Raw genomic sequence first — 56866 nt, 5'->3', positions numbered from 1 at the left:
CTCTGGTCGATTAGTCAGGCCCGATTTGGTCGGACGCGCACCGTGCCGTGGTCCGAGGCGAGCTCGGAGTTGGCAGACCTCTTTTCCCAGTATGGCCTGCCGGATACGGGCCCAGCGTTCGCCGGTCTAGCGCCAGCGCAGCTGTGGGACGCGACAGGTGGCCTCCCCGAAGACGTCTACCAGACCATGGCTAAGGATGCTGGACAGCGCCAGCAGTTGGTTGACCTCATTGCCGCGAAGTTCTTTACCCGCAGCACGGCGGACGAGCTCCTGGCCAGCCTGGGGCTCGCCGCCACCTGGAAGGGGTATGGGCCGGTACCTGGAATCGAGGTCGGGAGGTGGTTCCGGAGGCGAGTGGATGCCGCGGATACCAAGGTGCACCGGCCGCTGCAAAACGGCATCTGTGGCACTCCCCAGCTTGGCTGCGAGTCGATAGCGATTGTTGGCGGCTACGAGGATGACGTCGACAACGGCGACGAGATCATCTACACCGGTGAGGGCGGTCGGGACCCGAAGACCGGCAAGCAGAACGCCGACCAGAAGCTGGAAAGAGGCAACGCTGCCCTGGCGACCAGCGTGCGGACCCGGAATCCGATTCGTGTGCTTCGTGGATCAACTAAGGCCGGGTACACATACGCTGGACTCTTCTTGGTCGAAGACTTCTGGCGGGCCAAGGGCAAGTCGGGGTTCTGGATCTGGCAGTTCCGTCTGACTGCCGTGGATTCGGCTCCGCCGACGGAGCCAGTTGCGCCGAGGGGAAATGCCCGGCCCGGTCGTCGTGTCAGCCACGCCGAGCGATTGCTCCGGTCGGCGATGGTCGCGGAGTGGGTGAAAAAGGTCCATGACCATCGCTGTCAGTTCTGCAACGAGCGCTACGACACGCCGGCCGGTCCCTACGCGGAGACTGCGCACATCCGGCCGCTGGGTGGCAAACACGCCGGGCCGGATCTGGTCGAAAACGCACTCTGCCTCTGTCCGACCCACCACAAGCTTTTTGACCTCGGTGCCTTCATCATCACCGACGATCGCATCGTGATGGATGTGATGGCGCGTCGACCGTTGGGGCCGCTGACCGAGGTGGGGCCGCATCAGATCGATCTCCAGTACGCCGCTTATCACCGTGAGCTGCGCCCGGCGCCGTAAAAGCGTGGCTCCTGCCCAACGGCAGGGGTGTCGGGCAGGAGCCACGGGCCGACGTCAGAAGGTGACGTCGGCGCAGGAGTAGAAAGCGTTGCCGGTGTCGGCTATGTCCCAGACGCCGAGGATGAGGTGGCGGCCGGATTTGCCGGCGGGGAGCTTGCCGGGGATGGAGACGTCACCGGAGGGGCGCTGGCCGTTCCAGTTGGAGACGAGGAACGGGGTGGGGTCGAGGGCGGCCCGGGTGAGGGGCTTGGTGGGGTCCCAGCCGTTCTTGGTGACGAAGTAGCGGAAATCGGTGGTGGCGTGGATGGCGGTGAAGTGCCAGGTGAAGGTGTAGGCGGCCCCGGAGGTGAGCTTGGTGGCGGGCCAGGTGCCGTTGCGGGGATCGTCGAGCTGGGCGAAGCGGGCGATGCCGCCGGCGCAGATGGCGCCGTCGGCGGGGCCGGCGGCGGGGAAGTTCTTGGGCCCCTCGACGGACTGGGGCTCGTACTGGATGTCGCCGCAGTTCGTCACGATGCCTTGGGCGCACAGGGAAGAGCGGCTGACGGGGTTGGTGGTGTAGCCGTGGGCCTGGGCGGCGCCGGCGAACAGCACGGGCAGGGCGACGGCCAATGCGGCGAGCACGGGTAAAGCGAACCTCTTGCGCATGAACAGCCCCCATGGGGTCGGCAGGGATCAGGCGCGGCGGCCGAAGTGGTATAGACCACTTGCGGCTTCAGTATGGTGCCGTGACGAAAACCGTCGCAACGTCCGATTGGGCTACCGGGTTCGCAGGCCGTCGAAGGCGATTGTGCACACAGCGTCAGCGATCGAGGCGCCGGAGCGGGGGCGGTACCACTCGATCAGCGAGTTGACCATGCCGAACAGCAGACGGGCGGTCACGGCGGGGTCAACATCGGTCCGCACGTCGCCCTCGGCCTCCGCCTGCTTGACGAGGTCGGTGACGAGGCGGTCGAACTCCTTGCGCCGGGTGACGGCGGCGCGCTCGATCCTGGTGTTGCCGCGGGCCCGCAGCAGCAGGGTGACGAACGGCAGCCGGTCGACGAGCACGCCGACGCTGCCCCGGACGACATGCTCGAGCCGGTCGATGGCCCGCCCGTCCATGGCGGCGGCCTCGTCGGCGACGGCGAACAGGCCGTCCAGCGCCCGGTCCATGGCCAGCCGCAGCAGTTCCTCCTTGCCGCTGACGTGGTGGTAGATGGCGGACTTGGTGATGCCGAGCTTGCGCGACAGCTCCTCCATCGAGGTGGCCTCGTACCCGCGCTCGTTGAACACCTTCACCGCGACGGCGAGCAGCGACTCCTGGTCGTAGCCGGGCCGACCCCGGCGCGGAGCTGGCTCCACGGTGTCCTCCCACCCTTGCGAACTGACCGAATGGCCGGTTAATAATAGCGTGCCGACGCCCGAAGGAGAGCCGCCATGCCGGAAGTGTTCCTCGTCGACGGAGTGCGCACGGCGCAGGGCCGCTACGGCGGTGCGCTGGCCAAGGAACGCCCGGACGACCTGGCGGCGCTGACGGTGGCCGAGGTGGTCCGCCGGGCCAACGTCCCGGCCGACGTGATCGACGAGGTGATCCTCGGCGCGGCCAACCAGGCCGGCGAGGACAATCGCAACGTGGCCCGGATGGCGGTGCTGCTGGCCGGCCTGCCCGAGCACGTCCCTGGCTACACGGTGAACCGCTTGTGCGCCAGCGGGTTGACGGCGGTCGCCTCGGCGGCGCAGGCGATCCGCGCGGGGGAGGCGGACATCGTGGTCGCCGGCGGCGTGGAGTCGATGACCCGAGCCCCGTGGGTGATGGCCAAGCCGGGCACGCCGTGGGCCCGCCCGGGAGAGGTGAGCGACACGTCGCTGGGCTGGCGCTTCACCAATCCCAAGTACGACAAGCAGACCACGCTGTCGATGGGGGAGACGGCCGAGGAGGTCGCAGCCTTGGACGGCATCAGCCGCGAGGACAGCGACCTGTTCGCCTTCCGTAGCCACCAGAAAGCCACAAAAGCCATCGAGAAGGGCCATTTCGCCAAGGAAATCGTCCCGGTCGGCGACTTCGCCACCGACGAGGGCCCGCGGCCGACGACCACTGTGGACAAACTGGCCACGCTGAAGACGGTGTTCCGCAAGGACGGCGTGGTCACGGCCGGCTCCTCGTCCCCGCTGTCGGACGGCGCGGCGGCGCTGGTGCTGGCCAGCGAGGAAGCGGTGAAACGGCACAACCTCACGCCGCGGGCCCGGGTGGTCGCCAGCGCCTCGGCCGGCGTCGCGCCGCACGTGATGGGCCTGGGTCCGGTGCCGGCGACGGAGAAGCTGTTGTCCCGCACCGGACTTCGGATCGACGACCTGGACGCCGTCGAGCTCAACGAGGCGTTCGCGGTGCAGAGCCTGGCGGTGATCCGGCGGCTGAAGCTGGACGAGGAGAAGGTCAACGCCGACGGCGGCGCCATCGCGCTGGGTCACCCGCTGGGCTGCTCGGGCGCGCGGCTGGTCGTCACCCTGTTGGGGCGGCTGGAGCGCGAGCGCGGCCGGCGCGGCCTGGCTACCTTGTGCGTCGGGGTCGGTCAGGGTGTGGCAATGCTCGTGGAAAGGGTCTGACGTGCGGGTAGCGGTGGTCGGCGGCGGCCGGATGGGGTCCGGCATCGCCCAGGTGTTCGCCACGGTGGGCGCCGAGGTGACGGTGGTGGAAAGCGACACCATCGCCGCCAAGGCCGCCTTGACGCGGGTCGAGACGGGCCTGCGCCGCGCCGCCGAGCGCGGCAAGCTGGAGGGCACGCCGTCGCAGGTGCTGTCCCGGATCGACTTCGTCACGGAGATCCCGGCGCTGCCCAAGAACGCCGACCTGGTGGTGGAGGCGGTGCCGGAGGCCCCGGAGCTGAAGGTCCGTGTGCTGACGGCGGTGGAGCTGGCGGTGTCCACCGAGACCGTGGTGGCCACCAACACCAGTTCGCTGTCGGTGGCCGAGCTGGGCGCCGTGCTGGTGCACCCGGGCCGGTTCGTGGGCATGCACTTCTTCAACCCGGTGCCGGTGTCCAAGCTGGTGGAGATCGTGTTGGGCCCCAACACCCGGGACGACGTGCGGGACAAGGCCCTGGCGTGGGTGAAGCTGCTGGGCAAGGCCGACGTGGTGGTCCGCGACTCGCCCGGCTTCGCCACCAGCCGGCTGGGCGTGATGCTGGGCCTGGAGGCGATCCGGATGCTGGAGGAGGGCGTCGCCGACGCGGAGTCCATCGACCGGGCCATGGAGTTGGGCTACGGCCACCCGATGGGCCCGCTGCGCTCCACCGACCTGGTCGGCCTGGACGTGCGGCTGGCCATCGCCGAGTACCTGGAGCGCACGCTGGGCGACCGGTTCGCCCCGCCGAAGCTGCTGCGGGACAAGGTGGAGCGGGGCGAACTGGGCCGCAAGTCGGGCCAGGGCTTCTACGCCTGGAACTAGATTTGCAGGTCTTCAAGACCTACAAACGCTGTCCGCGGCGGTCGCTGACCGCCACAAACCCGGCGTGGGTTTGTGGCGGTTGACGGTGCCCGAAACCAGGGTTTGTGGTTCTTGGAGACACTCGAACTACTTGCCGTGGAAGGTGACGGGCTGCTTGGCCAGGAAGGACTCCACGGCGCCCTGGTGGTCGGCGGTCAGGCCCAGCCGGACCTGGGCCGCCGCCTCCGTGGCCAGCACGTCGGCCAGCGGGGGCTGGAAGCTCGCATGCAAGGCCGCCTTCGCTTCGGCGTAGGCGACGGTGGGACCGGCGGCCAAGCGGGACGCCAAGGCCTGGACCTCCTCAGCGAATGAAGCGTCCGGCACCAGCCGCCCGACCACGCCCCACTCCAGCGCCTGCGCGGCGGTGAAGGGCTGCCCGAGCAGCACCAGTTCGCTGGCCCGGGCCGCGCCGACGGCCCGCGCGAGCGTGGCCGAGAGGCCGGAGTCGCAGGTCAGGCCGATGGCGGTGAAGGCGGTGCCGAACTTGGCCGACTCGGCGGCGATCCTCAGGTCGCAGGCCAGGGCCAGGCCTAGTCCGGCGCCGACGCAGGTGCCGTTGACGGCGGCCAGCACCGGCTTGGGCAGGCTGGTCAGCGCGGACACGATCGGGTTGTAGTCGTCGACGACGATGTCCAGCGCCGTCGACGGGTCGGCCCGCAGCGCTGCGGCGTGCTCGGCCAGGTCCTGACCTGCGCAGAAGGCCCGTCCGGAGCCGGTGAGCACGACGGCGCGCACGGTGTCGTCGGTCCGGACCCGCTCGACGGCGGCCTTGAGGGCGTGCCGCATCTCGATGGTGAGCGCGTTGCGCCGGGCCTGGGCGTCCAGGGTGATGGTCGCGACTGCGCCGTCAACGTCGACCGAAACGGTTTCCCCATCCATGCGCACACGCTAGCATCTATACCGAACGGACGGTAAGTAATTCGGTCGCGAGAGGGTGCTGAGATGGCTCTGCTGCGCAGCTATGTCAACGGCCGGTGGCACACGCCCACGGTCGACGGCCAGCCGCTGCACGACGCGGTGACCGGCGAGGAGGTGTGCACGATCTCCTCGGCGGGCGTCGATTTCGCCGCCGCCCTCGAGCACGGCCGCCGGGTGGGCGGCCCGGCGCTGCGTGAACTGACGTTCCACCAGCGCGCCGCCCTGCTCAAGACGGTCGCCTCCATGCTGCGCGAGCACCGCGAGGAGCTGTACGCGCTGTCCGCGCGCACCGGCGCCACCAAGACCGACTCGATGGTCGACATCGACGGCGGCATCGGCGTGCTGTTCAGCTTCTCCAGCAAGGGCCGCCGCGAGCTGCCCAACGACACCGTCTACGTGGACGGCGACGTCGAGCCGCTGGGCAAGGCCGGGACCTTCCTCGGCCAGCACATCTTCACCCCGCTGCGGGGCGTGGCCGTGCAGATCAACGCCTTCAACTTCCCGATGTGGGGGCCGCTGGAGAAGTTCGCGCCGGCCTTCGTCGCCGGTGTGCCGTCGCTGATCAAGCCGGCCAGCCAGACCGCCTACCTGACCGCCCGCATGGTCGAGCTGATCATCGAGTCCGGGCTGCTGCCCGAGGGCTCCCTGCAGTTCGTCGCGGGCAGCGCCGGCGACCTGCTGGACCACCTGACTGAGCAGGACCTGGTCGGCTTCACCGGCTCCGCCTCCACCGCGCAGCGGCTGCGGTCCCACCCGGTCGTGGTGAACCGGTCGGTACGGTTCAACGCCGAGGCCGACTCGCTGAACTGCTCGATCCTCGGCCCGGACGCCAAGCCCGGCACCACCGAGTTCGACCTGTACGTGAAGCAGCTGGTCACCGAGATGACCGTGAAGGCCGGCCAGAAGTGCACCGCCATCCGCCGCGCCTTCGTGCCGGCCGAGCTCATCGACGCGGTGGCCGAGGCGGCGTCCGAGCGACTGGCCAAGGTCAAGGTGGGCAACCCGCTGGCCGAGGGCGTCCGGATGGGCGCGCTGGCCAGCCTTGAGCAGCGCGAGGAGGTCCGGCGCTCGCTGAAGGGTCTGCTGGAGGCCGGCCGCGTGGTGTTCGGCGACCCCGACAAGGTGGAGCTGGTGGACGCGGACGCCGCGAAGGGCGCCTTCATGTCACCGGTCCTGCTGCGCGCCGAGGACGCCGACCTGCCGCAGCCGCACGAGATCGAGGCGTTCGGCCCGGTCAGCACGCTGCTGCCGTACACCTCGACCGAGCACGTGATCGCGCTGGCTGCCCGCGGCCAGGGCAGCCTGGTCGGTTCGGTCGTCACCGGTGACGCCGACTTCGCCCGCGAGGTCGTGCTGGGCGTCGCCCCGTGGCACGGCCGCCTGCTCGTGCTGGACGCCGACGACGCCAAGGAGTCCACCGGCCACGGCTCCCCGCTGCCGATGCTGGTGCACGGCGGCCCCGGTCGGGCCGGCGGCGGCGAGGAGATGGGCGGCATCCGCGGCGTGCTGCACCACATGCAGCGCACCGCGATCCAGGCCAGCCCCAAGGTGCTCAGCAAGGTCACCAACCGCTGGGTGGCCGGCGCCGAGCGCGCCGTCGACGGCGTGCACCCGTTCCGGAAGTCGTTGGCGGAGCTGAGGATCGGCGACTCGGTGGTGGCCGGCCCGCGCCCGGTGACGCTGGCCGACATCGAGCACTTCGCCGAGTTCACCGGCGACACCTTCTACGCCCACATGGACGAGGAAGCGGCCAAGGCCAACCCGTTCTTCGAGGGCCGGGTGGCGCACGGCTACCTGATCGTCTCGTTCGCGGCCGGCCTGTTCGTGTCGCCGGAGCCCGGTCCGGTGCTGGCCAACTACGGCCTGGAGAACCTGCGCTTCCTGACGCCGGTCAACCCCGGCGACGAGCTGACCGTGACGTTGACCGCCAAGCAGATCACCCCGCGCGAGGCCAACGACTACGGCGAGGTCCGCTGGGACGCGGACGTGACCAACCAGGACGGCGACTCGGTCGCCAAGTACGACGTGTTGACCCTGGTGGCGAAATGACCGGTCTGGAGCAGCACTTCGAGGACACCATCGCGGCCGATCACCGGATCGAGCCGCGGGACTGGGTGCCCGAGGGCTACCGCAAGACGATGATCCGGCAGATCGCGCAGCACGCGCACTCGGAGATCATCGGCATGCAGCCGGAGGGCGACTGGATCACCCGCGCGCCTTCCTTGCGGCGCAAGGCGATCCTGCTGGCCAAGGTGCAGGACGAGGCCGGGCACGGGCTGTACCTGTACTCGGCGGCCGAGACGCTGGGCGCCGACCGCGGCGAGCTGACCGAGATGCTGATCTCCGGCCGGCAGAAGTACTCGTCGATCTTCAACTACCCGACGCTGACCTTCGCCGACGTCGGCGTGATCGGCTGGCTGGTGGACGGCGCGGCGATCTGCAACCAGGTTCCGTTGTGCCGCAGCTCCTACGGACCGTACGCGCGGGCGATGATCCGCATCTGCAAGGAGGAGTCGTTCCACCAGCGGCAGGGCTACGAGCTGCTGCTCACGCTGATGCGCGGCACCCAGGCCCAGCGGGACATGGTGCAGGACGCGGTGAACCGGTGGTGGTGGCCGTCGCTGATGATGTTCGGCCCGCCCGACGACTCGTCGCCGAACACCGCGCAGTCGATGGCCTGGAAGATCAAGCGGCACACCAACGACGAGCTGCGCCAGCGGTTCGTGGACATGAGCGTGCCGCAGGCCGAGAAGCTCGGCGTCACGTTCCCGGACCCGGACCTGAAGTGGAACGCGGAGCGGGAGCACTACGACTTCGGGCCGATCGACTGGGACGAGCTTAAGCGCGTGATCTCCGGCGACGGGCCGTGCAACGCCGAACGCATCGCCATCCGGCGCAAGGCACACGAGGACGGCGACTGGGTCCGCGAAGCCGCGATCGCCCATGCGGCAAAACAAGAGGGAAAGGCGGCGGTGGCATGAGCCGGAACAGTTGGCCGCTGTACGAGGTTTTCGTCCGCGGCAAGCGAGGCCTGAACCACGTGCACGTCGGATCGCTGCACGCGGCCGACGACGAGATGGCCGTGCACCACGCCCGCGACCTTTACACCCGGCGCAACGAGGGGGTCAGCATCTGGGTCGTGAAGGCCGCCGACATCACCGCGTCCAGCCCGGACGAGAAGGACCCGTTCTTCGAGCCCAGCGGCGACAAGGTGTACCGGCACCCGACGTTCTACGAGATCCCCGACGACGTCCCCCACATGTGAGCAGGCGGCCATGTTCGACAACGCCTACGAGGCACTGAGTTCCGAGGGCGACGCGCGCTGGGCTTTTGGCACCGGCTTCGCCGACCCGCTGTCCGGTGTGGACACCACCGTGCCGTCCGATGTGGACGCCGAGAAGCTGGCGGCCTACTGCCTGATGCTGGCCGACGACGCGCTGGTGATGTCGCACCGGTTGCAGGAGTGGTGCACGCGGGCGCCGGAGCTGGAGGACGAGGTCGCCCTGGCCAACATCGGGCTGGACCTGTTGGGGCAGGCCCGATTGCTGCTGACGCGGGCCGGCAAGGCCGACGGCAGCGAGCGTTCCGACGACGACTACGCGTTCCTGCGGGACGCGCCGGAGTACCGGAACGTGCGGCTCGTCGAGCTGCCGAACGGGGACTTCGCCTTCTCCATGGCCCGGCTGCTGGCGTTCAGCACCTGGCGGCTGTCCTTGTTGCAGCGCCTGGTGTTGTCGGCCGACCCGGTGCTGGCGGCGATCGCGGCCAAGGGCGTCAAGGAAGTCACGTATCACCGTGACTACTCGGCGCAGTGGGTGGTGCGGCTCGGTGACGGCACCGAGCTGTCGCACGAGCGGATGCAAGCCGGTCTGGAGGCCGTTTGGCCCTATGTCGGTGAGCTGTTCGCCGAGCATCCGTCCGACATGGTCGATCCGGCCCTGGTGCGCGACGAGTTCGACGCCGTGATCACCCAGGTGCTGGATGCCGCGAAGCTCAGCCGACCGGAATCCATCGGCACGGTTGAGGTTCTGGGTCGCAACGGCGCGCACACCGAGTCGCTGGCCGAGATGCTGGCCGAGATGCAGAGTGTGGCGCGGGCCCATCCGGGTGCGACATGGTGACCGCGCAGGCGGTCGCCGAGACGGTCACCGATCCCGAGCTGCCGATGCTGACCCTGGCCGAGCTGGGTGTGCTGCGGTCCGTCGTGGACGAAGGCGACCGGGTGGTCGTGGCCATCACGCCCACCTACACCGGTTGCCCGGCAATGGATGCGATGCGCGACGACCTCGATCACCGGCTGCACGAGGCCGGGTATCGGGACGTGGAGATCAAGGTCGTCCTGGAGCCGGCGTGGACCACCGACTGGATCACCGATTCCGGCCGGCGCAAGCTCGCCGAGGCCGGCATCGCCCCGCCCGGACCGGCCCCGCGCCAGCCCAGCGGACCGATTCCGTTGACCCTGGGGCCTTCCGTGCGGATGGTGTCGTGTCCGCAGTGTGGAAGTGCCGACACCGTCGAGCTTTCCGGGTTCAGCGCGACCGCGTGCAAGGCGCTGCGGCGGTGCCGGTCCTGCGCCGAACCTTTCGAGCACGTCAAGGAGATCTGAGTGGCCACCACGTTCCATGCGCTCACGGTGTCCGAAGTGGAGCGACTGTGCGACGACGCCGTCGCTGTCACCTTCGACGTGCCCGGCGAGCTGACCGACCTGTTCGCGTTCAAGCCGGGCCAGTCGCTGACCCTGCGCCGTGACGTCGAAGGCCGTGAGGAGCGGCGGTCGTACTCGATCTGCGCGCCGGCCGGGGCGAAGCCGCGGATCGGTGTGCGCGAGGTGCCCGGCGGCGCCTTCTCGCCGTGGCTGGTGCACGAGGTGCGGCCCGGCGACCGGATCGAGGTGCTGCCGCCGACCGGCTCGTTCAGCCCCGATCTCGATGTCCCCGGCCACCACGTGCTCATCGCCGCCGGCAGCGGCATCACGCCGATCCTGTCCATCGCGTCCTCGGTGCTGGGCAAGTCGTCGGCGACGCTGCTCTACGGCAATCGGCGCACCGACAGCGTGATGTTCGCCGACGAGCTCGCCGACCTGAAGGACGCCAACCGGGAGCACCTGGACCTGGTGCACGTCCTGTCCCGGGAACCCCGCGAGGCCGAGCTGTTCACCGGCCGGCTCGACGCCGACAAGCTGCGGGCCCTGCTGCCGGCGCTGCTCGACGTCGCCGAGGTCGACCACTGGTGGCTGTGCGGCCCGTACGGCATGGTCACCGACGCCCAGGACGTGCTCGCCGAGCTCGGCGTGCCGAGGGAGCGGGTGCACCAGGAGCTGTTCTTCGTCGACGACCTGCCGCCCGAGCCGGTCCGGCACATCGAGCCTGGCGTCGAGGGGCCAAGCTCCGCGGTCAAGGTCCAGCTCGACGGCCGGACCACCGACGTCACCCTGCCCCGCGACGTCACCGTCCTGGAGGGCGCGCAGCGGGTCCGCCCCGACCTGCCCTTCGCCTGCAAGGGGGGCGTCTGCGGCACCTGCCGGGCCCGCGTGGTCACCGGCGAGGTGGACATGCGCCGCAACTTCGCCCTCGAACCCGCCGAGGTCGCAGCCGGCTTCGTGCTGACCTGCCAGTCCTTCCCCGCCTCGGATGAGATCACAGTGGACTTCGACTCTTAACCCCAGAGAGTGCGAGGCCCCGCCGATGCTTCGCCCGGTTGCCGGATTTCGGCCGCCGCCCCCGACGTGCCCACCACCCGAGCTGGATGCGGCGGGCGAAATCTGGCAAGGGCGAGGCGTCGGCTACCCGGGGGCCGAGCCGCGCGCGGAACGCGCGCCAAAATAGCAGCGTGAGGCTCGCCAAGGCGGTCAGTGATGTGCTGGACCCGAAGAACGTGGTGGTCGCCGGGCTGGTGGTGATCGGCTGGCGCGCCGGCGGCCCGACCGGGCTGGCCTGGGCGCTGCTGGCGGTGGTGTTCGCCGGCGTGGTGCCGGGGGTGGTGATCCGGCTGGGCATCGCCCGCGGCAGCTGGCACGACCCGCACGTGCGGACCAGGCAGGCCCGCCTGGTGGTGATCCCGCTGGTGATGGTGTCGGTGGGCGGCTGCATCGCGCTGTTCGCGCTGCTGGGGGCGCCGCCGATCCTGGTCGGGGCGCTGATCGCGATGATGACGGTGCTGGTGCCGCTGTTCCTGGTGACGCTGGCCTGGAAGGTGAGCGTGCACGCGGCGGTGGGCAGCGGGGCCGTGACGGCGTTCGCGGCGCTGATCAGCCCGTGGTGGGCGCTGGGCTTCGCGGCGGTGGCGGCGGTGGGCTGGTCCCGGGTGGCGCTGCGGGAGCACACGGTGGCGCAGACGATCGTCGGGGCGCTGATCGGGGTGGTGGCGACGGGTTCGGCGATCCTCCTGCTCGGACAGTAAAGAGTCACGCCACGATCGGCCGCCCACGTGTCACGATGGCGGCCGTGGCACTGGAGTGCACGTTTGTCGAGCTCGACGCCTTGGGGGAGGCGTTGGGACTCGTGCTCCGCCGGTTTCCCTTCACCTTTCCGCACTACGGCAACGGCATCGACCGCACCGCGTTGCGGGCCGAGGTGGCGGCGAGTCTCGCGGAGCGGGGTTTGTTGCTGGACAACAGGGTCGCCTCGGAACTGCACGACACGCTGACGGTGTTCGGCACCGGGGAGCCGTCGATCGGCCTGCTGGGCACGTCCGGTGACGAGCAGTTGGCCGCGCTGGCGGTGTTCGGTGTGGACCAGGGGGTGCTCGCGGTCCGCCAGGAGGAGGGCGTCCGGTTCGACTTCGTGCCCAACGACAAGATCGTGCCGACGCTGGTCGACCACCTGCCGCCGATGCGGGGCGCGCTCGGCGAGCCGTACGGCCGGCCACGGCTGGGCGGCGGCTCGTTCCTGGTCGAGGGCCAGTCCATCGGCTGGGTGGACACGGTGGCGGGCCGGTACCTGGCGGTGACCAGCCGGGGCTCGGACGGCCGGCCTCGCATCGACTACTGGCCGGGGGACGCGGCGGCGCTGGAACAGCGGCTGCACTCGACTTTAGCTTAGGCTAACCTAAGCCAATGCTGAAGCAGTACAAGCTGGTCACGGTCACCGGCGCGCGCCAGGTCTCGCCGCGCACCCGTCGGCTCACCTTCGGCGGGCCGGAGTTGGCCGACTTCACCGACGTGGCGCCGGACCAGCAGGTCAAGCTGTTCTTCGGGCGCAACGGCGAGCCGCGGCCCTGGGTGCCGCAGCCGACCGGGGACGGCGACGTGATGCGCTGGTACCGGTCGTTCATGGCGATGCCGGAGACGAGCCGGCCGTGGATGCGGGCCTACTCGGTGCGTGAGCACCGGGCCGAGGCGTCCGAGATCGACATCGACTTCCTGCTGCACGAGGACGGCGGCCCGGCGACGAGCTGGGCCGCGGCCGCCGAGCCCGGCGACGTGGTCGGCCTGCTCGGTCCGTCGCCCAGTCAGCTGGCCGAGCCCGGCCCGTACGACTGGCGGCTGTTCGCCGGCGACCAGAGCGCGCTGCCGGCGATCGCCGCCTCGCTGGCCGCGCTGCCGGCCGGCGCGAAAGCGTTGGCCTACATCGAGGTCGCCGACGAGCGCGAGGTGCAGGAGCTGGTCGGCCCGGCCGATGTCGACGTCCGTTGGGTCCACGGTGGACTGGTCGACGCGGTCCGCGACGCCGAGTTCCCGGCCGGTCCGGTGTACGCCTGGCTGGCCGGCGAGGCCTCGGTGGTCAAGGCGCTGCGCCGGCACCTGATCGGCGAGCGCGGCCTGCCCCGGGACATGATCGCCTTCAGCGGCTACTGGCGGGTCAACGCCACGCAGGAGGAAATAGAGATGTGAGCTCGTCGCACCCCTTCCTCGGGATGTAGTACACCTGCTACATTCTGTCCGAGACATTGGACAAGGGGAGGGGTTCATGAGCGTGCTTGACGTTCGTGACCTGCGGATGCGCTACGGCACGGCCGATGTGCTGACCGGGGTCACGTTTCAGGCCCACCGGGGGGAGGTGCTCGCCCTGCTCGGGCCGAACGGGGCGGGCAAGACCACGACGATCGAGATCCTGGAGGGATTCAGGAAGCGCTCGGCCGGCGAGGTCAGCGTGCTGGGTGCCGATCCGGCGCGCGGTGATGAGAGGTGGCGCGCCAGGCTGGGCATCGTGCTCCAGACCTGGCGCGACCACCGCCACTGGCGGGTGAGCGAGCTGCTCGCGCACTTCGCCCGGTACTACCGGCCGTACCGCACGCCGTGGCCGACGGGCGAGCTGATCGAGCGGGTCGGTTTGGCCGCGCACGCCGACCAGCGGATCAGCACGCTGTCCGGCGGGCAGCGCCGCCGGCTGGACGTGGCGGTCGGCATCGTCGGACGGCCCGAGCTGCTGTTCCTGGACGAGCCGACGGCCGGCTTCGATCCGGAGTCGCGGCGCGATTTCCACGACTTCGTGCACGAGCTGTCCGACTTCGAGGACACCACCATCGTGCTCACCACGCACGACCTCGACGAGGCCGAGAAGCTGGCCGACCGGATCCTGATCCTGGCCGGCGGCAAGGTGATCGCCGACGGCTCGGCCGACGCCCTGTCGCGCCGGGTGGACGCCGCCGCCGAGGTGCGGTGGACCCGCAACGGCGAGCGGTTCGTGCACGCCAGCACCGAGCCGGCGGCGTTCACCAGGGAGCTTTTCGCTCAGTACGGCGAGGAGATCGTTGACGTCGAGGTGCGCCGGGTCAGTCTGGAGGACACCTACATGGCGCTGGTGCGGGACTTCGAGTCCGGCGCCGGCGAGGCGGCCGTGCGCCAGTTCGAGGAGGTGACCCGGTGAACGGAATCAGGCTCGGGTTGGTCCGCGGCCGCATCGAACTGCGGCACATGCTCACCACGCCCTCGGAACTCCTCCAACTGTTCCTGCCGATGGTTGTTTTCATGGTCGTCATCGCGTTCCTGCGTTACGTGCCGGTGGGCGGCAGCACCGTGTCGCTGGGCGCGGTGATAATGACCGGCGTGCTCGGCTCCAGCCTGTGCTCCAGCGGCCTGACGCTGATGACCGCGGCGCTGGCCGCCGACCGGGATGACGGCACGCTGCTGCGGGCCAAGGCGCTGCCCAACGGCATGCCGGCCTACCTGACCGGGCGGACCATGACCGCCTCCGCCTTCTCGCTGGCCAGCATCGCGGTCATGGTGGTGTACGCGTTGCTGCTGTTCGACGACGTGGGCTCGCGTGGCGCCGGCGGCTGGCTCAGGTTCGTGGTGGTGGTCGTGCTGGGGCTGCTGGCCACCCTGCCCATCGGCGCCGTGCTCGGCTCGCTGTTCCCCAACGCCAAGGCGGCCGGCGTCATCGCCATCCCGATCCTGGCGCTGACCGGCATCTCGGGCATCCTGTTCCCGATCACCGTGTTGCCCGAGTGGGTGCAGTGGATCGCGCAGGTGTTCCCGATGTACTGGCTGGGCCTGGGAATGCGCTCCTCGCTGCTGCCCGACTCGGCACTGGTGGTGGAGATCGGACACTCGTGGCGGGCTTGGCAGACCTTCGCCGCCCTCGGCGCGTGGGCCCTGCTGGGGATCGTCCTGGCCCCGATCGTGGTGCGGCGGATGACCCGGCGCGGCACGGGTGCCCGAATCGGAAAGGCGACACAGCGAGTTGGGTGAGGCACGGACGACCGAGACGGTGCACAACCGCATCGCCATGCTGCGGGCCGAGCGGGGCATCAGCCGCCGCCAGCTCGCCGAGGCGCTGGGCGTGCACTACCAGACCGTCGGCTATCTCGAACGCGGCGAGTACAGCGCCAGCCTTTACCTGGCGCTGCGCATCGCCGAGTACTTCGAGGTGCCGGTCGAGGTCGTCTTCTCCACCACGCCGTTCCCCCGCATCGGCAGCGACGTCTAGGCCTGGTCCGACCGGGTCACGGGGGTGCTGGCGACGATGGTCCGCAGCGTCTCGACGTGACCGTCGAAGGCCTGCCGGCCCTCGGGGGTCAGTGACAGCCAGGTGCGGGGGCGCTTGCCGACGAAGCCCTTGCGGACGTAGACGTAGCCGGCCCCTTCCAGCACGCGGATGTGTTGGGACAGCAGGGATTCACTGACCTCGAGGGTTTCGCGCAGCGCCTTGAACTCGGCCTCCCCGGTGGCGGCCAGCGCGGCCATCAGCGAGAACCGGACCGGGGTGTGGATGCGTTCGTCGAGCTGGTGTCGGGGATGGGTCATCGGCGCACCCGCAGCCAGACGCGGCCGGCCTCGGCGAACACCGGGATCGCCACCACCACGCCCATCAGTGCCCACCAGCCCACCACGTGGTCCAGGTAGGTCGGCCCGAACCAGGTCACCGCGGCGACGTAGAGCACCGTCCACGGCACCGCCCAGCGCAGCGCGGCCCGCCGGCTGGTCGGACGCACCGCATGCCGGGACTTCCACCAGCTCATGGCGGCCACCGCGGCCACCGCGACCAGGCTGAACGCGATCCCGGACCAGTTCCCGCGCACGGCCGGCAGCCAGCTCACGATGCCGATGGTGAACAGGCCGTACCCGGCCAGCAGCGCCGGGTACCAGCGGCCGGCCCGGCGGATCCGGACCTGCGCCTGCTCGGCCTGTCCCAGCATCGCGACCGGGTCGGTTTCCTCACGCATGGTCATCTCCAACGTGCACAGTGGGACAGAAGTAGATTAATGCCGCTAAAGTTGGTGTGCAAGCCTTCACGATTGCTCCCCGGAATCTCCACCGGCGGCTGGTTCGGTGGGGCCCATGGCTTCCTGGCTGACCGGACCGCTCTACGCCCTGTACACCCGTCGACTGCGCCGGCGGGTGGCCGCCGGGCCGGCGCCCGCGCACGTGGGGCTGATCATGGACGGGAACCGGCGATGGGCCCGGCAGCGGGGGATGGCGTCACCGAGCCTGGGGCACCGCTACGGCGCGGAGCACGTGGACGACGTGCTGGCGTGGTGCCGGGCAACGGGAATCGAGCACGTGACGGTGTTCGTGTGCTCGACGGAGAACCTCCAGCGCCGTGGCGACGACGAAGTGGCGTTCCTGATGGCGGTGATCGAAGACGTGGTGACGGAGCGGCTGGCCAAGGGGACCAGCCACTGGCGGGTGCATGTGGCGGGCGACCTGGACGTGTTGCCGGACAGCACAGCTCACGCGTTGAAGCAGGCGGTGGAGGCGACGAGGGACCGCGTCGAGGGGCACGTGACGCTGGCGGTGGGGTACGGCGGCCGGCAGGAGCTGGTGGACGCGGTCCGGGAACACCTGTGCGCCAACGCCGACAGGGATCCCCGGGACATCGCCGCCGAGCTGACGATGGACGACATCACCGAGCGGCTGCACACGGCCGGCCGCCCCGATCCGGATCTGGTGATCCGGACCAGCGGCGAGCAGCGGATGTCCAACTTCCTGCTGTGGCAGAGCGCTTACGCGGAGCTGTACTTCTGTGACGCGTACTGGCCGGCGTTCCGGGAGGTGGACTTCCTCCGGGCGCTGCGGAGCTACGGCCAGCGACAGCGTCGTTATGGGGTCTGAATCTGCCGCCAGAGGTCGTACATCGCTTCGAGCGCTTCGGCGGCGACGAAGGCGGTGACCAGCAGGGTGAGCAGGGCCAGGAACCGGTACCGGGGGCGCGCGGGGGTCAGCAGGGCGGCGACCCGCTGTGGCACGGGACCGGCGGAAACACCAAGGGCGGCAACGGAAAGCCGGGAGTGGCGGGCGGCGAGGGCGGCGGTGGCGACGGCACGGGCGGTGAGCACCCGGTCACCGGTGTCGGTGGCGGCGACCTCGTCGGCCCAACGTTCCACTGTGTACCGGACGACGGCCCGCAGCGGCCACAGCAGCGGCTGGGCGGCGCTGGCCAGGTCGACGAACAGCACAAAACGGTGGTGGCGCAGGGAAACGTGGGCTCGTTCGTGGGCTAACAACGCCCGCCGCTGGTCGGCGTGCAGGGCCCGGACCATGCCGCGGGAGACGACGACGCCGCCGGGCAGGGCGTAGGCCAGCGGCTCGTCGTCGGGCAGGATGGCCAGCCCGTCAACGGGAATCCGCCAGGCCAGCCGGCGGTGCCAGCCGGCGACACCGGTGGAAACGGTTGCGGCGGCAAAGAGGGCGGCCAGCAGCAGGCCCATGGTCGGATCGCCACTGAGGAAGGAGTTCACGGCGGTGACCGCGAGGGTGGCAGTGCTGGAGACGGCCAGCAGCACGGAGATCCCGGCGATCAGCCAGCTGGTCGGGCGCGGCGGCCACGACCGGCATCCGACCAGCAGCCAGGCCAGCATCGGCGCCAGCAGCGGCACCAGCGCGCCGTCATCCATCCGAGTCCGCGAGCAACTGTCGCAGCAGCACTTCGTCCTCCTCGCTGAGATCGGTCACGAACCGGGCCAGCACAGTGCGCCGGTCCGGTTCGGCGTCGAGGAGCTTACGCATCCGCCCGGCCACAATCCCGGGTTCGTCCTGCACTGGGGAGTAGGCGTACGCCCGACCTTGCCTCTCCCGTGCAGCCACGCCCTTCTCGTGCAGGCGGGACAGGATCGTGACCACCGTGGTGTACGCCAGCGAGTCGCCGAGTTCGGCCTGCACCTGGGCGGGGGTCAGCGCCCCGTCGGCCGCCCACAGCGCCGCCAGCACCTCGGACTCGAGCTCCCCGGATCTGCGTCGCATTGGGACAATCTACGGCGAAACACCTATTACATATATGTAGAAGTCACCCCTGCGCGGTCAGCGCCCGGACCAGCGGCGCGAACTCGGGGTTCTGCTCGGCCTCGGCCAGCGCCCGCTCCAACTCGCCGTCGTTGACCGGGCGCGCGGCCTCCAACAGCGCGAAGCCGGCCTCGGTGACCTCGGTGTAGATGCCGCGCCGGTCGGTGGGGCAGAGGTAGCGGCGCAGCAGCCCGCGGTCCTCCAGCCGGTTGACCAGCCGGGTGGTGGCCGACTGGCTGAGCACCACGGCGTCGGCCAGCTGGTTCATCCGCAGGTGGTGCTCCTGCTGCGTGGACAGCGTCAGCAGCACGCTGTACTCCCGCACGGACAGCTCGTGCGAGGCCTGCAACGCCCGCTCCAGCCGGTCCTCGATCCGGTTGTGCAGCGCCGCCAGCGTGCACCAGCCCTGCGCGCGGCGGACGTCCTCGTCGGCCAGTGTCACGGCTCACTCCTCCTCGGCTTGCCCCGAGCATCCTTGCGTGCAACATTATCAAGCGTCTGCAACTATTGCGGAAGCTTGTTAACTCAGAGTCTACTGCGGAAGGAACGCCATGCCTCTCGCTCTGCTCGCCCTGGCGGTCAGCGCATTCGGCATCGGAACGACCGAGTTCGTCATCATGGGCCTGCTGCCGGAGGTCGCCGCCGACCTGCACGTCACGATTCCCACGGCCGGCCTGTTGATCTCCGGCTACGCCCTGGGTGTGGTCGTCGGCGGCCCGCTGCTCACGGTCGCCGGCAACCGGATCCCGCGCAAGAACCTGCTGCTCGGCCTGATGGTGCTGTTCATCGCCGGCAACCTGATCTCGGCCCTGGCCCACAGCTACGCCCTGCTGCTGACCGGCCGTGTGGTCGCGGCGCTGGCCCACGGCGCGTTCTTCGGCGTGGGCTCGGTGGTCGCGGCCAGCCTGGTCCCGGCGGCCAAGCAGGCCAGCGCCATCGCGCTGATGTTCACCGGCCTGACCGTGGCCAACGTGCTCGGCGTGCCCGGTGGCACCGCCCTGGGCCAGGCCTTCGGCTGGCGCTCGACGTTCTGGGCGGTCACCGCGCTCGGCGTGGTCGGCCTGCTCGGCGTGGCGTTCCTGGTGCCGAAGCAGCCGCTGGAGCCGGGTCGCGGCCTGCGCGGCGAACTGGCCGTGTTCAAGCGGCCGCAGGTGCTGTTGGCACTGGCCATGACCGCGCTGGGCTTCGGCGCCGTGTTCGCGGCCTTCACCTACATCGCGCCGATGATGACCCAGGTCGCGGGCTTCTCCAACGGCGCGGTCACCTGGCTGCTGGTGCTGTTCGGTGTCGGCCTGGTGATCGGCAACCTGATCGGCGGCAAGGCGGCCGACCGGAGGCTGATGCCCAGCCTGTACGTCATCCTGGCCGCCCTGGCCGCGATCCTGGTGGTCTTCGTGTTCACCGCGCACGCCCAGATCCCGGCGGCGATCACCCTGGTGCTGTTCGGCACCATCGGCTTCGCCACGGTCCCGGGCCTGCAGACTCGCGTGATGCAGCAGGCCGACGGCGCGCCGGCGCTGGCGTCCACGGCGAACATCGCCGCGTTCAACCTCGGCAACGCGTTCGGCGCGTGGCTCGGCGGCGTGGCCATCGACGCCGGCCTGGGCTACACCGCGCCGAGCTGGATCGGCGCGGTGCTCGCCCTTGGCGGCCTCGCGGTCGCAGTGGCCTCAGGCCTGCTGGAGCGCCGTCAGCAGACGTGGCCGCCCTCGACCTCCAGCGGCACGACCGAGTCCGCGGCCGCCGGCGTGACGTGCAGCGTGAGCAGCCCGTCGGCATAGACCGGGCGCACGTAGTCCCGCGTGTCCACGACCGTGTCGTTGGCGACGGTGCAACCGACGCCGACGACACGGTCGATCGCGCTCAACGCCAGCAGTTCCCGAACCGGCAGCGAACCGCGCAACGCGTCCTGCCCCGGGAACCGGAACGCGCGACCGCCTTCGCGGTCCCGCACCGGTTCGTAGTCCGCGGGTCCGTCCAGCTCCAACCACACCGCATGGTGCGGGGACGGTTCCCGCACCACGTGCGTGCACAGCAGCGAGGCCGCCGGGGCCAGTTCCAGAGCGAAGTGCTCGGCCTCGTGCCGGTCCCGGTGCCCGCCGTCGACCACGAACAGCGTCACCGGACGACGACCACGAAGATCGGGTTCGAGTACGTCCACAGGTCGCTCCACGGATCCACACCGTCGGCCGGGTCCATTCGCGGCTCGATCGAACCAGGCGCGTGCACGTTTCCGTCCGTGCCGCGAAGCCGCACGTAGAACGAGTCGCGCACGTTGCGGAAGGTGCGCTGGAACACCGCCACCGGCACGAACCCGCGCCGCGTCTCGAACGACTCCACCACGCGCACGTTCGGGGTGGCGAAGGTGTCGCGATCCGTGACCGGTCCGGTGACCTGGCCCTGGATCAGGTCCATGCGAGCCAGCTTCGGCACGCTCCCGCCGGCGTTCGGCCGGGTCGCCAGCCGGGCCACCACCAGCACCGTCACATTGCCGCCGCGCCGGACCGTCGTCCGGCCGCCCAGCGTGACCGGCCAGCCGCCCTCGTCGGAGAACACCGTCACTTCCAGGCCGGCGAGCAGCCCGCCCATCGCGACCCAGACCCGGCCGTTGCGGATGCCGTCCATCACCGCGCGGTAGCTGCGGTCGGTGGCGCCGACCACCGTGCGCGAGTACTGACCGGGCCAGAAGTCGGCCCAGCTGTGCTTGGTGCCGGAGTCCACCGGGTCCAGGTGCTTGCCGGTGGCGTTGTAGTCGGCGTCCGGGGACGGGCTGGTCAGCGTGTCGCCGAAGTTGCGGTGCGAGTCCGAGTTGGAGGTGATCCACCAGCCCTTGCCCTCGGCCAGCATGGAGTCCCACAGGCCGCCGAGCTTGGCCGTCATCCAGTCGAACCCGCCGTGCGTGCGGTACAGCTCCAGCGGGTAGCCGGGCCAGGAGTCCACGCCGGGGCTGTTGGAGTAGCCGCCGCGGGCCGCGCCGTTGCCCAGCGGCGCGGGCGTGCTGTCGGCCTGCGCGCCGGGGGAGCCCTCCATGCCGACCGCGATGTGCGGGGCCACGTCCCGCCAGTTGCGCAGCTCGTGCGGGGACAGCCGGCCGTTGCGGGACGGGTGGTTGGCCAGGAACAGCGCCGAGTTGATCTTGCCGCTGCGGACCTGCTGGTCCAGCCACTTGATGCCCTGGATCGCGATCGCCTCGTTGGCCGGCGAGCTCGGGTTGGTGCCGTTGACGTTGCCGTCGAACAGCTGCTCGAACGTCTGCAGCATCTGGGCTTCGTCACGGGTGCAGTCGAAGAACACCGTCGCGTGCTCGGCCGCCGGGGTGTTCCACTCCAGGCCCTGCCACAGCAGCAGTCCGCGGTGCTTCTGCCGGGAGGCCAGCACGTCGGCGTAGGTCTGCTGGACCGCGTACTTCTCGTGGGCCAGGTAGCCGTGGTCGGTGATGACCATCCAGTCCAGGCCGTTGCGCACGCCGCCGGCGACCTGCTGCTCCACGGTGTACATGGCGTCGTTGGAGTACTGGGTGTGGATGTGGTGGTCGCCGGCCAGCCACTGATAGCGACCGGGGCTGTCCCAGGTCGGGCTCGCCCCAGAGGGGGCTCCGGAGGCCGTGCCGGCGGTCAGCGCGCCCGCGCCGGCCACCGTCGCGCCCAGCAGGCCGGCGTTGCGCAGGAACCGTCTCCGGCTCACGTCCACCGGGCGCAGTTCGCGTTCCGGCACGGACAGGTCGGCGTAGTCGGGCGTGTCGCCGTGGTGATGGTGGTGATGGTGGTGCTCGTGCACGACGTCTCCTCAGGTCAGCACACCCGCTGCGGCGGGCCGGACGCTAGGAGCCGGAGATGGCCGGCGCGTGACCGCAGCCTGAACTCGGGACGGTTCACCTGGAACGAACAGAGTCGAAACATGTCCGACACGTGCGAGCTCGGTCACGGTCCTATCGTGGGCCACGTGGTGGAGGTCGGTCGGACCGGAGCTCGCTTCGGATCGGCGCGTAACCGCGGCCGGTGGGCGGACGTTGAACCGGACGTGCCGCAGCGTGAACCGGAGACACCCGAACCGGAGGAGCCGGGCCAGAGCGAGGTCGGCCAGCACGAGTTGGCTCCGGAGGTCGGGCGCACCGGCGCCCGGTTCGGCTCGTCCCGGGCCCGCTGGCGCTGGCAGCGAGATCCCGCCGAGGAGTTGGCGCCGTCCGACGAGCCGCCCGTCGACGATCCGCGTTTCGACGAGCTGGGGCCCGACGAGCCGGGCGAGGCGCTGAGCACCCAGGCGCTGCCGATGCCGCCCAAGTCGGCACTGCCCCCGCTCCCGGCCTATCCCGACGACGACCTGGACTGGGACGATCTCGACGGGGACGAGGAACCCAGCTCGTTGGTGCGCCCCTACGCGCGGACCGGCGGCCGCACCGAGGCGAGTCGGGAACTGCGGCTGGAAACACTGATCTCCGTGCGCAATCCTGACGTAGTACTCGTCATGGAACACCGACGCATCGTGGAGCTCTGCGAGCAGACCCGCTCGGTCGCCGAGGTCGCGGCCGCGCTGCCGGCGCCGCTGGGCGTGGCCCGTGTCCTGATCGACGACCTCATCGAGCTGGGCGTACTGACGGTCTTCACCGGAGACAGCCGCCCCGACGAGGCGCTGCTGGCCCGGGTGCTGGCCGGCCTGCGCAGACTGTGACCCGTCGGTAACGCCTTGACGATCGTCAGGACGGCGTGAAAAGTTCTCGGCTACTCCGCCGAACGGAGTCCCGGCAGGCCTGCCATCCAGGTGGGTGCCGCGGCGAGGAAAGGGGCACGCCACGTTCCGACTCGCCGACACCAGCCCGCAGCAGGAACCGACCCCGCGACAGGTCGCCGATGATCTCGTCGCGATGCTCAGCTTAGCGGAGAAGATCCAACTCACTCAGCAGGCCCAGCCCGCGCTGCCCCGGCTCGGCCTGCCGGCCGCCGATCTGACGCTGCGTCCGGCCACCGCGGGCATCGAGTCGGACTTCCCGCAACCGCTCGGCCTGGGCAGCAGCTGGGATCCGGAGCTGGTGGCCCGGATCGGGGCCGCGGTCGCCGACGAGGTCCGGGCGACCGGCGGGCTGGTGCGGGAGATCCCGGTGGACTACCCGACCTACGACCCGAGGCTGGCCGACAACGACCGCAGGTTCGCCGAGGATCCGCTGCTGTGCTCCAAGCTCGCCGCGGTGTACGCGCTGGGGATGCGCGGTCCGGAGCGGGCGCATCCCAAGACCGTGCCGGTGCTGCGGCACGTGGACATGGGCCGCTGTGCGGTGGCTCCCGGCTTCAACCTGCGGGTGTTCAACGAGTACGAGCTGCCGGTGTGCCGTGCTGTGTTCGAGACCGGCGGCGGGGCCGGAGTCGTGTTGTCCCAGGAGCTGATGGAGGACTATCCGGCGCTGGCCGCGCAGCTGGTGCGGTTCGTGGTGCGGGGCTGGAGCGACGGCGAGGCGGCGATCTGGAGCGAGAAGCTGCCGGACCGGCCGCTGACCTCCGGCGGCCAGGCCCTGGCGCTGCGGCTCGGCGCCGACGGCTTCCTGGGCGGCGGCGACACCGTCGAGGAGCTGACCGAGGCCTATCACCGCGGTGAGATCACCGAGCCGCTGATCACCGCCGCGGCCCGCCGGATGCTGATGCTGCGCCTGCAACTGCTGGCGTCCAGCTCCGGTCCGGTGACCGTGGACCGCAAAGCCCACCGGGAGCTGGCGCAGCGGGCCGCCCGTGAGTCGATTGTGTTGCTGCGCAACGATGGTCTGCTGCCGCTGCTGGTCGGCCCGGGCATGCGGCTCGCGGTCATCGGCCCGCACGGCGAGGGCTTGGCGGCCGAGCTGGGCCGCCGCGTCACCGCCCAGCACGTGAGCGGATCGGACCGCGTCACCGTGTCCGGGCTGGACGGCGAGTTCGAGCTCACGGAGTGGCGGCACGGCCGGTACACGCTGGAATCCGAGACCATGGTGGTGCACGCGGTCACCGGCCCGGACGGCGAAGTGACCACTGTGGACGGTCAGCCGCTGGAGTGGCAGCGGGTGACCCACGGCATCGCCGACGCGGTGGCGCTGGCCCGCGAGGCCGACGTCGTGGTGCTGGCCGTCGGCGGCGATCCCGCGCTGGACGACGGGAATCGCTCGACGCTGGAACTGCCGCCGCAGCAACACCAACTGGTGCGCGCGGTGCGGGCGGCCAATCCGAACGTGGTGCTGGTCGTGCGCAGCAGCTACCCGTACGCGTTGCGCTGGGAGGACACCTACCTGCCGGCGATCCTGTGGAGCGCGCACCCGGGGCAGGCCTGCGACCGGGCCACCGCGGAGATCCTGTTCGGCGACCACGCGCCGTCCGGGCGGCTGCCGCAGACCTGGCCGCGCGGCGACGAGGACCTGCCGCCCACCCTGGACTACGACCTGATCCAGAGCAGCAGCACGTACATGTACCAGGAGTCGCCGCCGCTGTACCCCTTCGGCCATGGGTTGACGTACACCACGTTCGAGTACGACGACGTGGACCTGAGCGCTCGGGTGATCGACGCCGAGGGCAGCGTCACCGTGACGATTCGGGTCCGCAACACCGGGTTCCGCGACTGCCACGAGGTCGTGCAGCTCTACACCCGCCAGCTCAACTCCCAGGTCCGGCAGCCGCAGAAGGTGTTGCGGGACTTCAGGAAGGTGCTCATCCCGGCCCGTTCCAGCGTGACCGTCACGTTCCGGCTGCGCGCCGCCGACCTGTCCTTCTGGGACGTCACCAGGGACAAGTGGGTGGTGGAGACCGCGCTGCACGAGGTGTTCGTCGGCGGCTCGTCGGCGAAAGCGGTCGCCGGCGCCGTGCTGGACGTGCACGGCAAGACGCTGCCGCCCCGGGTGCTGGCCCGGACCTCGGTCAAGGCCCACTGCTACGACGAGTCGATGGGGCTGGCGCTGGTCGACATCTCCAGCGAGACCGGGCCGGTCGTGTCGGCGGTCAAGGACGGGGCATGGCTCGGCCTGCTCGGCTACGACCCGAGCGACTGCCGGACCTGGAGCGTCACCGCGTCCAACAACGGCGACGAGCCGGTGTCGGTGGAGCTGAGGGCCGGCGCGCCGGACGGCCGGCTGCTCGGCACCGTGCTGGTGCCGCCGACCACCGACTGCCGCCGCTACGCCGTGGCCACCGGGTCGCTGATGCCGGTCGACGAGGTCAGCGACCTGTTCGTGGTGTTCCCGGAGCGGGGCCCGTGGATCACCCGCGTGGCCTTCGCCTGAGGGTCAGCCGATCTGGATCGAGCGCTTGGCCAGGCCGTGCCAGAAGCCGTCGATCACCGTGCGCTGCGTGGTCAATTCGTCCTCGCCCGCGCCGAGCGTGACGAACAGCGGTGCGAAGTGCTCGGTGCGCGGGTGCGCGAGCCGGCCGGCCGGGGCCTTGTGCTCGAAGTCCAGCAACGAGTCAAGGTCGCCGCTGTCCAGCGCGCGGTGGCCCCAGTCGTCGAACTCCGCCGACCACGTCGGCGTGCCGGCGGCCTGTAGCGCCCGCAGGTTGTGCGTGAAGAAGCCGCTGCCGACGATCAGCACGCCCTCGTCGCGCAGCGGCGCGAGCTTGCGGCCGATCTCCATCAGCTGCCCGGGATCCAGTGTGGGCATGGACATCTGGAGCACCGGCACGTCGGCGTCCGGGTACATCTCCACCAGCGGCACGTAAGCGCCGTGGTCCAGGCCGCGCTCGGGGACGTCGTGCACCTGCCCGCCGAGCAGCTGCCGGACCCGGTTGGCCAGCGCCGGCGCGCCGGGGGCGGCGTACTGGACTTCGTAGTAGTGCTGCGGGAAACCCCAGAAGTCGTAGACCAGCGGCACGGTGGTGGTGGCCGACAGGCTCAGCGGCGCCTCCTCCCAGTGCGCCGAGACCATCAGGATCGCCTCGGGCCTGGGCAGATCCTTCGACCACGACGCCAGCTGGCCGGTCCACAGCCGGTCGTCGGCCAGCGGCGGCGCGCCGTGGCTGAGGTACAGGGTGGGCAGACGCATGGGACAACCTCCCGCCTAGTTCGTTGAACATTCAACAGGATAGGCGGGAGGTTGTTCAAATTTCAAGTACCGTCACCAGGTGACCGGCAGCTCCGTGACCCCGGACAGCAGGGCCATCGGCCGGCGCGGCACCTCGTCCACCGGCACGGCCAGGCGCAGTGTCGGAATGCGTCGGAACAGCTGGGTGAAGGCGATCTCCAGCTCGGCGCGGGCCAGGTTCTGGCCGAGGCACTGGTGGATGCCGAAGCCGAAGGCCAGGTGGTGGCGCATCGGGTGCTCCACGTCCAGCTCGTCGGACTCCTCCCGGTTGGCGATGGCGCTGGCCACCAGCACGCCGTCGCCGGCCTTGATCGTCACGTCGCCGAGCTCGATGTCCTCGGTGGCCTGCCGGGTCAGCGTGCCGGCGATCGTCAGGTAGCGCAGCAGCTCCTCGACGGCGGCCGGGACCGCCGCCTCGTCGGCCCGCACCTTGGCCAGCTGGTCCGGGTTGCTGAGCAGCAGCATGGTGCCCAGCGAGATCATGTTGGCGGTGGTGTCGTGGCCGGCGATCAGCATCACCATGCCCATGGTGGCCAGCTCGTCGTGGTCCAGGCGGCCCTCGGCCAGTTGCTCGGCGATCAGGTCGTCGAGCAGGCCCTCGCCCGGGTTCTCGATCTTCTTGGCCACCAGGTCGTGCAGGTACGTGATGAGCTTGAGGATGGCGTCGCCGTCGGCGTCGAGCCGGCGGCGGGACTGCTCCTCGAAGAACTCGTGGTCGGAGTAGGGCACGCCCAGCAGCTCGCAGATCACCGTGGACGGCACCGGCAGCGCGAAGTCGGCCAGCAGGTCGGCCGGCGGCCCGGCGGCGATCATCGCGTCCAGCCGCTCGGTGACGATGCGTTCGATCTTGGGCTTGAGCGCGGCGATCTTGCGCACCGTGAAGGACGGGATCACCATGCGCCGCAGCCGAGTGTGCACCGGCGGGTCGTTGGCGATCAGCGTGGCGTTCATGTTGGTCGGCCGGTTGCGGGCCAGTGCCGCCACCGGCACCGGGAAGCCGGGCCGGCCCCGGTCGGACGACACGCGCGGGTCGGCCAGCAGCGCGCGGGCCTCGGCGTGGCCGGTGACCAGCCACGCGGTGCTGTCGTCGGGCAGTCGGACCTGGGCCACTGGGCCGCGTTCGCGCTGCTCGGCGGCCCCGTCCGGCGGGTCGAACGGGCAGCTGCGGGTCACCGGGAGGTCTGGGATGGTGTCGGTCATGAGCAGTCCCCCACCACTGTAAGAAACGGATCGTATCTTCATTTCGAGGCTAGACTCCCCGGACAAGAAACGCAACGGATCTAATCGGGAGTCCCATGACCGGCGCGCGGCGACGCGGCGAGGAACTGGAACACGCGCTGCTCACCGCCGCGTGGGCGGAGCTGCTCGAGGTCGGCTACCCCAAGCTGACCATGGAGAACGTGGCCGCCCGGGCCGGCACCAGCAAGCCGGTGATCTATCGCCGCTGGCCGACCCGGGCCAAGCTGGTGATCGCCGCGCTCGCCCACAACCTGCCGCTCAAGGACGAGGACATCGACACCGGTTCGCTGCGCGGGGACCTGCTCGAAGTCGTCGGCCGTGGCATCCGCCGCTACCGCCGCATGCCCGGCGACACCTTGCCCGGCCTCATCACCGAGACCTTCCGCGACCCCGAGGTGTTCGCCGAGCTGCGCAGCCGCCTCCGCCAAGGCGAGGTCGTCGAGCTGATCCGCCCCCTGCTCACCCGGGCCGTCCAGCGCGGCGAGCTGCGCACCGACCAGATCAGCGACCGCGTCCTCCGCCTGCCGTTCGACCTGCTCCGCACCGAGGCCATGCTCTACGGGGTGCTCGTCGACGACCTGGCCATCACCGAGATCATCGACGACATAGTCCTCCCCCTGCTCGAACTCCACTGTGGAACCCCCGCGCGGAACGCGCGGCACAAGCACAGCGGCACACCGAAACGCGGGTTTCAGGCGGATGACTGAAACCCGCGTTTCGGTGTGTCTGAGAGCGTGACTCGCGGGGGTGTCAGTGGCGGGCGAGGGTGTCGATGATGCCTTCGCAGGTGCGGACCACGGTCTTGGCGGCGTCGGTCTGGGCGCGGCGCCAGACCGGGTTGGAGGCGTAGGCCTGCCAGCGGTCCAGCACGCTCAGCGCCAGCTGAAGAAGGTCCTGGTCATCGTCGAGGCCGAAACCGAGGCGGCTGGCCGGGCTGGTGCCGCCGCGGCCCAGCAGTCGCTCGGCCTCGGCGGTGATCTCGCTGGGCAGCGCGACCCGGCCGGTCTGCAACGCGGCCAGCAGCCGTAGCTCCCGGAAGTCCTGGGTGGTGACCTGGATCCGCTCGACCTCGGCGTGCAGGCCACGCGCGTCGGGGCGGGGCTCGGCCCGCAGCACCGTCTCCACGGCGACCAGCGCGGACCGGGCCTTGAGCACCGGAGCCCGCTCGGTGAAGTGGAGCTGGACGGCCAGCCGCAGGTCGTTCAAACCGCTGCGCTGCACCAGTTCCGCGGCCAGCCGGCTGGGATCGCCGTAGCCGCGGCGCACCAGCGTGGTGGACAGGCGCACGCCGAACAGGCCCAGCCGCTCCAGCAAACCCTGCCGCAGCACCACATCTTCCAGCGACGGGTTCAGGAACCGGTCCGTGGACAGCACGAGCTCGTCCAGCTCCTCGCGCGGCAGGGCGGCCAGCGCGGCCAGGGCGTCGAACTCGTCGTCGGTCAGGGTCCGGCCCGCGACGGCCAGAAGTCCGTCCACGGCAACGACATCCTGGCACAGCTCGCCCAGCTCGGGCTCGGCGCGCAGCCGGCGGGCGACCATCTTGGCCGACGTCATCGCGTCCACCCGGCCGCCGCCGAGCTCATCGGCCCGCGACAGCACGACGATCGTGTTCACCGGCAGCGGATTGCCTTGCAGGGCCTGGCGGTCCTCGGCCCGCACCGGCCCGGTCAGGTGCAGCACGGCGTCCACATCGGACGTGTGCCCCTCGACGAAGTCCTCCTCGTCCAGGGCGTCCAGCAGGGTGGACTTGCCGGCCTTGGCCCGGCCGGTGACGCCGACCCGCAGCGGCTCGTCGAACAGCTGCCTCTGTTGGGTGAGGAAGTTCACCGCCTTGGGGCTGGCGCGGTAGAGCCGCAGCGCCCACTCCAGCATGGCCCGGGCGTCCTCGGTGAGCACCTCCTGGGTGATCACGAGGTCAGCGCCAGGGCCTGGGCGCGCTGCCGGAGCGCCACCAACGTGTTGATCTCCTCGGTGATGGTCTGGTTGCGCTGGTTGCGGGCCTGGATGTCGGCCGTGGCCAGCTCGCGGGCCCGCCGGATGGAATCGCTCAGCGCGTCCTGCAACTGCTCGGCCTGCTCGGTGAAGTGCTCCCGAAGCCGCCGCTGCACCTGCCGCAGCGCGTCCCGACTGTGCTTGCCCACCTGGAACACCAGCTCGTCGACGTGCCGCTGTACGGCTGTCTTGGCCACCGCCTGCCGCCGTTTGAGCTGCGCGTCCCGCTCTTCCTTCAACGTCTTCGCACCCATCACCGCACCCGCGCCTACGGACACGAAGTTGACCAGCGGCATGCCCATCAAACTCGTCAGCAGGCCGAACATCAGCATGCCGCTGTACGAGCCGCGCAGGCCGGTGATCACCTTGTTGGCGATGCCCGGCGGGGCCAGGTCCGGGGTGAGCAGCCCGCCCATCCGCTCCAGCACCGAGGCCGGATCGCGGAAACCCAGTTCCGGCAGGGTGCCGCGGCTCTCCTCGTCGAACTGCTCGGCCAGCCGCTGGGCCAGCCAGTGGGTGCGCTCCACGGTCCAGTCGTAGTTGCGCAGCACGGCGTCGGTCAGCTTGTCGGCCAGCCAGTCGCAGAACTGGTCCCAGGTCTTGGCCGGGTCGGCCTTGTCGAAGGCCTGGTCGGTGTGCCGCAGGATGATCCGGGTCCGCTCGCGCAGATCGTGGTCCACATCGGACATCAGGTCGGCCATGCCGTCCATCAGCATGTTCTGCCAGCGCGCGGACTGCCGGCGCAGCAGCTCGGCCGCGCGCTGGGCGTCCTCCAGCCCGGCCAGCGAGGACGGGTCCTGGGTGGACAGTTCGGCCCGCAGCCCCAGCGACACCTGCTCGGTCACGGCCAGGATCGCCTCCGAGGCCGACCGCCGGGCCAGCAGGCCGGCCTGCGCCTTGACCGTGTTCTCCAGATATCCCACCAGGGCGGGAAAACCGGATTCGGCGTTGACATCGGTGCTGCCGGTGGACAACGCGCGCTCGCGCAGCACCGAGGACACCGCCACCAGCGGGATGGCCAGCCCGGCCTCGGCGATCAGCATCCGGTTGCGCTCCAGGTGCGACCGCCAGCGCGGGCTCAGGTCCGTCTTGGTCACCACGCCCAGCACGTTGGGGCAGATGGTGGTGGCGAACCGCAGGAACTGCAGCTCGGTGGGGGAGAACTCGGTCAGCGCGTCGGTCACCGCCAGCACTGCGTCGGCCTCGGCCAGCTCGGCCAGCGTGCGACTGGTGTGCTCGGACCGCAGGCCGTCCACGCCCGGTGTGTCCACGATGACCAGTCCGCCGGACAGGACGGCCCGGGGCACCCCGACCTCGGCCCGGACCACCCCGCCGGCGCTGATCTCCTGCGCGACCTGCTCCATCGCCACGGCTTCCAGCCGCTGCTGCCCGGGCCGCACCACCGCCGCCCAGGGCTGCTCGGCGTGCCGGATGACCGCGGGGGCGGCGCTGGCCACGTCGTCGTGCACCGGGCAGATCGACACGCCCAGCAGCGCGTTGACCAGGTGGCTCTTGCCCTGCTTGAGCCCACCGACCACGACGACCCGGATCGCCGGGTCGGCGAGTCTGCCCCGCAGGCGGCTGAGCCTGCTGGTCAGGTCGCGCCGGCGGCCGATGGCCGGCTGCCGGAGCGCCTCGTCGATCACATCGAGGGCCGTCATGGTCATCACCCGAAAGATTGTGTCCTCTCCGATCGGGTGATGCACACCAGGCCGGGCCCACGCTGAGGGAGCGGGCCCGGCCTGGAGTCAGTCGCCGGCGTTCGGAGCAGTGGCGATCAGAAGCCGGGCAGGTGGGTGACGTCGAGGTTGTGGGTCACGTCGTCGACGTGCACGCCGCCCAGGTTCACGTTGCCGATGTCGCCGATGTGGTTGTCGTTGCCGATGTTGATGTCCTTGACCGTGGCGTCGACGCCGGTGGTCACGTGCTGCAGCACCTGGTCGCCGTGCACCGTGTTGGCCACCGTGTTGACGGTGTCCAGGGTGTGCGACACGTTGGCGACGCTGGTCACCGCGCTGATCGGGTCGTGCGCGATGCTGGTGACGACGTGGATCGGGTCGCTGGCGGCGATCTTGGTGATGTCGGTGATGTGGTTGGCCGTGCCGGCCACGGTCTTGGTCAGGCCGTCCACGTCCACCGCGTGCACCGCGGAGTTCACGTGACCGCTGGCGTCGGCCACGATCTTGCCGGCCACCGGCACGTTGGCCGTGGCGCCGGCCACGGTGTGGGTGGTGGTGTCCAGCGTCCGGGTCACGTCGGCGCCCGCGGTGGCGGCCACGTTGGTGACGGTGCCGACCAGGGTCTCGGCGGTCGGAACGGCCGGGATGCCGCCTTGGGCGACGACCGGCACCTGAGAGGCCAGCTGCTGGACCTGGTCCAGGGAGCGGGCCGGGTTGGCGGCCGCGCCGCGGACCTCGTCGACCAGCGCGGTCGGGTCGGTCAGGGCGGACAGGCCCGGCACGGCCGGAACGGCGCCGGTGAGGCCGTCCAGCGGCAGGTTGGGCAGGGTGGGCAGGCCGGCGACCGGCAGAGCGCCGACCGGCAGGGCACCGGTCAGGCCGTCGACCGGCAGAGCCGAGGTCAGGCCGTCCACCGGCAGCGCGCCCGTGAGGCCGTCGACCGGGAGAGCCGAGGTGAGGCCGTCGACGGGGAGTGCACCGGTGAGGCCGTCGACCGGGAGGGCGCGCTCGACGCCGTCCACCGGCAGCGCGCCGGCCAGGCCGTCCACGGGCAGGGCGCCCGTGAGGCCGTCGACCGGCAGGGCCGAGGTGAGGCCGTCGACCGGGAGAGCACCGGTCAGGCCGTCGATCGGCAGAGCCGAGGTCAGGCCGTCCACCGGGAGAGCACCGGTCAGACCGTCGACCGGCAGAGCCGAGGTCAGGCCGTCCACCGGGAGAGCACCGGTCAGACCGTCGACCGGGAGGGCGCTGGTCAGGCCGTCCACCGGCAGGGCCGAGGTGAGGCCGTCGACCGGGAGAGCACCGACGGGGAGGGCGTCGACCGGGAGGGCGACGGTCAGCTGGTGGGCCAGCTGCTGGAGGGTGTCGATGGCGCCGGCGGCCGGCAGGCCCGGCACCGCGCCGGCGACGGTCTGCTCGAACGCCTCGACCACGTGGGTCGGCGCGTAGTCCATGACAAGCGGGAGGATCTCGTGCACATCGGCGGCGGTGATGTCGCCGAGGCCAGCGGACTGCAGAACACCCTCGGGGTTGCTCGCGAACTGCGTCAGCGCGGCGGGGTCGCTGAGCAGCTTCAGGGTGAAGTCTTGCAGCGTCGTCATGGCCATGGGGTGGTGCTCCTGACTTCCATCGGGGGACTTGACGGGGAGAGTCACGGCCTGCGCCGTGCTGGAGACGAACCGTAGGGGCTGGCCGCCCGTACGCCATCCGGGATCACTCCCAGTCCTGTCGGGTGGAGCACTAGGGATCGGGCCCGGGGTCCGGGCTGGGGGACTAGGGAACCCCCTTCGTTACGGGCCCAGATCACGAATGGGTTACCTTGACCCCTCACGACATGAGCCCCGGCCGTTGCGCCTCGCGGAGGAACACTTGCCGTACACGCTAGGGATCGATGTCGGCGCCAGCCGCGCCGCCGCGGCCATCACCAGGCTTGACGGACCGAACCGGGGTGCCCCGCACCCGGTGTCACCGGTGTCGGCCGACCCGGGCCAGTTCGTCGGGCGGATCGGCGACGACGTGCCCATCGTCCTGGGCAATCGCCAGCACAACGCCCACGAGCTGATGGCCACCGGCATCGACCGCATCGTCGAGCAGGTGGCCGCCCACCACGGCGACCGGCCGGCCCGGGTCACCGTCACGCACCCGCCCACCTGGGGCCCCTACCGCATCGACCTGCTGCGGGAGGCGCTGTCCCGAGTGGGCCTGGGGGACTCGGTCCTAGTGCCCGAGCCGGTGGCCGCGGCGGTGGCCGCCGCCGCCCGGCACCGCCTCGACGGCCCGGCCCCGATCGCCGTGTACGACCTCGGCGGCACCTCGGTGACAGCCACCCTGCTGCGACCGGTCCAGGGCGGCTTCGAGATCATCGGCCGCTCCGAGACCGCACGGCACCCGGCCGGCGCCGACTTCGACGACGAACTGGTCGCACTCGTGACAGCGGGTAGACCGGACCCGGGCGCCGACTGGGACGACCTCATGAAGCTGCGACAGGAGTGCGTGCAGGCCAAGCACGCCCTGTCCGCGGCCGCCGAGGTCGTCGTTTCGCCGCTGCAGGTCCGGGTTACCCGTGGCGAGTTCGAGGAGTTGATCAGGCCGTTGTTGCACCAGGGAGTGGATGTCTTGCTGCGGGCGTTGTCGGGCGCCGGTCTCACGCCCGACCGGTTGGGCGCGGTGGTGCTGGTGGGCGGCTCGGCGCGGATGCCGCTGGTCCGGCAGGTGCTGATGGAGCGGCTGCGCCGGCCCGTGCTGGTGGACGGCGCGCCGGAGGCCACCGTGGCCGCCGGGGCCGCGCTGCTGGCCTCGCGGTCGCTGCCGGAACCGGCCAATCCGGTCGCCGAGACGGTGGTCATGGCCAAGATCACCGATGAGACCGTGGTGCTGTTCCCGATGGAGGACCCCGACTTCGACGACGAGGACAAGACCGAGGAGCCGCCGGCCAGACCGTCGGTGGAGACCGAGCCCCCGGACCTCGTCCCGGCCAAGCCGGCGCTGGCCGCCGCGGCCCCGCGCACCGGTGGCGGCCGTCGCCGTCGCCGCAAGGCCAGCAAGCGCGGCCTGGTCATCGGCATCATGACGTTGCTGCTGGTGCTGGCCTGCGCCTATCTCGTGCTGCAGTACTTCAACACCCCAATAGGGGGCGGTCTGTGACGGTGCTGGAAACCGACCTACGGCAGCTGGACGCGTCGATCACCGCCGACCCGTCCGCGCCGAGAGTGGTCGGGGTTCGCGCGCCGGGCGGTTACGGCAAGACCGCCCTGCTCACGCGCTGGGCCCAGCTCTATCGCGACGCCGGCGTGCCGGTGTACGACGGCCGGCACGAGCTGCCGGCGCGGGACGCGGCCGTGCTCGTCGACGACGCCCACCGGCTCGACGACGACCGGCTGCGGGCGCTGCGGGGGCTGGCCGTCTCCGGCAGCGCGCAGCTGGCCGTCGCCTACCGGCCGTGGCCGCGGCGGGCGGCGCTGACCGAGCTGGTCGACGCCGTCACCCGGGTGCGGCCGCCAGTGCTGCTCGGGCCGCTGAACCGGACCCAGATCGGCGAGCGGGCCGGGCTGCTGCTCGGCTCGAAGCCGTCCGACGACCTGGTGAACCTGGTCGGCGAGCAGACCGGCGGCGTGCCGCGGTTCGTCGACCGGCTCGTGCGAGCCGTGTCCGAGACCCCCGACTGCTCGGTGCCGGCGACGGCGGTCGAGGCGTTCCGTTATGAGGTGGAGAACCTCGACGAGGGCGTGCGCCGGCTGCTGCTGGCCACCGCCCTGGGCGCGGGCCTGCGGACCGACTTGCTGGCCTCGCTGTTGGGGCTGGACCTGGAGGCCTTGGGCGACGCCATGGACGGCGCCCGGGCCAGCGGCCTGGTCGACGACTACGGGATGTTGTTGCCGATAGCGCAGCGGGCGCTGGTCGCGCTGAGCCCGTGGGAGCGGCGGCTGGGCCTGCACCAGCGGCTGATCGAGATTCAGCTGGCCCGCAGCGGTCCGTTGCTGCCACTGGTCCGCCCGCTGCTGATTCGACCGCTTCTGGGCGAGCCGGTGAGCGGGCCGCTGTTCGCGTCCGCGTTCAAGGCCGCCGGGGACGAGGCGCTGGCCGAGTCGCCGGCCCTGGCCGCGCAGCTGTTCGCCGCAGCGGTCGACGCCGGCGAGCCGGCGTTGGCGTTGGCGGCGCGGCGAGCCGAGGCGGCGGCGCTGTCCGGAGACCTGGACGGCGGCTTACGTCTAGCTGACCAGGCCATCGCCGCCGAGGCCGCCGCCGACCGCGCCCACGGGGCCAGCGTCGCTGCCGCCGTGTTGGCCCATCGGGGGCTGCTGGGTAGCAGCACCGAGTTGTACCGCTGGGCCGGCGAAGGCTCGGCCGTCCCGTTCGCGGCGCTGGGGCTGATCGGCACCGGCCGGCTGGCCGAGGCCGACGAACTGCTGTCGCAGCCCGGCAGCGGCGGGCCGCCCACCCTGCTGGCCGGGGCCGCGCGGCAGCTGGCCCAGGGCATCCGGGAGTCGGTGACCGGGTCGGCCACCACCGCCCTGGCCACCCTGACCCGGGCCGCCGTGCTGATCGAACCGTTGGGGCGCAACGTCTTGCTGCCCGACACCCCGGCCGCCCTGGCCGCGCTGGTGGCCATGCACTGCGGCGAGTTCGCCGTCGCCGAATCCGTCCTGCGGCGGGCCATCGACTCCGGCATGGGCGGCGCCATCGCCCTGCGGCGGCATCTGCTGCTGCGGGGCTGGACCGCCATGCTGCGCGGCGGCTTCGACGCCGCCCGGGCCGACCTGGTCGCCGCCGCCACCGCCACGGGGCCGGTCGAGCCGCGGGACTGGCTGCTCGCCACCGGCCTGGAGATCGGGCTGGCCCGCCGGGACAGCGACCTGTCCGCGCTGCGGACCGTGTGGGACCGGGCCCGGGAGGCCATCGTCCGGCACCCCGCCGACCTGTTCGCCCTGCTGCCGCTGGGGGAGCTGGCCGTCGCCGCCGGACGTCTGCACGACACCGAGCGGCTGGCCCCGCACCTGGGACAGGCCACGGAGTTGTTGCAGCAGCTGGGGAATCCGCCGCTGTGGTCCACGTCCCTGTCGTGGAACCGGATGCACGCCGCCGTCCTGGACGAGCATCCCGAGGACGCCGGCCGGCACGCCGCCGACCTCGCCGCGTTCGCCCCCGCCCACCCCTACTGCGCGGCCGTCGCCGACGCCGCCCGGGTGTGGGTCAGGCTGCTGGCCGGCGACGTCGACGCCGACGAGACCGAGTCCTCGGCCCGGGCCCTGGCTGCCGCCGGCCTGGTCTGGGACGGGGCCCGCCTCGCCGGCCAAGCCGCCATCCGCACCACCGACCGGACCGCGATGGTCGCTTTACTGGACTGCGCCCGGATCATCCAGGGCCGGCAGCAGGAGCCCACCCAGGAGACCCCGCTCGCCGACTCCGCCACCACCCTGTCCGACCGGGAGCGGGAGGTGGCCGAGCTGGTCGTCAGCGGCCTGACGTACAAGCAGATCGGCGAGAAGCTGTTCATCTCGGCCAAGACCGTGGAGTACCACGTGGCCCGGATGCGCCAGCGCCTCGGCAGCGACACCCGCAGCGACCTGCTCAACCAGCTCAGAGGCCTGCTCGGCACTCGGGCCTAAGGCGCTCCCGGGGCCAGGGCGGCGACGGCTGCGGTGATCTGGTCGGCGTCGCCCACGGTCTGCCACAGACGCAGGGCGCGGTCGTAGTGGCCGAGGGCGGTGTCGGACTCGCCGAGCAGCAGGTCGAGCTCGGCGAGCAGCCGCCAGCACTCGGCCTCGTCCCGTCGGTCGCCATGGCGGCTGAAAACGGCGGCGGCGGACTCCAGCGCCTCGGCGGCGGGTCCGCGGTCGCGCTGACCGACATGAACCCGGCCGACCTCCAGCAGGGTGTAGGCGGCGCAGCGTTCGTCGGCGAGCTCGACGAACGTGTCCAAGGCCCGGGCCAGACAGTCCAGGGCCGCGGCGGGGTCGCCACGCCGGTCGTACAGGGTGCTCTGGCGACGCAGCACGACGGCGACCCGATGCCGGTCGCCCAGGGCCGTGGCCTGGCGCAGCGACTCGTCGAACCACTCGGCGGCCCCGTCGACATCGCCCTGCGCCAGCAGCATCAGCGCGATGGAACAGCGCAGGTGCGCCTCCATGTGCCGGGCCTGGTCGGCGACGGCGATCACCAGCGCGTGCCGGAGCTGCGCCAGCGCCTCGTCGTGTCGGCCCTGGGCCCGGTTCACCGCGCCCAGCATGGCCAGCGCCAGTGCGTCGCCGAGCTTGTCGCCGGTGCGCTGGCACCGGTCGCGCGCGGTGTTCAGGGCCAGCTCGGCCTCGGCGAAGTCGTCACGGTAGATGTGCACCTGGCCGAGTCCCCGCAGCAGCACGGATTCCCCGCGCAGGTTGCCGGCTTCGCGCACGGCGTCCAGCGCGATGTGGTGTCCCAGTTGCCAGTCCTCGTGCTGGCAGCGGTGGTCGTAGTAGGTGACGGCGCTGGCGGCGAGCTCCCACGCCAACTCGTCGAGGCGCCACTCGGCGGCCAGGCGGACGGCCCCGAGCAGGGTTTCCCGTTCGGCGTCGAACCACCCGAGCGGATCGGCGACGAGCCGGCCGGCGGTCTCGTCGGCTAGCGGCCACCGCGGCGCGGAACCGGGCCCGAGCGACAGCAGGCTGGTGGGCATCAGGTCGGTGGCCCGCTCGGCCAGTGACAGCCACGCGCCCAGCACGCGGACGATCGCGTCCTGACGCTCGCGATACGGCATGCCGGCGGCGGATTCGACGGCGTAGGCGCGAATCAGGTCGTGCAGCCGGTACCGGGGCTGGCCGATGGCGTCGGTGGTGGTCAGCCGAAGCAGGCTGGCGTCGACCAGGGCGTCCAGGACGTCGTCGGCGTCGGGACGGCCCAGCAGTGGCCCGACGATCCAGCCCGGAAGCGTGTGCGCGCCAAGGAGTCCGAGCAGGCTCAGCGCTCGCGCGGCGTCGGCGGGCAGCAGCCGGACGCTCAGTTCGACGCTGGCGCGGACGCCGAGATGGCCGATGCGCAGCTCGGTCAGCCGCCGGGACTCGTCGGTGAGCCGTTCCCGCAGCACCCGCAGCGACCATGCGGGCCGGCCGGCCAGCCGGGCGCCGGCGATCCGGATGGCCAGCGGCAGGTTGCCGCAGTGGGCCAGGATCGCCGCCGTCTCAGCGGGTTCGGCGGCGATCCGGTCGGGCCCGACGATGCCGGTGAGCAGTTCGCCCGCCTCGGCCGGGCTGAGCACGTCCAGGTCGATCTGCCGGGCGCCGGGCAGTTCGGTGAGCAGGGTCCGGCTGGTGATCAGGACCGCGCACCCGCCGGTCGCGGGCAGCATGGGGCGGACCTGCTCGGCGTCGCCGGCGTCGTCCAGCACGACCAGCATCCGCCGGTCGGCCAGCAGCGAGCGGTAGAGCGCGGCCCGCTCGGCGAGCCGGTCCGGGATCGCGTTGCCGGCCACGGACAGCGCCCGCAGCGCCTCGGCGAGCAGCTGCGCCGGCTGCTGCGGCGTGTCCGAAGTGCCCGCGAGGTCGAAATAGAGCTGCCCGTCTGGAAACTCGGCGCTGACCCGGTGCGCGGCCCGCACGACGAGGCTGGACTTGCCGACGCCGGGGCCGCCCGCGACGGCCACGATCGCCGGCGGCCCGTCCGGGGTGCGGGCGCGCAGCGCCGCGGTCACCTCGGCGACCTGCTCGGTCCGGCCGACGAAGTCCGACACCTCCAACGGCAGTTGGCGCACCGGCATGGCCGGCGCCGGCGCCTCGGCCGACTCCGCGCCCGGCTCCAGCTCCGGATCGCCGCGCAGGATCAGCTCGTGGCAACGGCGCAACCGCACGCCCGGGTCGATGCCGAGCTCATCGGCCAGCAGCACGCGCACGGTGTCGAACACGGCGAGCGCCTCGGCCCGCCGGCCCTGCCGGTACAGCGCGATCATCTGCAGCTCACGGAGGCGTTCCCGGTAGGGATGCTCCTTGGTCAGCCGGGCCAGCTCGGCGGCCGCGATGTCGTGCTGCCCACGGGCCAGCGTGATCTCGGCCAGGTCCTCCAGGGCACTGATGCGCAACTCGTCCAGCCGCGCCCGCTCGGTGTCCACGATCTCGGCGTCGAAACCGTCGTACGCCGGGCCGCGCCACAGCGCCAGGGCCTCCCGCAGGAGCGCCTGCGCCTCGACGAGGTCACCGTCGGCCCACTTGGCCCGCGCGGTGTCCACCAGTTCGGCGAACCGGGTGCTGTCCAGCTGCCCGGTCCGCAGCCGCAGCCGGTAACCGCCGGCGATGGGCAGCAGCTCAGGACCGTCCACCCCGAACGCCCGGCGCAGTTCGCCCACGTACTTCTGCAGCAGGTTGACGGCGCTGCGCGGCGGCTCGCCGCCCCAGACCAGCTCGATGATCCGGTCGCGGTCCACCCGCTCGTTGACGTGCAGCAGCAGCACCGCGAGCAGCCGCAGGTGCTTCGCCGAGCCGACCCGCGACTCATTCGGGCCGTGCCAGGCCGTGACCGGACCGAGCACCCCGAACCTCGGACCGCCCCCACCCGACAACTCAGCCAATTCAGGCCCCCTCCGCCGGGCAACACGATACGGCGAGGGTGCCCCTGACCGGGGCGTTTCCGCAGGACTTCAGTGCGACTGCTGGCTGACTGCAGCCGGCGGCGACAGCATCCGCACCGGCCGGGCGAGAGCCCCGGCCGGCATCGAGGGGAGATCTCACCACATGCGCAAGCTCATCCGGGTGGCCGTCGCGGCCACCGCGCTGGCCATGGCCGGCGGCCTGGCCTCGGCCGCGCAGGCCAACGCCTACCAGCTGCCGGGCTCGACCTGGACCTGGCACGGCGCCGACGACTTCAAGTCGGGGCTGTTCGGAGTCGCCATCGACTTCGAGGACACCAACTACATGAACAACCTGTGCAACCACTTCACCATCTCGGGCAGCAGCGTCATCGACTCGCGCGGCGCCCACACCGACGGGCTCGAGCTGAGCGACGAGTGGAAGTTCGACTCGGCCAGCCTGAGCATCTCGGGCAGCCTGTCCGGGGTCGGCGTCAGCGTCAGCCCGTCGTCGGGCAGCGTCAAGTGGGACACCTCCAACCACCTGGGCTCGCTCGGCCACTACTACGCCGGCGGCAACTCGTTCTCGGTGAGCAACGGCCTGCCGTTCGGGCAGATCGCGCACACCGAGACCGGCAAGTACACGGTCGGCGGCGAGGAGTACCAGCTCCAGAGCCGTCGCAACGAACACCTGTGCTGATGTCCAGGGGCAAGCGAGTCACGGTGGCCGCGTTCGCGGCCACCGTGGCCCTTGCCGTGGCCGGATGCGCTGCCCCCGCTCCGGCCGCGGCTCCATCGTGGGAGCAGCGCACCGTCGGCGTGCTGTTGGACCTGCTGCACGTGACCGCGCCGCAGCCCTATCTCGACGACCCCGACGGGGCGGGCGACGTGGCTGTGATGGCCAACGCCGCGCTGATCGTCCGGCATGCCGGCCAGACGCCGGACACCGTTTCCTTCAAGGAGTTCGAGCAGGCCGGGCTGTACGGCGACTTCGATCCGCTCGGGCAGTCCGTGCAGGTGCACCGGGCGCTCGGGACCGTGCCCGGCTCGGCGCAGGCACGGGCCACCGTCGACCGGCTCGGCATGCTTGTCCGTCCTGGCCAGGGTTTCGCCGACCCGAGTGGGAAGGTCGGTCTCGCCGCGACCGTGCATGCCTTGGAACTGTTGGACTTGCTGACTCCGGCCGGCGATCAGGACGCGAAGCGGCTGCGGGACACCGCGCGGGTACCCGATGTCTGCTCCCGGTTGGCCACGGCCGGCCACGCCGGACTCGACGACCTGGTCGACGCCGGGGTGGTGCTCAGGCTGGCCGTGCTGCAACACGACACGTGTCCGGCCGGATCGCTTTCGGCGCTCGCACAGGCGGTGCGCGCACTGCCCGCCGGAGATCCCCTTGACCCCAGCCACATCGAGCTGCTGCGGGGCACCGTGGCCGGTCTCGGCGACCTCGGTGCGCTCACCGAATCCGACCGCAGGGCGCTGGCCGCCCCGTTGGCCGACGCGTTCCGAGTCCAATTCGGACGGTCCGACACCGCGTTGAGCGCCTCGGGACTCCAGATCGCCCGTAACGCGCTGGACGCCCTCGACGCCCTGGGCGTCAAGGTGGACACCCCGCCGTCGCTCGTCGAGTCCGCGCGCCGGATGCTGCGCTGGCACGGGTCGCTCGCCGACATCGACCCCAACGGCCAGGCCGACCGGACCGTGGTCGCCCTGTACACGCTGCGGCTGCTGGCCCAGCGCGCCGGGGGCCGGGACGATTTCACCACGCTGCTCGCCGGGATCCGCAAGGCCGTCGACGTCTCGCGCCTGGCCCCGTCCGACGCCATGGTCTGGCGGACCGCGCTGGGTCTCGCCGTGCCACCGGGGCAGGCCACCTCGGCGTCCAGCACCGACGGCATGCTGGCCGCGATCGGCGCCTTCGGTCAGCACCTGCCCCAGGCCAGTGCGGCCTGCGGCGCGGACCCGTCCGGTCTGATCGACACCGAGGCGCCCGCGCTCAGCCAGGACCAGAACCTGCCGGCCCAAGCCGTACGGATTCTTCGCTTGGCGGCCGCGTCCAGCCTGCTGCTGGACTGCGGCGGCAAGAACCGGCAGGGCGAGGTTCGCGCCGTCACCGCCCGGGCCGTGCAGCAGAGTTCCTCGACCCCGGCCGCCACCGTGTCCGGTCTGGCCATGCTCGCCGACGCCGCGTGCCTGTCCGGCGTCGATCCCTCGCCGCTGCGGGCCGCCGCGACCACTGCCATCTCCCGTCAACGACTCGCCGACGGGGCAGCCGCCGCCAGCGGCTCGGTGCCCGATGTGCAGACCACGTACGACCTGGTCCGGCTCGACACCCTCAGCAGCGGGCAGTGCTCGGCCGGCTGGTGGTCCGGCCTCGCCGGTCCGGGCTGAGGCCATGGGCCGCGCTCCGGCCGGGGCGCGGCCCTGGTGTCCTCGTCGTCAGGACGCGTCGTCGCGCTCGTTCAGTTCCTTCTGCTCCGCGGTCCGGCCGGCGCCGCGGCGGCGGAAGAAGCCGAAGCCGGGGATGCCGACGATGGCCTGGCGGACGTCGCGGGTGACCTTGAGCAGCTCGGTCACGTCCGGGCCGACCCGGTCCAGGGTGCTGAGGATGGGCAGGATGTTGGCGGTCAGGTGCTCGGTCAGCTGGGGCAGCTCGTCGACCAGCCGGATGGCCGCGTCGACCTCCTCGTCGGACAACTCCGTGACGAAGCGGCCGGCGAGCGGGGCGGCCCGCAGGGCGATCGGCTCGTAGACGCGGATCAGCTCGTTGGCGATGGCGGCGGTGTTCTCGGCCAGGGCGACGACGGCCGCGGCCTCCTCGCTGACCCGGGCGGCCCCGCCGACGACGTCGTTGGCCCGGCCGCTGACGTGCTCGGCGACCGCGACAACCCCGGCGGCCTGGCTGCTGACCTGCTCGGCCACGGCCACCACGCCGGAGGCCTGACTGCTGATCTTGGCGACGTCGACCACCAGCACGCCGGCCGAGGCTGCGACCACCTCGACCTCGGCGACCAGCCGCTCGGCCCGGGCCACCACGTCGTTGATCCGCTCGACCAGCGACTCGGCCGCGCCGACCAGCCCGATCACCCGGGCCGGCAGCGACACGAGGGCGACGGTCGTGTCGATGGCGGCCACGGTGACCGCGCGAGCGAGTCCGAAGATCGGCGAAGGCATACGCCCACTCTGCCCTGGTTGCGGCCGGGTTGGCGAGCGAACCGCGCCGGCAAACGTTTGCTGACGGCGCGCCGCGTTGACAGATGTCGTTAGATCACGGGAATGGGCCCCACCACACTGACCGTGACCGAGCTCCGACTGCCTGCCGCCGGGCTCGGGCCCGAGAACCCGCTGCCCGTGCTGGGTGAGGGGCTGGAGAAGGTGCTGCCCTGCCTGCTCCAGGACGGGTACGGGCGGTCACTCTCGGCGACAGCCCTGCCGGCGGTGACGCTGGAGAACGACCACCTCCGGGCCACCGTGCTGCCCGGGCTCGGCGGCCGGCTGCACTCGCTGCTGCACAAGCCGTCGGGCCGGGACCTGCTGTTCCGCAACCCGGTGTTCCAGCCGGCCAACCTGGCCCTGCGCAACGCCTGGTTCGCCGGCGGCGTGGAGTGGAACCTCGGCAGCACCGGCCACACCACCATGACCTGCGCCCCGATGTACGCCGGCACGGTCGAAGGCCCGGACGGGTCGCCGGTGCTGCGGCTGTGGGAGTGGGAGCGGACCAGGAACCTGGTGTACCAGGTGGACCTGTGGCTGCCGCCCGGCTCCGAGTTCCTGTACGTCGGCGTGCGCATCCGAAACCCCTGGGAGCACGAGGTTCCCGCCTACTGGTGGTCGAACGCCGCCGTGCCCCGCACCGACGACACCCGGGTGCTGGTTCCGGCGGAGGAGGGGTGGCACTACGGCTACACCCAGGAACTGTCCCGTTCGGACGCTTCCTTGGTCACCGTGGCCGACCAGGACGCCGCCGACATGTTCTACGACATCCCGGCCGACCGTCAGCCGTGGATCGCGGCCGTCGACTCGTCCGGCTTCGGTCTGCTGCAGATGTCCACGGATCGCTTGCGAGGCCGGAAGTTGTTCGTGTGGGGGACCGGCCCCGGCGGGCAGCGCTGGCAGTCGTGGCTGGCCCCGGGGACCGACGGCTACCTGGAGATCCAGGCCGGGCTGGCGCCGACCCAGTTCGAGTACGTGCCAATGCCCGGCGGCGCCTCCTGGGACTGGCTGGAGGCCTACGGCCGGTACGGGGATTTCCCCGAGCTGCCGCTGGATTCGTGGCGGACGGTGGCCGACGCCGAGCCGCGGCGGCTGTTCTCCGGTTCCGGCTGGGGCGCTCTGGAGCTGGCCCGCACTGGCCTGGATCCGTTGCCCGGCACGCCTTTCGACTCCATCGGCGACGAGCAGGGGCCGTGGCTGGCGCTGCTGGACGGCAAGATGCCGGTGCCGGATCCCCTGTCGCCGCCCGGATGCACTCTGGTGGCCTGGCTCTCGCTGTTGGAGGACGCCCCGGAGTCGTGGCTTTCCCTGTACCACTTGGGGATTGCCCGCTGGTACCACGGCGACACCCTCGGCGCGGAGTCGGCGTGGGAGCAGTCGCTGGCCCTGGCCGAGTCGCCATGGTCGTTGCGGGCCTTGGCTTTCGCCCGCCCGGACCGGGCCGCCGGGCTGCTGCTGCGGGCCATCGAGCTGGCCCCGTCGGTGCCGGGGCTGGCGGTCGAGACCCTGGAGGCGCTGCTGGCCGCCGGCTCCGTCGACGAGGCGGCGGCCGTGCTCGCGACGCTGCCGGAATCCGTTGCCGCGCTTGGACGTCTGCGGCTCATGGACGCCCGGATCCGGCACGCCCGCGGCGACCTCGCCGGCGCCCGGGCCGTCTTCGACGACGGCTTCGAGGTGGCCGATCTCCGCGAGGGCGAGGAATCGCTGACCGACGTCTGGCGTCTGGTCGCCGGCGACGAGCCGGTGCCCGCGGCCTACGACTTCCGCATGGTCGCCGACTGATTCCCCGCGAGTCCCGTTCTCAGGCAACTGAATGTCGAGTTCCGGAACTCGACACATGGTTGCTGGAGAGCGGGACTCGCGAGGGTTGTTCAGCGGCGGCCGGCCACCTGGGAGTACCGGCGGGCCGGGTGCTCCGGGTCGAGGAATCCGGGCAGCGGCGGCAGATCCCGCACGAACGGGAGCAGCCGGTCGTACATGGCCGGCGCGTCGGCCGGCCGGCGGTCGGGATCCTTGGCCAGCACGTCCTGCAGCAGCTGGTCCAGGACCGCTGGCACGCCGGGCACGGCCGGCGGCAGCTCCTTGATCTGCCGGTCGAACACGGCGTACGCGGTGGGGCCGGTGAACAGCTGCCGGCCGGTGAGCATCTCGTGCAGCACGCAGCCCAGGGCGTAGAGGTCGCTGGGCGGACCGGCCGCCCCGCGCTGGATCTGCTCCGGGGCCATATAGGCCGGGGTGCCGAGGATCTGCCCGGCCCGGGTGAACTGGGCCAGGTCGGCGTCCCGCAGCAGGGCCAGCCCGAAGTCGAGGACCTTGACGCTGCCGTCGGGGCACAGCATCAGGTTGGTGGGCTTGAGATCCCGGTGGTAGATGCCCAGGCTGTGCGCGGCCGACAGCACCGCACACGCTTGCGCGGCAATGGAAGCGGCCCACGGCACTGGCACCGGCCCGTGCTCGCTGACCAGGTCGGCCACGGTCACGCCGTCGATGAACTGCATGACCTGGAACAGCCGGTGGTCGTGCGCCCCGAAGTCGTACAACACGGGCGCGCCGGGGTGTTCGAGCCGGGCCAGGATCCGGGCCTCGCGGACGAAGCGCCGCTCCAGCTCGTCGTCGGAACCGCCGGGCCAGTGCAGGAACTTCACCGCGACCCGGCGGTCGAGGTGTTTGTCGTACCCGGCGTGCACGGCGCCCATGCCGCCTCGGCTCAGCGGCAGGTCGTCGAGCTCGTACCGGTCGGCGATGAGCATCGGCCCTCCCGCTAGCGTCCCGGTCGCAGGCTACCCTCGACCAGTCCGTCCACGCCGAGCCGCACGACGGCGCCGCCGACCGCGGCGGCCTCCCGCAGCCGGTCCTCGAAGGACAGCAGGCGCTCGAACGCCTCGCCGCATGCCCGCTGCTCGGTCAGCGACAGCCGCGGCACCTGGGTCCGCCGCACGTCCAGCCGGCTGGAGCCGGTCGTCGGCCGGGCAGTGGACGCCCGCAGCGCGCCGGCCAGGAACCAGGCGTCTAGCTGCTGGTCGTCCACGCGGTAGACAGTGAGGTACGGCCCGAGCGCGGCGGCCTCGGTGACCACCCGAGCCATGCCGGTCGGGGCAGCGACCACCTCGCCCGGCTCGATCAGCACCAGATCGCCGGTGTCGGCGACGCGCTCGCTGGCCGGCCGGCCCTCGGCCAGGTCTTCCATGGTGAGCACGGGAACGTCGTCACCGGGCGTGAGTTTGACCGGCGCGTGCCGGACAGTGACCGCCCCGGAGCGGACCAGGTCGCCGACGGTGGTGGTCGGCGCGGACCGGTGCTCGGCCAGCACGGTCAGGTCCGGCGGGGTCAGGTCGAGGCCGCGGAACCGCGCGGCGGCGGCGGCGAACTGCCGGCCGATGTCCGGCCCCTGCGCCAGCTGCCGCCGCCGGGCCGGGCTGACGTCCACGTCGTCGTCGAGCAGGTCGATGATCCGCACCGCGTCCTCGGCCGCCGGGTCCAGCCAGGCGGTCTCCACGCCCTCGATCCGGTCGGTGACCAGCACCGTGGACGGCGGCCGCAGCCCGGCGGTCGGCCGGCACAGCAGCCACAGGTCGGAGCCGGTGTCCGGCAGCGAGATCACGGCCCGCAGCGCGCCGGTGCGCAGCAGCTTGGCCCGGATCCGCCGGCCGGGCCGCCGGCTGGCGGCGGTCGGCGGCATCAGGATGGCGACCATGCCGCCGGGGTCGACGTGCGCGAGGCAGTGCTGCACCCAGGCCAGCTCGGGCTCGCCCCGCGGCGGCACGCCGTACTCCCAGCGGGTGTCGCCGACCAGCTCCTCATGCCCCCAGGTGCGGTCGTTGACCGGCGGGTCGCACAGTACGGCGTCGACGTGCCGGCCGGCGAAGCCGTCGTGCCGCAGCGAGTCGGCGGTGACCATGTCGACGTCGGTGTCGCGCAGCGTGAGCCGGCAGGCGGCGATCATCATGGCGGCCCGGTCAGTGTCCTGTACGAAGACCTGGTGCGCGGCGCTGGCCATCGGCAGCGTGCCGACGCCGCAGGCCGGGTCGAGCACCACGCCGCCGTCGGGGCAGGCCAGCCGGACCATCAGCTCGGCCACGGCCGGCGGGGTGACGGCCAGCCGCCGGGAGTGGGCATCCAGGTAGCGGGTGACGATCAGCTCGAACGCCTCGGCGGCGCCGTGCTCGGCGGCCAGCCGACTGAGCAACTGGGCCAGCTGCGGATCGTCCAGCCCGCCGCCGCTGGCCAGGAACAGGCCGGCGCGGGCGACCTCGTCGCCCAGCCGCAGGTCGTCGACGCGGGAACGCAGCGTCTGCCAGGTTCGTTCGGCGGTGGACAGCTCGAACGCCTTGCCGTTGCGCCGCAGCCAGGCCTCGACCTCGTTCAACGAGAACAGCGGGCTGGCGGCGCTGCCGCCGACCGGCTGGGGGAAGTCGTCGAACCGCCGCCGCCAGTTGCTGACGGCGGCACGGCCGACATCGACCAGTCTGGCGATGTCGGCGGCGCTGACGGTGGCGTCGGGGTTCACCGACCAAATATTAGCAGCAGCTGTGCACAAGCGTTTTGCTTGTGAACTCAGTTCACAAGTGGTTCACTGGTGTCATGGCGAACGCACCAGAGCTTCGGTTGACCGCCGTGTCACGCACCCACGCGGGCTGCCTGCGGGCCTACAACCAGGACGCCGTCCACGTGGGCGAGCACGTGATCGCCGTGGCCGACGGCATGGGCGGCCACGCGCACGGCGAAGTCGCCAGCTCGGTCGCGGTGACGGTACTCGCCGAGCTCGACGCGGCGGTCGCCGCGGGGGAGTTCGGGGAAAACGGGGAAAACGCCGAAGTCGACAAGTCCGTCGCTCTTGACAAGTCCGCCGCAATCGGCGCGGTTGTCGGCGAAGTGCTCCGCCGTCTCAACGAACTCGCCGCCCGCGACAGCGGCATGACCGGCATGGGCACCACGATCACCGCCCTGCTGTGGGACGGCGCGGTGCTCAACGGCGTGCACATCGGCGACTCGCGGGCCTACCGCTGGCGTGCGGGCCACATCGAGCAGCTGACCCAGGACCACACGCTCGTCCAGTCGCTGCTGGACAGCGGCCGGGTCACCGAGGAGGAGGCGGCCGTCCACCCGCGCCGCAACCTGCTGGTGCGGGCCATCCAGACCGGCGGCCCGGCCGAGGGAGACCTGTTCGTCCAGCGGCCCGAGCCCGGCGACCGCTACCTGCTCTGCTCCGACGGCCTGACCGCCGTGCTCACCGACGAGACCATCGCCGGCGTGCTCGCCGAGCTGGCCGACCCGGGGCAGGCCGTGGACCGGCTCGTCGACCTCACGCTGCGGGGCGGCGCCCCGGACAACGTGTCGGTGGTGCTGGCTGACGTGGCGGAAACGCGGTAGCCCGGCCGCCGAAACCCGACCACCGAAAACCCGGCTACCGAAAACGCCGGCGGCGGCACGCTGGGTAGCGTGTGCGGGGTGAGCTGGGGCAAGGGGGGCTCCCCCAGGAGGGTGACCTGGTGGGCCTGGCTGGGCTGGACCGTGGTCGCCGCCGAGGTGCTGGCCGGCCTCATCCTCTGGTTCGCCGACGGTTGGACGTTCGACCAGGCCGTGGACAACTTCCTGGTCACCGACAGCCTGCTGGCGATGACCTTCGCGCTGTGCGGGGTGCTGGTCGCCTGGCGGCGTTCGCGTAATCCGATCGGGTGGCTGCTGCTGTGCGGTGGCGCGGCCCACGGCACCACCGTGTTCCTGGTCGGCCTGCTCGGCTTCGGGCTGCGGCACGGCTGGACCGAGGCGACGCTCGGCTGGATCGTCACCGCCGCGACCGCGTCCTGGCCGCTGGGCCTGCGGCTGTTCATCCCGTTCGCGCTGCTGCTGTTCCCCACCGGCACGCTGACCCGCCGGTTCCGGCCGGCCGCCGGGCTGACCGTGGTCATCGCCGTGCTGTTCGAGTGGTGGAGCCTGATCACCACCTCGCCGTACTCGGTCGGCGGCCCGGCCCCGTACACCGGCGCGTTCGCGATTCCCGCGCTGGAGCCGATCCGCCCACACCTGGACCTGGCCGCCATCGTCGTGCCGATGCTGATCGACGTGGTCGTGCTCGCGGTCCGGTACCGGGACGGCGACGAGCGGCAGCGGCGGCAGATGCTGTGGCTGATGCTGGCCGTGCTGTGCGCGGTGCCGTGGGCGCCGTTCGGCATCAGCGCCACCGCGCTGCAGATCCTGATCTTCCTCCAGCCGGTGGCGATGGCCATCGGCCTGCTGCGCCCCCAGCTGTTCGACATCAAGCTGGTCGTCTCGCGGACGCTGCTGTACCTACTGCTGTCGGCGGCCGTCGTGCTGCTCTACAGCGGCGTGGTGCTGGTGTTCGACCTCGTGCTCAAGAGCCGGCTCGGCGACCTCGGCGCACCCCTGATCGCCCTTGGCGTGGCCATCGCGTTCCAACCCGGCCGCGCGTGGCTGCAACGCGGCATCGACCGTCTCTTCTACGGTGACCGCGGCGATCCCGTGCGGGCGCTGCGTCATCTCGGCGACCGGCTGCGCCGCGACCCCGGCTCGCTCGACGACCTGCTGACCGCGGTGCGGGAGTCGCTGCGGTTGCCGTACGCCGCGTTCCGACTGGACGGGCGAGAAACCGCGACATCTGGTCAGCCGACCGCGCGGCTCGAGGCCCTGCCGCTGCAGAGCTCCGACAATGGCGAAGTGGAACTGGTGGTCGGCGTCCGGCCGGGACAGTCGCGCCTGGATCCCGAGGACCTTCGGGTGCTCGGCGTCCTGGGCGCGCCGCTGGCCGTCGCCGTCCGCGCGACCGTGCTGTCGGCCGAGTTGCAGGCGTCGCGGCAACGTCTCGTGTCGGCGCGGGAGGAGGAACGCCGCCGGCTGCGGCGGGATCTGCACGACGGGCTCGGCCCGACCTTGAGCGGCCTGGCCTTCACCACCGACGCCGCCCGCAACCTCGTCGCCGCCGACCGGCCGGCCGGGGCGCTGGAACTGCTCGGGCAGCTCCGGGAACACACCAACTCGGCCATCACCGAGATCCGCCGCCTCGTGGAAGGTCTTCGGCCGCCGGCGATCGACGAGCTCGGCCTGGTGGACGCCTTGCGGCAGCAGGCCGATCGGCTCAGCTTCCGGGCTGGCGGCGACCCGCTGCGCATCATCATCGACGCCCCGGACGGGCGGCTGGAGCTGCCCGCCGCCGTCGAGGTCGCGGCGTACCGGATCGTCGTGGAGGCACTGGCCAACGCCGCCCGGCATTCCGCCGCCGACGAGGCCCGGGTGGAGATCTCCGTCGCCGACGAGCTGCTGATCGAGGTCACCGACAACGGCGGGACCTCATCCACCGCCTGGCTTCCCGGCGTCGGCACCGCTTCCATGGCCGAACGCGCCGCCGAGGTCGACGGCTGGTGCCGCAGCGGACCCGGCCCCGGCGGCGGGCGGGTCAGCGCCGCCCTCCCGCTCGCCGTCGGGGACTCCAGTCTCAGTCCGCGCGCACCGGTGTCCTCGGGCTGAGCGGCCCGGCGAACTCCGCGTGCGAGATTGACTTGCGTGCCGCGAACTCCATGTCGATCCCTTCCCAGGAAAGGATTTCCCCCACAATGCACAGCCTGCCCGGACCGGCGTCCCGGTCCCAGGGTGCAGGCACCCAGCCGGACCGGGAAGTTCTTTCCCGGATGGACCCAGATTCGTTCGCGACGACTCGTTCGCGATGACACGGTAGGAGCAGAGCAGGTGTCCGAACCCGAGATCACTGTCGTGCTGGCCGACGACCATCCCGTTGTGCGCAGCGGACTTCGGGCGCTGCTCACGTCCACGCCCGGCGTCCGGGTCGTCGCCGAGGCCGTCAACGGGCGCGAGGCCATCCAGGCCGCCGCCGCCCACCGGCCGACCGTGCTGCTGGCCGACATCCAGATGCCCGAACTCGACGGCATCGACGCCACCCGCGCCGTGGTCACCGTCGCCCCGGCCACCGCCGTGCTCATGCTCACCATGTTCGAGGACGACGAGTCCGTCTTCGCCGCCATCCGCGCCGGGGCTCGTGGCTACATCCTCAAAGGCGCCGACCAGGAGGAGATCCTGCGCGCCATCCGCTGCGTCGCCGAGGGCGGCGTCATCTTCGGCCCCGGCATCGCCCGCCGCGTCGACGCCCTGCTCAGCGGCGGTCCCGGCGACTTGCCCAACCTTCCCTTCCCCCAGCTCACCGACCGTGAACGCGAAGTCCTCGACCTCATCGCCGCCGGCCTGGCCAACCCCCAGATCTGCGACAAGCTGCACTTGGCGGCCAAGACCGTCGGCAACCACATCTCCTCGATCTTCGCCAAGCTCCAGGTCGCCGACCGCGCCCAGGCCATCGTCCGGGCAAGAGACGCCGGTCTGGGCCGCTGAGCCCAGGCCACTGAACACACCCCGGCCGAACACACCCCCGCCCAACCCGGGGGCCGGCCCCGCTCCAGTCTACCGGTGGGAGGGGTTAGTGGATCTTGGAATGAGGCGGCCTGTGGATGGGCCCGTTGCCGGCATGAGGCCTGTGGACAACTTCTTGGGCTACTGGGGTCGACGGCGTACTTGCCCGCGGTGTGCGTGGCTCAGCTCATCGAGGGGGCGGCTCAGGACCGTACGTGAGTGGCTCACTTAGGCGCAGAGACCACGTGAGTGGCTCAGTTGACCGTGGGAAGGCGGGGGAGCGGCATGTGAGTGGCTCAGTTGGGCGCAGGAGCCAAATGAGCCACTCACATGGCGAAGCTGGCTCCCGGAAAGTCAAATGAGCCACTCAGGTGCGTGAAGGAGGGCCAGGGGCCGGCGTTGGAGAGGGGGCCGGCCGGGGGCTCAGGCCTCGGGGAGGGAGCGGCCGGGCATGGGATCCGCTAGGGAGGCCCGGGAGGCGGGGGCGGGGAAGGGGTCGGCGAAGTACTGGGTTTCGTGGATCACGTGGCCGTCGGCGAACTCCATGATGCTGACGGAGTGGGACGGCGAGCCGTCGTAGGTGATGACGCACTCGCTCACCCAGAGGGGGCCGCGGCCGGTGATGCGCTGGATGGTGAAGTGGCGGTCGGCGGGGTGACCGCCACGTTGGGCGGAGATGGCGGCGCGGCCGTGGAAGCGTTCACCGGACTGGGGATAGTCGAGGATGGCGTCGACGGCGTAGATGGCGTGTTCGGCCTGAAGGTCGCCGCGTTCGGAGGCGCGCCAGTGCTCCTCGATGGCAAGCCTGATCCGGGAGTCAGAGTCCATGGGGCCACCGTTGCGCGGCGTTCATGAGGCCGATCATGCCGGAGACCAGGCGCATCTGGTCGACGGTGCGGATGTCGGCCTCGACGAGCTTGGGGGAGCAGACGAGGACGGCGACGGCCTGGGCGCGGGAGAGAGCGACGTTCAGGCGGTTGCGGGAGAGCAGGAAGTCGAGGCCCCGGGGGAGGTCGACGGCGGAGGAGGAGGTCATGGTGGTGATCACGACCGGGGCCTCCTGGCCCTGGAAGCGGTCGACGGTGCCGACACGGACGCCCGCGAAGCCGGCGACCTCCAGGGCCCTGGTGACGACGCGGGCCTGGAGGTTGTAGGGGGCGACAACGAGGATGTCCTCGTCCCCCAAGGGGCGGACGTCGCCGTCTGTCCACTTGCGACCGTGCAGGGACCGCACGATGTCGACCACGGCGGCGGCTTCCTCGACGGAGCGGGTGGTGTTGCCGCGGTGGTCGACGGAGGCGAGATAGAGGCCGGCGTCGATGCCGTCGATGGAGCGCTCGGCGGCGGAGGGATGGGCGTGCAGGAGACCGGCGTACGACAGCCGCGACACGGGTTCGCAGACGGCGGGGTGCATACGCCGGGACTGGTCGAGAAAGTAGCCCAGCGACGGGGGAATCACGTCGTTGTCGCCGATGAGGTGCCCCAGGGCGGAGGCCTCGGCGCCGGCGGGATGGGTGCCCTGAACGACCTGCGGCAGCTGTTGGGGATCGCCGAGCAGCACGAGGTTGCGGGCGCACATGGAGACGGCGAGGGCGTCGGCGAGCGCGAACTGGCCGGCTTCGTCGATGATGAGCACGTCGAACGGCTCGGCCCGGATGGCGGCGTTGGCGAAGGTCCACGCGGTGCCGCCGACCAGGTGCCCGTCGGTGTGCTCGGCCCGCCACCGGGCCAGCCCGGGGTTGTCCTTGGGCTGCTCCCAGGGCACGTCCTTCTCGGGGGCCTTCTTGGGGCGCTTGGCACACGGCAGCGTCGGCGCGGAGGAAGTGGCCGCCCGCAGGACGTTCTCGACGGCCTTGTGACTGGTCGAGGTGACGGCCACGGTGCGGCCGGAGCCGACGAGGTGCGCGATGAGCTTGCCGGCCAGATAGGTCTTGCCGGCCCCGGGCGGCCCCTGCACGGCCAGGGTCGAGCCGTCGAGCAGGTCGACGGTCTCGATCACGGTCCGCACGAGATCGTCGTCGCCGGAAGGCAGTGACCGGCCGCCGCGCAGCCGCGGGGGAGTGCGGCGCAGCAGATCGGTGCCGGGATGGCTTGGCAGGGAAGGCAAAGCGTCCACGGCGAGCTGGGCGAGATCGGCGACGGCCTCGTCCTTGGGTTGCGGCCGCACCGGCGAGCCGGGCAGCACGGCGTTGGGACGACCGGTGTCGGTGTCGTCGGGCTTGGCGCTCTCGATGAGCGTCAGCTCCTCGGCCGTCGCTGCGGTCACGAGGGCGTCCCGGGTGGAATCGCCGTAGCGCAGCCGAACCTGGTCGCCGAAAGCGTAGGGATGCGGCCGATCCGGGTCGCAGACGAGAGTCAGCACGCGTTTGGCCAGCTTGGTCCGCCCGGCCGGCGGCTGCCATTCCTCGGCCCGCACGGAAACCGGCACGGCGCAGGTGGTGTCCACCTCCAGATCGGACAGTGGGGCGGCCACCTGGCGGAAGAACTCCCACCACGCCGGATTGGTCTCCCGGCGGTGATAGCCCACCGACGCGGCCAGCAGAGCCCGGGCCTTCTCGTCGTCGGTGGCGTCCAGGGGATTGTCGGGCAGGTCGGCCAGTAGGGGGTCGACCAGTGCGGCGAGCCGGGCGGCCCGCTCGGCCCGGCGCTCGGCGGCGACGAGGTCCTCGGTCTGCGTGACGAGATCGTCCGAAATGGACTCCTCGACCAGCTCGATCTCGGCTTCCACCCGGACCCGGTGCAGGAAGAGGAAAAGCTCCCGGGTGGACACGCAGTCGTACTCGTTGTAGTCGCTGATGCCCTGCAACACCTCGGCCGCCCGAGGATCGCCGAGTTGGCGCAGCGTCAGGTATTCCTCGTACGCCTCGATGCTGGACACGGCCGTCTTCACGTCGCCGTCCCGCGCGGCCGGCATGTACAGCGGCTCCAGGTACTTGATGGAGTACGACCGCTGCGACACCCGCAAAGCCTTGCGCACCACGGCATACAGGTCGATCAGCTGGCCGCCGCGCAGCAGCTCGTCCACGGCCTCCTCACGGGTGCCGTGCACGGCGGCGAGCCGCTTCAACGCCGTCACCTCGTACGGCGCGTAGTGGTACACATGCGCGCCGGGATGCTCGGCCAGCCGGGCGGTGGCGAAGTCGACGAACTGCTCGAACGCCACCTTCTCGGCCGCCCGGGAATGGGCCCAGAACGGCGTGAACCCGGCCGTGGTCACCGCGCCGAACAGGTACTCCAGCCCGGTGCCGGCCAGCGCGAACGGGTCGCCCTCCATGTCGAAGAACACGTCGCCGGGGCTGGGCGCCGGCAGCGTGGCCAGCTCGGAGCCGTCCACCACCTCGTAGCTGATCTTCCCGGTGGCGTCCTGCCGCACCTGGATCGCCGCCTGCGCCCGCAGCGCGGTGAACGTGGTGGCGGACAGGTCGCGCGGACGGTCCTCGGGCTCGGCGACGGCCAGCGCGTCGATGGTGCCCAGACCGGCCTCGACCAGCTTGCGCCGCTGGTCGGCCCGCATGCCGGCGACCAGTGACAGATCCCGGTCGGCCTCCCGCCCGGATTCGCAGGTGCTCAAGAACTTGCACGTGGCGCAGGCCGGCCGGGCGTCGTCCCACAGCCGCGACGGCAGCGCCGGCTCGCGCACGGACAGCTTGGCCCGCAAGCGATCCAGCAGTGGCACGAAGTCGTCCACCCGCAGCGACACGTCACTGCCGTCGCCGAGCAGTAGGTGCATGTGCGGGCCGGTGGGAAAACCGGTGCGGCGCAAGGCATCCGCGTACGCGGTGAGCTGGAGCACCGCCGCCGGCCGGGCATGCCGGGCCAGCTTGGTGTCGTAGGCCTCGTACCGGCCGTCCGCGTCGGCGATGAGGAAGTCCGCACGGCCGGTGAGATCGCCGTCGCGGAACACCGCCTGGTAGATCACCGGCGTGCCGGCGCGCAGCGCCGCGAGGGTGGCTTCCACCGGGTCGTCGCCGGAGATCTCGACCACGTCATGTGCCGCGCGCAGGCGCTCCAGCACCGCCAGTTCGTGGGCCTGCCCGTGTTTGACGGCCAGTTGGTCGCCGCCGGGGTCGGGGCGCGGCGCGCCGGGCAGTCCGGCGGTCAGCGCCTGGTCGAGCACGCTCCGGTGCTCGCACTCAAGCAGGTCGGCCAGGTCCGTTGGGGTGAACATCGCCGGGCCAGTCTCGCACAGCGGGAGATCAACCCGCGGTCGCCACGCGCGCCGCCTCCGCGGCGAGTCGTTCGGCCAGCCCCGGGTCGTGGGCCGAGCTGAACACCGACAGCACCAGGTTGGCGCAGCGCAGCACCACCTCGACGCCGCGCTCGCCGACCACCTCGGCGGCCTGGTCGCACGGCCCGGGCAGGTCCCGCCGCGTCCCGGGCACGACGTGCGTGGCCAGGGTGAACTCCCTCGTCGAGGCCGCGACGTCACCGCTGCCGACGTAGGCGTCGATGGCGACGAACTCGATCGGCGCCGGGCCACGGCCCTGGAACCACTCGCAGCCGTTGACGGTGGCCTCGGTGAAGGTCGAAGCCGGGCCGCGGTCGATGTTGGGGGAGAGCCGGGCCAGCGCCTCGCGGGACAGCAGCGAGCACGACGACACGTGCGGGAAGGCCGGCGTCGGCGGCGGCCCGGCGAGCACCGGCACCAGCAGCCCCAGCCCGGCGGCCGCGACCGAGGCGATCGACAGCCACGACAGCTGGGCGACCCGCCGCGGCGGCAGCCGGTGGCGGTTGCGAGGCGAGGAAGTGGCCAGCGCCAAACCCAGCGACACGACGGTAATCGTTGACACGACCAGCCATTCGCGGACGCCGAACGCCGGCTGCCACCAGTTCGCGTCCCAGGACCGGCGGACCGTCCAGCACAGCATGAAGGCCAACGGCACCAGGGTGATCGCCGCGAGCCGGAGCCGACGGCCGCGCGAGGTGGCCAGCACGACCTCCAGCAGCGGCGCCACGGCGGCAAGGGACAGGCTCAGCGCCAACGGGATCGTGCGGTGGTAGGCCGACGGATCGATGCGCCAGGACACCTCCAGCCACGCCAGCGCCGCCACTACCACACCAACAGCCAGGAAAGATCCAGCGATTTCCCTGGGCCACCGGGACTTCGGCGCGGGCACGTCGGCCAGCACCGGGTAGACCATGTTGGCGCGCAACAGCTCCGCCGCCACGGTCGAACCCGTCGCGATGCGTCGTCGCAGCGGCCGGTGGGCGGCCGCCAGCTCATCGGCGGCGTAGGCGCGGAGGTCGGCATGGGGCCGCATCGGCAGCAAGGCGGGGATCGGCCCATCGTCGGCGTCCAGTTGGGCGAGCGTGAACTGGACCGGCGCGGATGGGCTCAGCTGAGCCAAACGCGCCCGCTGCCACGACGCGTACCCCGCGCGGGACCGTAGGAGTCGGTCGTGCAGACTGTGCCGGAACCCGGCGGTGCCGATTCGGTGGCGCAGCCAGGTTTCGACGCCCAGCCAGCCGGCGGCGGCCGCCAGAAGCGGCGCGACCGTCGGCAGCCGCACCGCCAAGGCGGCCAGGCCCAGCGTCGCCACCAGCCCGGCCACGGCGGCCCCGGTGCTGATCGGACGCCTTCCAGCCATGCGAGCATGATCCTCGCCGGTCGGATCGTCTCTGACTTATTTTA

General features: G+C 71.5%; 50 protein-coding genes (1 of these 50 running past the window's edge). 28 read left to right on the top strand and 22 right to left on the bottom strand.

Features of this window, described 5'->3' with window-relative positions; all coding sequences use genetic code 11:
* Positions 1-1143 carry the 3' portion of a YDG/SRA domain-containing protein gene (locus tag JJ691_RS27055; protein ID WP_211762447.1) on the top strand. The gene continues 75 nt to the left of window position 1, outside the view, so the window shows 1143 of its 1218 coding nt (coding positions 76-1218); its start codon lies beyond the left edge, outside the window; it ends in the stop codon at positions 1141-1143.
* A gap of 54 nt (positions 1144-1197) precedes the next feature.
* Here the strand turns inward: JJ691_RS27055 and JJ691_RS27050 are convergent, their stop codons facing one another.
* Positions 1198-1788, bottom strand: coding sequence for a lytic polysaccharide monooxygenase auxiliary activity family 9 protein (locus JJ691_RS27050; RefSeq protein WP_211762446.1), 591 nt, complete (start codon positions 1786-1788; stop codon positions 1198-1200).
* Positions 1789-1899: 111 nt separating this feature from the next.
* A complete protein-coding gene (locus tag JJ691_RS27045; protein WP_211762445.1) occupies positions 1900-2484 on the bottom strand; it encodes a TetR/AcrR family transcriptional regulator in 585 nt (194 codons plus the stop codon).
* Between the two features lie 75 nt (positions 2485-2559).
* On the opposite strand from JJ691_RS27045, the gene JJ691_RS27040 reads away from it, so the two are divergent.
* Positions 2560-3726, top strand: a complete 1167-nt coding sequence (locus JJ691_RS27040) for a thiolase family protein (RefSeq protein WP_211762444.1) — start codon at positions 2560-2562, stop codon at positions 3724-3726.
* A 1-nt stretch (position 3727) separates the two neighbouring features.
* Entirely contained in the window at positions 3728-4567 is an 840-nt protein-coding gene (locus JJ691_RS27035) for a 3-hydroxyacyl-CoA dehydrogenase family protein (RefSeq protein ID WP_211762443.1), read from the top strand.
* 126 nt (positions 4568-4693) lie between these two features.
* Here JJ691_RS27035 and JJ691_RS27030 read toward each other — a convergent pair whose 3' ends face one another.
* Positions 4694-5485, bottom strand: coding sequence for an enoyl-CoA hydratase/isomerase family protein (locus JJ691_RS27030; protein ID WP_211762442.1), 792 nt, complete (start codon positions 5483-5485; stop codon positions 4694-4696).
* Between the two features lie 63 nt (positions 5486-5548).
* Between JJ691_RS27030 and paaZ the strand changes: the two genes are divergently transcribed.
* The 12 genes from paaZ to JJ691_RS26970 all read left to right on the top strand — a co-directional run bounded on the left by paaZ (position 5549) and on the right by JJ691_RS26970 (position 15393).
* Positions 5549-7573 carry a phenylacetic acid degradation bifunctional protein PaaZ gene (paaZ, locus tag JJ691_RS27025; protein WP_211762441.1) on the top strand — a complete coding sequence of 675 codons (2025 nt, stop codon included), beginning with the start codon at positions 5549-5551 and terminating at the stop codon, positions 7571-7573.
* Positions 7570-8505 carry a 1,2-phenylacetyl-CoA epoxidase subunit PaaA gene (gene paaA, locus JJ691_RS27020; protein ID WP_211762440.1) on the top strand — a complete coding sequence of 312 codons (936 nt, stop codon included), beginning with the start codon at positions 7570-7572 and terminating at the stop codon, positions 8503-8505. The genes paaZ and paaA overlap by 4 nt, the downstream gene beginning before the upstream one ends.
* A complete protein-coding gene (paaB, locus tag JJ691_RS27015) occupies positions 8502-8789 on the top strand; it encodes a 1,2-phenylacetyl-CoA epoxidase subunit PaaB (RefSeq protein ID WP_211762439.1) in 288 nt (95 codons plus the stop codon). The genes paaA and paaB overlap by 4 nt, the downstream gene beginning before the upstream one ends.
* A 10-nt stretch (positions 8790-8799) precedes the next feature.
* A complete protein-coding gene (gene paaC, locus JJ691_RS27010) occupies positions 8800-9645 on the top strand; it encodes a 1,2-phenylacetyl-CoA epoxidase subunit PaaC (RefSeq protein ID WP_211762438.1) in 846 nt (281 codons plus the stop codon).
* Positions 9639-10130 (top strand): 1,2-phenylacetyl-CoA epoxidase subunit PaaD, encoded by a 492-nt coding sequence (gene paaD / locus JJ691_RS27005; RefSeq protein WP_211762437.1) that lies wholly within the window; start codon positions 9639-9641, stop codon positions 10128-10130. Before paaC ends, paaD begins: the two co-directional genes overlap by 7 nt.
* Entirely contained in the window at positions 10131-11183 is a 1053-nt protein-coding gene (gene paaE / locus JJ691_RS27000) for a 1,2-phenylacetyl-CoA epoxidase subunit PaaE (protein WP_211762436.1), read from the top strand. It abuts the gene before it with no gap.
* Between the two features lie 170 nt (positions 11184-11353).
* The gene (locus JJ691_RS26995) at positions 11354-11923 is read left to right on the top strand and encodes a hypothetical protein (RefSeq protein WP_211762435.1); all 570 of its coding nucleotides are present in this window, start codon (positions 11354-11356) and stop codon (positions 11921-11923) included.
* A 44-nt stretch (positions 11924-11967) separates the two neighbouring features.
* On the top strand, positions 11968-12564 hold the full coding sequence (locus JJ691_RS26990; RefSeq protein WP_211762434.1) for an ESX secretion-associated protein EspG: 597 nt from the start codon (positions 11968-11970) through the stop codon (positions 12562-12564).
* Between the two features lie 14 nt (positions 12565-12578).
* Positions 12579-13355: a siderophore-interacting protein gene (locus tag JJ691_RS26985; protein ID WP_211762433.1), complete on the top strand. Its 777-nt coding sequence runs from the start codon at positions 12579-12581 to the stop codon at positions 13353-13355.
* 76 nt (positions 13356-13431) lie between these two features.
* Positions 13432-14331, top strand: a complete 900-nt coding sequence (locus JJ691_RS26980) for an ABC transporter ATP-binding protein (RefSeq protein ID WP_249227036.1) — start codon at positions 13432-13434, stop codon at positions 14329-14331.
* Entirely contained in the window at positions 14328-15155 is an 828-nt protein-coding gene (locus tag JJ691_RS26975; RefSeq protein WP_249227035.1) for an ABC transporter permease, read from the top strand. The genes JJ691_RS26980 and JJ691_RS26975 overlap by 4 nt, the downstream gene beginning before the upstream one ends.
* A gap of 37 nt (positions 15156-15192) precedes the next feature.
* Positions 15193-15393 carry a helix-turn-helix transcriptional regulator gene (locus JJ691_RS26970; RefSeq protein WP_211771738.1) on the top strand — a complete coding sequence of 67 codons (201 nt, stop codon included), beginning with the start codon at positions 15193-15195 and terminating at the stop codon, positions 15391-15393.
* Here JJ691_RS26970 and JJ691_RS26965 read toward each other — a convergent pair.
* The gene (locus JJ691_RS26965) at positions 15390-15710 is read right to left on the bottom strand and encodes a winged helix-turn-helix domain-containing protein (RefSeq protein WP_211762432.1); all 321 of its coding nucleotides are present in this window, start codon (positions 15708-15710) and stop codon (positions 15390-15392) included. The genes JJ691_RS26970 and JJ691_RS26965 overlap by 4 nt on opposite strands.
* Positions 15707-16129: a hypothetical protein gene (locus JJ691_RS26960; protein WP_211762431.1), complete on the bottom strand. Its 423-nt coding sequence runs from the start codon at positions 16127-16129 to the stop codon at positions 15707-15709. The genes JJ691_RS26965 and JJ691_RS26960 overlap by 4 nt, the downstream gene beginning before the upstream one ends.
* A gap of 115 nt (positions 16130-16244) precedes the next feature.
* On the opposite strand from JJ691_RS26960, the gene uppS reads away from it, so the two are divergent.
* Positions 16245-17018, top strand: coding sequence for a polyprenyl diphosphate synthase (uppS, locus tag JJ691_RS26955; RefSeq protein WP_211762430.1), 774 nt, complete (start codon positions 16245-16247; stop codon positions 17016-17018).
* Here uppS and JJ691_RS26950 read toward each other — a convergent pair.
* From JJ691_RS26950 to JJ691_RS26940, 3 genes are read right to left on the bottom strand one after another with little or no spacing between them, the layout of a single operon-like run.
* Positions 17006-17800 carry a M56 family metallopeptidase gene (locus JJ691_RS26950; protein WP_211762429.1) on the bottom strand — a complete coding sequence of 265 codons (795 nt, stop codon included), beginning with the start codon at positions 17798-17800 and terminating at the stop codon, positions 17006-17008. The two genes, uppS and JJ691_RS26950, sit on opposite strands and share 13 nt — an antisense overlap.
* The gene (locus JJ691_RS26945; protein ID WP_211762428.1) at positions 17793-18146 is read right to left on the bottom strand and encodes a BlaI/MecI/CopY family transcriptional regulator; all 354 of its coding nucleotides are present in this window, start codon (positions 18144-18146) and stop codon (positions 17793-17795) included. The genes JJ691_RS26950 and JJ691_RS26945 overlap by 8 nt, the downstream gene beginning before the upstream one ends.
* A 43-nt stretch (positions 18147-18189) precedes the next feature.
* Positions 18190-18627 carry a MarR family winged helix-turn-helix transcriptional regulator gene (locus JJ691_RS26940; protein ID WP_211762427.1) on the bottom strand — a complete coding sequence of 146 codons (438 nt, stop codon included), beginning with the start codon at positions 18625-18627 and terminating at the stop codon, positions 18190-18192.
* Positions 18628-18736: 109 nt separating this feature from the next.
* Between JJ691_RS26940 and JJ691_RS26935 the strand changes: the two genes are divergently transcribed.
* A complete protein-coding gene (locus JJ691_RS26935) occupies positions 18737-19966 on the top strand; it encodes an MFS transporter (protein ID WP_211762426.1) in 1230 nt (409 codons plus the stop codon).
* On the opposite strand, the gene JJ691_RS26930 is transcribed toward JJ691_RS26935, so the two are convergent.
* Complete coding sequence (locus tag JJ691_RS26930) at positions 19876-20346, bottom strand: hypothetical protein (protein WP_211762425.1); 471 nt, start codon at positions 20344-20346, stop codon at positions 19876-19878. The genes JJ691_RS26935 and JJ691_RS26930 overlap by 91 nt on opposite strands.
* Complete coding sequence (locus tag JJ691_RS26925) at positions 20304-21962, bottom strand: PHP domain-containing protein (protein ID WP_249227034.1); 1659 nt, start codon at positions 21960-21962, stop codon at positions 20304-20306. Before JJ691_RS26925 ends, JJ691_RS26930 begins: the two co-directional genes overlap by 43 nt.
* A gap of 165 nt (positions 21963-22127) precedes the next feature.
* On the opposite strand from JJ691_RS26925, the gene JJ691_RS26920 reads away from it, so the two are divergent.
* Positions 22128-22853: a DUF742 domain-containing protein gene (locus JJ691_RS26920; RefSeq protein ID WP_211762424.1), complete on the top strand. Its 726-nt coding sequence runs from the start codon at positions 22128-22130 to the stop codon at positions 22851-22853.
* 193 nt (positions 22854-23046) lie between these two features.
* Positions 23047-25413 carry a glycoside hydrolase family 3 protein gene (locus JJ691_RS26915; RefSeq protein ID WP_211762423.1) on the top strand — a complete coding sequence of 789 codons (2367 nt, stop codon included), beginning with the start codon at positions 23047-23049 and terminating at the stop codon, positions 25411-25413.
* 3 nt (positions 25414-25416) lie between these two features.
* Here the strand turns inward: JJ691_RS26915 and JJ691_RS26910 are convergent, their stop codons facing one another.
* Entirely contained in the window at positions 25417-26169 is a 753-nt protein-coding gene (locus JJ691_RS26910) for a dioxygenase family protein (protein ID WP_211762422.1), read from the bottom strand.
* 72 nt (positions 26170-26241) lie between these two features.
* On the bottom strand, positions 26242-27408 hold the full coding sequence (locus JJ691_RS26905) for a cytochrome P450 (RefSeq protein ID WP_211762421.1): 1167 nt from the start codon (positions 27406-27408) through the stop codon (positions 26242-26244).
* A 95-nt stretch (positions 27409-27503) separates the two neighbouring features.
* On the opposite strand from JJ691_RS26905, the gene JJ691_RS26900 reads away from it, so the two are divergent.
* Positions 27504-28154, top strand: a complete 651-nt coding sequence (locus tag JJ691_RS26900) for a TetR/AcrR family transcriptional regulator (protein ID WP_211762420.1) — start codon at positions 27504-27506, stop codon at positions 28152-28154.
* Positions 28155-28197: 43 nt separating this feature from the next.
* Here the strand turns inward: JJ691_RS26900 and JJ691_RS26895 are convergent, their stop codons facing one another.
* From JJ691_RS26895 to JJ691_RS26885, 3 genes are all read right to left on the bottom strand, one after another.
* Positions 28198-29358 (bottom strand): hypothetical protein, encoded by a 1161-nt coding sequence (locus tag JJ691_RS26895; protein WP_249227033.1) that lies wholly within the window; start codon positions 29356-29358, stop codon positions 28198-28200.
* Complete coding sequence (locus JJ691_RS26890; protein ID WP_211762419.1) at positions 29355-31100, bottom strand: dynamin family protein; 1746 nt, start codon at positions 31098-31100, stop codon at positions 29355-29357. Before JJ691_RS26890 ends, JJ691_RS26895 begins: the two co-directional genes overlap by 4 nt.
* A 116-nt stretch (positions 31101-31216) precedes the next feature.
* Positions 31217-32719, bottom strand: a complete 1503-nt coding sequence (locus JJ691_RS26885; protein ID WP_211762418.1) for an IniB N-terminal domain-containing protein — start codon at positions 32717-32719, stop codon at positions 31217-31219.
* A 268-nt stretch (positions 32720-32987) separates the two neighbouring features.
* On the opposite strand from JJ691_RS26885, the gene JJ691_RS26880 reads away from it, so the two are divergent.
* Together JJ691_RS26880 and JJ691_RS26875 are read left to right on the top strand one after the other, a co-directional pair.
* A complete protein-coding gene (locus JJ691_RS26880; protein WP_211762417.1) occupies positions 32988-34262 on the top strand; it encodes an Hsp70 family protein in 1275 nt (424 codons plus the stop codon).
* Entirely contained in the window at positions 34259-36724 is a 2466-nt protein-coding gene (locus JJ691_RS26875) for a helix-turn-helix transcriptional regulator (RefSeq protein WP_249227032.1), read from the top strand. Before JJ691_RS26880 ends, JJ691_RS26875 begins: the two co-directional genes overlap by 4 nt.
* On the opposite strand, the gene JJ691_RS26870 is transcribed toward JJ691_RS26875, so the two are convergent.
* Positions 36721-39651 (bottom strand): AfsR/SARP family transcriptional regulator, encoded by a 2931-nt coding sequence (locus tag JJ691_RS26870; RefSeq protein ID WP_211762416.1) that lies wholly within the window; start codon positions 39649-39651, stop codon positions 36721-36723. The genes JJ691_RS26875 and JJ691_RS26870 overlap by 4 nt on opposite strands.
* Before the next feature lie 163 nt (positions 39652-39814).
* Between JJ691_RS26870 and JJ691_RS26865 the strand changes: the two genes are divergently transcribed.
* A complete protein-coding gene (locus JJ691_RS26865) occupies positions 39815-40348 on the top strand; it encodes a hypothetical protein (protein ID WP_211762415.1) in 534 nt (177 codons plus the stop codon).
* Entirely contained in the window at positions 40348-42039 is a 1692-nt protein-coding gene (locus JJ691_RS26860; protein ID WP_211762414.1) for a hypothetical protein, read from the top strand. The genes JJ691_RS26865 and JJ691_RS26860 overlap by 1 nt, the downstream gene beginning before the upstream one ends.
* 48 nt (positions 42040-42087) lie before the next feature.
* On the opposite strand, the gene JJ691_RS26855 is transcribed toward JJ691_RS26860, so the two are convergent.
* A complete protein-coding gene (locus JJ691_RS26855; protein ID WP_211762413.1) occupies positions 42088-42822 on the bottom strand; it encodes a hypothetical protein in 735 nt (244 codons plus the stop codon).
* 123 nt (positions 42823-42945) lie between these two features.
* On the opposite strand from JJ691_RS26855, the gene JJ691_RS26850 reads away from it, so the two are divergent.
* Positions 42946-44643 carry a DUF5107 domain-containing protein gene (locus JJ691_RS26850; RefSeq protein ID WP_249227031.1) on the top strand — a complete coding sequence of 566 codons (1698 nt, stop codon included), beginning with the start codon at positions 42946-42948 and terminating at the stop codon, positions 44641-44643.
* Positions 44644-44732: 89 nt separating this feature from the next.
* Here the strand turns inward: JJ691_RS26850 and JJ691_RS26845 are convergent, their stop codons facing one another.
* Positions 44733-45611 (bottom strand): serine/threonine-protein kinase, encoded by an 879-nt coding sequence (locus JJ691_RS26845; RefSeq protein ID WP_211762411.1) that lies wholly within the window; start codon positions 45609-45611, stop codon positions 44733-44735.
* Between the two features lie 11 nt (positions 45612-45622).
* Complete coding sequence (locus tag JJ691_RS26840) at positions 45623-47368, bottom strand: N-6 DNA methylase (protein ID WP_211762410.1); 1746 nt, start codon at positions 47366-47368, stop codon at positions 45623-45625.
* A gap of 74 nt (positions 47369-47442) precedes the next feature.
* Between JJ691_RS26840 and JJ691_RS26835 the strand changes: the two genes are divergently transcribed.
* The 3 genes from JJ691_RS26835 (at position 47443) to JJ691_RS26825 (ending at position 51216) form a co-directional block, all read left to right on the top strand.
* Complete coding sequence (locus JJ691_RS26835) at positions 47443-48231, top strand: PP2C family protein-serine/threonine phosphatase (RefSeq protein ID WP_211762409.1); 789 nt, start codon at positions 47443-47445, stop codon at positions 48229-48231.
* A 78-nt stretch (positions 48232-48309) separates the two neighbouring features.
* Entirely contained in the window at positions 48310-50343 is a 2034-nt protein-coding gene (locus JJ691_RS26830; RefSeq protein ID WP_211762408.1) for a sensor histidine kinase, read from the top strand.
* Positions 50344-50562: 219 nt separating this feature from the next.
* A complete protein-coding gene (locus tag JJ691_RS26825; RefSeq protein ID WP_211762407.1) occupies positions 50563-51216 on the top strand; it encodes a response regulator transcription factor in 654 nt (217 codons plus the stop codon).
* A 441-nt stretch (positions 51217-51657) separates the two neighbouring features.
* Here JJ691_RS26825 and JJ691_RS26820 read toward each other — a convergent pair whose 3' ends face one another.
* The 3 genes from JJ691_RS26820 to JJ691_RS26810 are packed head-to-tail and all read right to left on the bottom strand — an operon-like array spanning position 51658 to position 56822.
* Positions 51658-52062: a nuclear transport factor 2 family protein gene (locus tag JJ691_RS26820; RefSeq protein WP_211762406.1), complete on the bottom strand. Its 405-nt coding sequence runs from the start codon at positions 52060-52062 to the stop codon at positions 51658-51660.
* The gene (locus JJ691_RS26815) at positions 52052-55402 is read right to left on the bottom strand and encodes a TM0106 family RecB-like putative nuclease (RefSeq protein ID WP_211762405.1); all 3351 of its coding nucleotides are present in this window, start codon (positions 55400-55402) and stop codon (positions 52052-52054) included. Before JJ691_RS26815 ends, JJ691_RS26820 begins: the two co-directional genes overlap by 11 nt.
* Before the next feature lie 28 nt (positions 55403-55430).
* Positions 55431-56822 (bottom strand): hypothetical protein, encoded by a 1392-nt coding sequence (locus tag JJ691_RS26810; RefSeq protein WP_211762404.1) that lies wholly within the window; start codon positions 56820-56822, stop codon positions 55431-55433.
* Positions 56823-56866: the final 44 nt, after the last annotated feature.

Source organism: Kutzneria sp. CA-103260 (genome assembly GCF_018263855.1).
In the GTDB taxonomy this organism is placed as follows: Bacteria; Actinomycetota; Actinomycetes; order Mycobacteriales; family Pseudonocardiaceae; genus Kutzneria.
Note: the sequence above shows the minus strand (reverse complement) of the source record. Positions and strands in the feature narration are given on the sequence as shown.

Coding starts and splice junctions, on each gene's coding strand:
- paaB (WP_211762439.1), top strand. CDS start 8,502: ATGAGCCGGAACAGTTGGCCGCTGTACGAGGTTTTCGTCCGCGGCAAG.
- JJ691_RS26950 (WP_211762429.1), bottom strand. CDS start 17,800: ATGGATGACGGCGCGCTGGTGCCGCTGCTGGCGCCGATGCTGGCCTGG.
- JJ691_RS26815 (WP_211762405.1), bottom strand. CDS start 55,402: ATGTTCACCCCAACGGACCTGGCCGACCTGCTTGAGTGCGAGCACCGG.
- paaZ (WP_211762441.1), top strand. CDS start 5,549: ATGGCTCTGCTGCGCAGCTATGTCAACGGCCGGTGGCACACGCCCACG.
- JJ691_RS26985 (WP_211762433.1), top strand. CDS start 12,579: ATGCTGAAGCAGTACAAGCTGGTCACGGTCACCGGCGCGCGCCAGGTC.
- JJ691_RS26945 (WP_211762428.1), bottom strand. CDS start 18,146: ATGCGACGCAGATCCGGGGAGCTCGAGTCCGAGGTGCTGGCGGCGCTG.
- uppS (WP_211762430.1), top strand. CDS start 16,245: ATGGCTTCCTGGCTGACCGGACCGCTCTACGCCCTGTACACCCGTCGA.
- JJ691_RS26855 (WP_211762413.1), bottom strand. CDS start 42,822: ATGCCTTCGCCGATCTTCGGACTCGCTCGCGCGGTCACCGTGGCCGCC.
- JJ691_RS26835 (WP_211762409.1), top strand. CDS start 47,443: ATGGCGAACGCACCAGAGCTTCGGTTGACCGCCGTGTCACGCACCCAC.
- JJ691_RS26965 (WP_211762432.1), bottom strand. CDS start 15,710: ATGACCCATCCCCGACACCAGCTCGACGAACGCATCCACACCCCGGTC.
- JJ691_RS26860 (WP_211762414.1), top strand. CDS start 40,348: ATGTCCAGGGGCAAGCGAGTCACGGTGGCCGCGTTCGCGGCCACCGTG.
- JJ691_RS26820 (WP_211762406.1), bottom strand. CDS start 52,062: ATGGACTCTGACTCCCGGATCAGGCTTGCCATCGAGGAGCACTGGCGC.
- JJ691_RS27040 (WP_211762444.1), top strand. CDS start 2,560: ATGCCGGAAGTGTTCCTCGTCGACGGAGTGCGCACGGCGCAGGGCCGC.
- JJ691_RS26845 (WP_211762411.1), bottom strand. CDS start 45,611: ATGCTCATCGCCGACCGGTACGAGCTCGACGACCTGCCGCTGAGCCGA.
- paaD (WP_211762437.1), top strand. CDS start 9,639: ATGGTGACCGCGCAGGCGGTCGCCGAGACGGTCACCGATCCCGAGCTG.
- JJ691_RS26905 (WP_211762421.1), bottom strand. CDS start 27,408: ATGACCGACACCATCCCAGACCTCCCGGTGACCCGCAGCTGCCCGTTC.
- JJ691_RS27050 (WP_211762446.1), bottom strand. CDS start 1,788: ATGCGCAAGAGGTTCGCTTTACCCGTGCTCGCCGCATTGGCCGTCGCC.
- JJ691_RS26900 (WP_211762420.1), top strand. CDS start 27,504: ATGACCGGCGCGCGGCGACGCGGCGAGGAACTGGAACACGCGCTGCTC.
- JJ691_RS26810 (WP_211762404.1), bottom strand. CDS start 56,822: ATGGCTGGAAGGCGTCCGATCAGCACCGGGGCCGCCGTGGCCGGGCTG.
- JJ691_RS26915 (WP_211762423.1), top strand. CDS start 23,047: ATGCTCAGCTTAGCGGAGAAGATCCAACTCACTCAGCAGGCCCAGCCC.
- JJ691_RS26890 (WP_211762419.1), bottom strand. CDS start 31,100: ATGACGGCCCTCGATGTGATCGACGAGGCGCTCCGGCAGCCGGCCATC.
- JJ691_RS27030 (WP_211762442.1), bottom strand. CDS start 5,485: ATGGATGGGGAAACCGTTTCGGTCGACGTTGACGGCGCAGTCGCGACC.
- paaA (WP_211762440.1), top strand. CDS start 7,570: ATGACCGGTCTGGAGCAGCACTTCGAGGACACCATCGCGGCCGATCAC.
- JJ691_RS26980 (WP_249227036.1), top strand. CDS start 13,432: ATGAGCGTGCTTGACGTTCGTGACCTGCGGATGCGCTACGGCACGGCC.
- paaC (WP_211762438.1), top strand. CDS start 8,800: ATGTTCGACAACGCCTACGAGGCACTGAGTTCCGAGGGCGACGCGCGC.
- JJ691_RS26910 (WP_211762422.1), bottom strand. CDS start 26,169: ATGCGTCTGCCCACCCTGTACCTCAGCCACGGCGCGCCGCCGCTGGCC.
- JJ691_RS26885 (WP_211762418.1), bottom strand. CDS start 32,719: ATGACGACGCTGCAAGACTTCACCCTGAAGCTGCTCAGCGACCCCGCC.
- JJ691_RS26970 (WP_211771738.1), top strand. CDS start 15,193: ATGCTGCGGGCCGAGCGGGGCATCAGCCGCCGCCAGCTCGCCGAGGCG.
- JJ691_RS26935 (WP_211762426.1), top strand. CDS start 18,737: ATGCCTCTCGCTCTGCTCGCCCTGGCGGTCAGCGCATTCGGCATCGGA.
- JJ691_RS26960 (WP_211762431.1), bottom strand. CDS start 16,129: ATGCGTGAGGAAACCGACCCGGTCGCGATGCTGGGACAGGCCGAGCAG.
- JJ691_RS26865 (WP_211762415.1), top strand. CDS start 39,815: ATGCGCAAGCTCATCCGGGTGGCCGTCGCGGCCACCGCGCTGGCCATG.